Here is a 57,671-nt window from a genome sequence, read left to right as displayed (position 1 = left end):
AGGCGCGGTTAGCATCATCTTCGCCGTAAACCAGCTCTTTACGGTAGGCCGCTTCGACACGCTGATTTTTAAACTCCAGACCCGGCAGCTTGATGCCGACCACCGCCAGCAGCCCCGTGCCCATCAACGACCAGACAATCGCGGCGATAACCAGACCATACGGCAGGTGACCAATAATCGGCAGCTCCGGCACGTGTGCGGAAAGCGTCACCAGCACCGGCAGGAAGGCGATCAGCGTCATAATGGCGTTGATAAAACTGACACCCATGTCTTCAAGCGTAGAGGCAAAACGCATGGTGTCTTCCTGCACACGCTGCGCGGCACCTTCGATATGACGCAGGTGCTGCCAGTGCGCCATATAGTGTTCGTTCATGGCGGTACGCCAGCGGAAGACATAGTGGCTAACGAAGAAATTGTTCATCACGCCAATGATGACCGCAATCAGGGCGATGCCGAGGAAGATACCCACCTCATGGTAGAACTGGTTAATCGTCACCTTATGCGGGGAACTCAGCGCCGTCTGGATCAGATCGTAGAAGGGGGCATACCAGGCGTTCACCGCCACGCCGACTTCGACCAGGAACCAGGTCACAAAGATGATCAGCGAGGTGCCCAGAATCGACCAGTATTGCCAGCGGTGTGGAGAGTAGATAAACCAGAAAACCGCAAACAGCCCTACGCAGACCGTGTAGTAGGCGTAAAACAGCAGGTAGCTGAGCGACCAGAAGCGCGCGGCGCTAATTGGCACCTCACCCGTTGCCCCCGTGATACGCGTCAGCCATGCGCCGCCGCCCGCCTGCCAGAAAATGACAGCAATCAGTGCCCAAATAAATGCCGACAGGAAAAAAGGCCCCGGCTTTGGGAAAAAAGACTTAAACATTGTGCTTCCTTTTTGTTGTTCTGGCTGTTGCTGTGCTCAACACATCGCCACACGAAAATCTGACCTGAGCCCGCCAGCGGCGCAGGCAAAAAGGTCAGACCCGTGGGTTTATTATTAGTTCGCTTTCCAGTTTTCGAGAATTGTTTCGGTGCGTTTCACCGAAGGTGGATTGGCAGGGGCGATGAAGTTACGCCAGACATCGTTGTAGTGCGCAATCAGAACCTGGGCTTCCGCCGCCGGGCGATTGGCCGTGGTGTGGGCATCTTCAGCAACCGTGATGTGGTAGCCCCGGCTGACGCCGTTTTTGAGGGTGGCATCGACACAGTAATCGGTGGCACAGCCGCAAATGACAAACTCGCGAATGCCCTGTTCACGCAGCAGCGTCTCAAGCGCGGTGTTATAGAAGGCATCACAGGCGGTTTTGGTGACGTACAACGCACCTGCTGGCTGATTTAGCTCAGGAAGCAACGCAAACCCTTCACTTCCCTCTTCCAGGCCCCCGGCTTCGGTATGCTGTATAAAAACCACCCTGTCGGCTGCCTGCGTAAGCTGGTTGATCAGAGAGACACATTTCTCGCGCTGATGACGCGGCGTCTCGAATACCCCGTTCTGCATATCAACCACCATAACCACACGCTTATCAGACATACCGTTCTCCGCAAGATTGAGTAGCACTGGTGCCTATCATAAGCCCGATGTCACAAAATGGGATCCAGGCCGCAAGTAAATTGTTCATATTTACCCATGGTTACGTTTTTCTCGCTATCGTTATGCAATTCGGGCCTTTGCAGCTTACCGATTAGTAGTATAAATACCCCTAACTTTCCTTATTTACTTGATGGATGCTTTTCGTTGAAACGTTGTCTGCTCTCTTTCGCCGCGCTATGTGCGGTGAGCTTTTCCACCGCCCAGGCAGCGCAGCCGCTGACGGCCCCGGTTTTAGCCTCTGATATCGCCGATCGCTACGCGAACCTGATCTATTACGGTAGCGGCGCGACGGGAATGGCGCTGGTGGTGATTGACGGTAACCAGCGCGTGTTTCGCAGCTTTGGTGAAACGCGCCCGGGGAATAACATTCACCCGCAGCTGGATTCGGTGATCCGTATTGCCTCCATTACCAAGCTGATGACCAGCGAAATGCTGGTGAAGCTTCTCGACCAGGGCGTGGTTAAACTCGACGACCCGCTCAGCAAATATGCACCACCCGGCGCTCGCGTCCCGACTTATCAGGGTGCCCCCATCAGACTGGTCAACCTGGCGACCCACACCAGTGCCCTGCCGCGAGAACAACCTGGCGGCGCGGCACATCGTCCCGTCTTTGTCTGGCCGACGCGCGAACAGCGCTGGAATTACCTGAGCACAGCGACGCTGAAAACCACGCCGGGTTCGCAGGCCGCCTATTCAAACCTCGCGTTTGATCTGCTGGCCGATGCGTTATCGACCGCTTCGGGTAAACCCTATCCTCAGCTGTTTGAAGAGCAGATTACCCGTCCGTTGGGGATGAAGGACACCACCTTTACCCCCTCCCCGGACCAGTGCCGTCGCCTGATGGTCGCTGAAAAAGGTGCCAGCCCGTGTAATAACACCCTGGCGGCGATCGGCAGCGGTGGCGTGTATTCCACGCCCGGCGACATGATGCGCTGGATGCAGCAGTTCCTCTCTTCGGATTTCTACTCTCGCACCCACCAGGCCGACCGCATGCAAACGCTGATTTATCAGCGTACCCAACTGACCCGCGTTATCGGCATGGACGTACCGGGTAAAGCCGACGCCCTCGGTTTGGGCTGGGTGTACATGGCGCCGAAAGACGGCCGCCCGGGCATTATTCAGAAAACCGGCGGCGGTGGCGGATTCATCACCTATATGGCGATGATCCCGCAGTCCAACGTAGGGGCGTTTGTGGTCGTTACCCGCTCGCCGAACACGCGCTTCGTCAACATGAGCGATGGCATCAATAATCTGGTTGCTGAGCTGAGCGCGAATAAAGCGCAGGTGCTGACGGCGTCTAACTGACCTAATAGTCCGCGGGCAGACGGTTGATGCTAACCAGTTTGCCCCGGCTCATCGTAATATAATTACCCTGCCGCAGCGCTGCCAGAACTTCCGCGACCACAGAGCGTGAGATCCCTGTGCTACGCTGAATATGATTCATAACGCCAATTTTTGAGCGCAGCGTTTCATCCCACTCGGCCATATTAATGAGCATGGCCCGGATCTGGCTGTAAGAGTTATTCCCCACCAGTTGCATGTCACGTTTACCCAGATGATGGTTGATCCACGACAGCCAACAAAATGCGTCTTGCCAGAGTGAGGCTTGCTGAAGCCGTTGGTACAGTGAAGAGGCAGGTAAATAAAAACCTGAGCAATGTGAATGCGCCATCATCACATATTCCTGATGGCTATTATTTACCCACGCGCTTAAACCATAAATATAGGGTGCCTTTGCAATCCCCACGAGAAGTTCATCTGACTTTCTGTGGATGGCAACGACGCCGGTTTGTATTACAAATGTGTATGGAACATCATCGTCATCATTATTGACGGTTGAAATTAATTTCTGTGGCGCGGTCTTAAAAGGGGTGCTGGCGACTTCCAGGCACTGTACGATCCGGCTTAATTCAGAAAGTGGCTTCGCATTAACATTCATGCAGACCTCAAGTCATCTGTCTCTGTCGGTTCTCGATTATTTTTAATTGTTATATAAAAAAGCGGGGGAAATATTCCCCCGCTTTTTATATTTTACCAGGTATATTTCACACCCAAATTTGCACCCCAGTTCTGGTCAACGTCGCCGCCACCGAGATAAGTTGCATCAGTATATGCACTGAAGTTCTTCGTGAAGCTGAACTGCGTGCCCAGACCCACACGAACCGCGGAACCTTCAACACCGTTGTCGATGCTGTCGTCGTTCACATCAGCATTGTTGTCGGCATCGTCATACACGTAAGCCAGCTTGAAGTAAGGCGTCAACGCCTGCTCTCCGCCGTAATTGAAGGTATAACCCGCATCTACGCCAAGCTCATAACGCAGGCTGTCGTATGACTGCCCATCAATTCGCATGTCATTGCTCAGCTGGTAGTCATCCCCAGACTGGAACAGGCCGGATACCGCCGCGTAAGGCGTGATGTAGCCAGACAGGTTTGGTTTCCAGTCGTAGCCCAGTTTCATCCCAAAGCCGACCGCATCGGTCGTGGTGTCACCGTCAACATACTGACCGTTGCTCATGGTAGCGGAGAGATCGTTGTTGAAGCGGGTGTAGCTCAGGGAGCTGTCGAGGAACAGATCGTTCATGAACTTCGCTGACGCGTAGACCATCGCAGTCTGACTGTCCTGATCAACCTGACCGGTACGATCGCTGATATCGCCCTTCGCGAAGCCTGCAGCACCACCGACGATCCATTTCGCATTGTTACCGTCAATCTGGGTATCCAGACCGACCATAATGCCGCTCACGTCCTGATCGTAGCTAACGTTGCCATTATCAGCGTCGAAGTTACCACCGAAGTAACTCACCCACGCTCCGCCGTTATCCGCCAGGCCGTGGCGGCTGTTGGTCAGACGCGTGCCGACGGTATCCTGCTGCAGGTTCCAGATGTTGCTGTTAGCAGACGGGATGCTCAGCGCCATGTTGGCATAGTCAGTCAGCTCTTTCTGCTGCAGAACAACGGTGTCACCTTTCTGCTGCGCCTGATAGGTGTAGGCACCTAAATCAGCTTTGTTCGCGGCAGTAAAGCTGGCTGTGGTATCCGCGTTATTGTCATAGATGCGGACGATCTCTTTATTTTTGTAATCGGCAACGGAACCGGCACCGGTCGCATCATCGATGCGTACTTTGTAGTTACCTGCAACGTCACCGTTCACTGACAGATGGCCATCAAAATTAATCGCCACAACGCCGTAGTCGTAATCGGCATTGTACTTATCGTTGGTGATATAGCGCGCGTTGTTCAGATCGCTGTTCAGCACGTAATCGCGGCTAGCCACGTTCAGCACGCCGCCGTCGGTCAGCACCATGTTGTGCGTATCAACCTGACCCATACCCAGCGCCAGCTCGGCACCGTTGTCTACGGTAATGGTGTTGGCATACAGCTCAGCGGTCTCTTCAGTCAGCGCTGCACGGCTGTAGCTGTCCAGGTACAGGCTGTCGGTCGCGACCGCGCCGCTGTCGCCGATATTCAGCGTTGAAGCATTGGTCAGCGTGATGGTGTCTGCCAGCAGGCCAGAGTTTTCAACATTGACCTGCGACTGATTATTCACCGTCAGCGCGTCGATGTTGGAGACTTTACGGGTATCCCACTCGGAACCGTTATCCAGCGCCACGTTGAACAGGCCGCTCTGATAAACCTCTTCACCCGCAACGTGACCGTTGCTGTCGAAGGTGGAACCCGGCCAGATGCTGTTTGGAGACAGGGCACTCCAGTCAACGTCGCTGTAACCTTCACCGTACATTTGTGCGGTGCCGATGGCTTCAACGCTGGACTGCGCTGCACCCACCCACTTGCTGCCGTTAGTCAGAGTGACATCCAGTGTATCGGTACCGTCCCAGCCGTTGGTGGTTGGGTTATACACACCGTCATCGGTGGTATCGGTTGCCGGGTCGCCATTCTCGTAGAAGTTGTTATCGAAGGTACTGGAGAACAGGATGTCACCTGTAACGGTGGAGTGATCGAACGTCGCTGTCGTCTGCATCGCGTTGTCAGACGCACTGGCAGCCACGATCAGCGCCGCGTCATCCGCCGCCGTCGCGTTGGTTTCACCGTAGTCGCTCGGCTTGGCCGTTTGACCATAGAAACCGCTGGTGCCCAGATCGCTGTATGCGCCGGAGGTCAGCACGGAGTCTTTCACCACCAGGGTATCGGTAAAGATGTTGCTGCTATTGGCAACGCCTTCCACACCGTCATACGGGGTATTATCCAGCTCCTGGTAACCCTGCGTCAGCGTGATACCGGCAACGTGGGAGTTATTCTGAATAACGATATCAGACTCTACATCCAGCGTAATCGCGTTACCCAGAGCATAGGTATCCTGATAATGGGTTTCGGTGGTGTCACCATTCACAACGTCATAAGCATAATGCTCGTAGGTGTCATTGATGGTGCTGTTATCTACCGTCAGGCTGAAGCGGTCATACTGCGTATGTGCTGTACCATCTGTTTCCGTGCCATCTTCACATGTCGTGGTCATACACTCAGACGTGATCATGCCGTTGATGGTGCTGTTGGAAATACTCAACGCATTCGCCCGACCATTAACGCCATCATCCAGATAGTATGTTGAAATAACACCGTTTACTGTGGATTTGTTAATCACCGGATAAATATCACCATCATGGGTGGCATCCGAGTAATCCCAGTCTGCATAACCATAATACCAGGGGGTAGAGGCGGTATTATCATATCCAAACGTATTATACGTCGTGCCGGAAATATCCTTCGCATTAGCCTGAGAAGCGATAGCCAGGGTGCAGGCTAATGCAAGTTGAGATACAACCAGTTTCTTTTTCCATGTTTGCATTGGGTCATCCCTCCTCAGGGACGTAAGCAAGTTTGTCCGTCAAATCATTTTGCAATGTTTAATTGCGGAGGGAATTATGCAATTTCATTTCTAAAAGGTTCAATGAATGATTCAATTAAGTCCGTATCCAGACAACTCATGTCTAAAAAAACGGAACGATAACAATCATTGTGAATAAATATTATAAAATCAGCAAATTACAACCTTATTTTATTGATCAGGATAATATAATAAAAAATAATAGATCATTTATAATGATACCTTCTATTCAATTCAAAACTGCCGCCAATATTTCACGTTCCCTAAAAAACCATCATTCATTCTATAATAGAGACATTTGATGCGGCTTGTTTTGGCGCATTTCGCAAAATCAAAATGCCCAATTTCGTAAAACACCCCTCTTCACTTTCATGTACACTAGTCTTCTTTGTTCCACAAACATCAGGCATACCATGACCGATTTAATTGCACGTCCCCGCCGCCTGCGCAAGTCACCTGCACTGCGCGCTATGTTTGAAGAGACAACCCTGACCTTAAACGATCTGGTGTTGCCGATTTTTGTCGAAGAAGAGATCGATGACTACAAAGCCATCGAGGCGATGCCGGGCGTGATGCGCATTCCGGAAAAACATCTGGCGCGTGAGATTGAACGCATCGCCAACGCGGGGATCCGCTCGGTGATGACCTTCGGCATCTCTCACCACACCGACGCCACCGGCAGCGATGCGTGGAAAGAAGATGGCCTCGTCGCCCGCATGTCCCGCATCTGCAAAGAGACCGTGCCGGAAATGGTGGTAATGTCCGACACCTGCTTCTGCGAATACACGTCTCACGGCCACTGCGGCGTGTTGTGCGATCACGGCGTGGACAACGATGCCACCCTGCTGAATCTTGGCAAACAGGCGGTCGTCGCTGCCGCTGCAGGTGCGGACTTTATCGCGCCATCTGCGGCGATGGACGGACAGGTTCAGGCGATCCGTCAGGCGCTGGACGCGGCTGGCTTCACCGATACCGCCATCATGTCCTACTCCACCAAATTCGCCTCCTCCTTCTACGGCCCGTTCCGTGAAGCGGCGGGCACGGCGCTGAAGGGCGATCGTAAGACTTACCAGATGAACCCGCTGAACCGCCGCGAGGCGATTCGTGAATCCCTGCTGGATGAAGCCCAGGGCGCAGACTGCCTGATGGTAAAACCAGCGGGCGCGTACCTCGACATCCTGCGCGACATCCGCGAGCGCACCGAGCTGCCGCTGGGCGCTTACCAGGTCAGCGGCGAGTACGCGATGATCAAATTCGCCGCGCAGGCAGGTGCGATTGACGAAGAGAAAGTGGTTCTCGAAAGCCTGGGCGCGATCAAACGCGCGGGTGCGGACCTGATCTTCAGCTACTTCGCGCTGGATCTGGCTGAGAAGAAAATCCTCCGCTAATCTTCACCAAACTGCAATACAACCGACATCTGCTCCTTCTACTGTCTTCGCAAGACGGCAGGAGGAGTAACCATGTTTAGCCTCGATAGCGTTCTCGACGATCTTTGGCCTCAGGCGAGGCCTGCACCCTGGCAAAAAAGTCTGTTAAAAAGACTGTTTTACGAAGACGAATTTCAGCAATTTGCCGCAGCCCACCGCCACCTGAAAGGGCTGGATATGGTGGAGCAAGTTCTGGAACACCTTGATATTCTCTGCACCGTTTCCGCCCGCGATCTCGAACAAATCCACGAACATGGCCCGCTGGTCATTATTGCCAACCACCCGACGGGTACGCTGGACGGGCTGGCGCTGATGTACGCCGTCTCCCGCGTGCGACGCGATGTTAAAGTCGTGACCAACCGGATGCTGACTCACCTTGAGCCCCTCAGTTCGCTGTTTATTCCGGTGGACAATATGGGCGGCAGGACGGCGAAAACATCCCTGGTTCAGATGGAACAGCATTTGCAAAACGCAGGCGTGCTGATCTTCTTTCCGGCGGGCGAAGTTTCCCGGCCGACGCGAAAAGGCGTCCGCGATAAAAAGTGGCACTCAGGCTTTATCAAACTCGCCAGCAAGCTGCGCGCCCCGCTGCTGCCGGTGCATATTCAGGCGCATAACAGCCTGCTCTTTTATGCCAGCACGCTTGTGTCGCCGACGCTGTCCTTGCTGCTGCTGATGCAGCAGATGTTCCGCCGCCGCCATAGCCAGCTGCCGATTAAAATCGGCCAGCAGATTGCGTGGCATCACTGGCATAGCGCCACCCTTTCGTCGCGTGAGATGGCCGAGCAGTGCCGTCAGCACGTGATGCGTCTTGGCAAGGGAGTGCCTGGCGTCTTTAAAACCCAGTGCGCCATTGCCCGTCCTGAAGACCGGGCTACGCTGAGGCGTGAACTGGCGCAGGCAGAGTGCCTGGGGAAAACCAGCGACGGCAAAACCATCTACCTGTGGCAGCGCAACGGGCAAGAAGAGGCTCCTCTGCTGCGCGAACTGGGCCGCCTGCGCGAGATTGCCTTTCGCGCCGTGGAGGAAGGGAGCGGCAAACGCCGGGACACGGACAGCTATGATGACGATTATCTGCACCTGATCCTCTGGGATGAAGAGGATCTGGAGATCGTCGGCGCGTATCGCTTTATGCCGACCGCAAAACAGGTTGAACGTCGCGGTCTGGAAGGGTTGTACAGCTATAGCCTGTTCCACTATGACGACAAAATGCAGGACGTGCTGGAACACGGTATTGAACTGGGGCGCAGCTTCATTCAGCCGCGCTACTGGGGACGCCGCGGCCTGGATTATTTATGGTCCGGGATTGGGGCTTATCTGGCGCGTTATCCGCACTACCGCTACCTGTTTGGCCCGGTCTCCATCTCCGGCGGTTTACCGCCTGCGGCGCGGGATCTGCTGGTGGCATTTTACCGCCTGTGGTTCCCGGCGACGCATCCGCTCGCCGCCTCGCGCCAGCCGTATCCCGCCTCGCTGCCGGACGTGCTTGCGCAGTTTGGCGGCGTGGATTACGTGGACGATCTGACGAAGCTGAAATCCCTGCTCGGCAATCTGGGCTGCGGCATTCCGCCGCTCTACAAGCAGTATTCCGAGCTGTGCGAACCCGGCGGCGTGCAGTTTATTGATTTTGGCAGCGATCCGGCATTTAACGACTGCGTCGACGGGCTGGTGCTGGTGGATTTGTGTTACCTGAAGGCAAACCGCTATCAGCGGTACATTGAGGCGCACCTTTAACTCCGTTGCCCGGTGGCGCTACGCTTACCGGGCCTACATTGGAACGTAGGCCGGGTAAGGCAACGCCGCCACCCGGCAATCAAGGCGCACGGTAAAACGGCTTATCCCCCAAAATCGTCGCCCGCTGCATAATCCTGCGCTGCGGAAGATAGTCCGCATTGGCATAGTGCTGCGTTACGCGGTTATCCCAGATCGCCAGGTCGTTCTCCTGCCAGCGCCAGCGCACCTGAAACTCCGGCTTGGTGATATGTGCGAACAGGAATCCCAGCAGCGCCTCACTCTCTTTCTCGGATACGTCCACGATACGCGTTGTGAACCCTTCGTTCACGAACAGCGCCTGCTTGCCCGTGACCGGATGGGTACGCACCACCGGGTGCAGCAGCGGAGGATGCTTCGCAACCGCCTCCTGCCAGCGCTGATGTTCCTCTTCCGTTTTACGGTACTTGTACTCCTGGAACGATTTTTTGAAGTCGTGCTCCGCCCGCAGCCCGCTCAGCAGCGTCCGGAACGGCGCGGAGAGCGCCTCATACGCCGCAATGCCGCTGGCCCACAGCGTATCGCCGCCGGTTTCTGGCAGCAGCTTCGCCGCCAGAATCGCCCCGGCGGGTGGCGTCTCGATAAAGGTCACGTCGGTGTGCCAGTTGTCGTTATCCGGCGGGTTATCGTTGTGGGTGTCCAGAACGATAATCTCCTCCACGCCTTCCGCATGCGGATAGACAGGGTGGATATGCAGATCGCCAAAGCGCAGGGCCAGCGCGCGCTGCTGCTGCGGGGTGATCGCCTGTTCGCGCAGGAATACAACCTGATGACGCAGCACCGCGTGGTACAGCTGCTCAAACTGGTTATCGCTCAGCGGACGGGTCACATCCAGGCCCGACACCTGCGCGCCAATGTACGGCCCCAGCGGGGTAATGGTCAGACGTTCACTCATTGTATTTCTCCATGCCAGGGCGTCAGGCGGCGCTGTAACGCGCGCAGCCCCAGTTCTAATCCAAAGGCGATCGCGGCGATCACCGCGATCCCTGCCAGTACCACGTCAGTCGCCAGGAACTCTCCCGCCGACTGCACCATAAACCCAAGGCCGCGCGTGGCTGCAATCAGCTCAGCCGCCACCAGCGTGGACCAGCCCACGCCGAGGCCGATGCGCAGCCCGGTTAAAATCTCCGGCAGTGCGCCCGGTAAAATCACGAACAGCAGCACCTGCGTGCGGCTGGCGCCCAGCGACTGCGCCGCGCGGATCCGCACCTGCTGGGCGCTCTTCACGCCCGCCAGCGCCGACATGGCGACCGGGGCGAAAATTGCCAGATAAATCAGCAGGATTTTTGACGTTTCACCGATGCCGAACCAGATAACCATCAGCGGCAGATAGGCCAGCGGCGGCACCGGACGGTAAAGCTCAATGAGCGGGTCGAGTATGCCGCGCACCGTCGGACTTAGCCCCATCGCAATGCCCACAGGAATACCGATGATGACGGCCGCCAGCAGCGCCACCAGAATACGCGCCAGACTTGCCCCAAGATGCTGCCAGAGCGTGGCATCCATAAAGCCCTGCGGCCCGGCGATGGTAATGAGTTTGGCCAGCACCTGTCCCGGCGGCGGCAGAAACAGCGGGCTGACCCACTGCTGGGCAGCAACCGCCCACCACACAGCCAGCAACACCAGCAGCGTACCGACGCTCAAGGTGATTTGGCGCGAGAAAGGCCAGCGCAGCGCCAGACGCGTGCGGCGCGTTTTTTCACTGAAGACGATGCTCATGAGAAAGCCTCCCGTTGTTCAAACACGCGGCTTAAAACGTATTCACGCTGTTCGATAAACAGCGGATCGGATTTGATGCTGCGCACGGGTTCTCCCGCGACATAGCGGCGGGCGAAATCCAGCGGCAAACGCTCCAGCACGCGGCCCGGCCCCGGCGAGAGCAGCACCAGTTCAGTCGCCATAAACACCGCCTCTTCGATATCGTGGGTAATCAACAGCACCTGCTTGCCCGTCTCATGCCACAGGCGCAGCAGCAGGGTTTGCATCTGCTCGCGGGTGAAGGCATCCAGCGCCCCGAACGGCTCGTCCAGCAGCAACAGCTGCGGATTTGCGGCCAGCGCGCGGGCAATGCCTACGCGCTGCCGCTGGCCGCCGGAAAGCTGCCAGATAAAGCGTTTTTCCGCCCCTTCCAGCCCCACTTTTTTCAGCATCGCCCGTGCCGTTTCCAGCCGCTGTTCACGATTAACACCCGCCAGCTGCAGCCCAAACGCCACGTTTTCCTGCACGTTGCGCCAGGGAAGCAATCCTTCGTTCTGGAAGACCACGCCGCGCTCGGCGCCCGGCCCTTCCACCTTTTTGCCTTCCAGTTGAATGGTGCCATGCTGATAAGGGACAAACCCGGCGATCAGATTCAGCAGCGTGGTTTTTCCGCACCCTGACGGGCCCAACACCACCAGCAGCTCACCGCTGTCCAGCGTCAGGTTGATCTCCTCCAGCGCGGGTTTACCACCGTAATCGGCGTACAGGTTCGTAATATTCAGCATGGCGGACTCCTTATTTCACAAAACGATCGGTCACGTACTGGCTGTAATCCGCTGCCACCGCAGGCACTTTGCCCTGCTCTTTCAGGAAGGTGGCGGTATCCACAATCGCTTTGTTCACCGGCCCGGTCAGCTGCTGCACCTGCTGGGCAGGCGTCAGATAGGTATTGCCTTTCACCAGTCCCGGCACGTCCGCCTCCGGCACGCCGCTCAGGCGGGAGAGTTTTTCCAGGTTGGCGGGCTGCTTCAGCCATTCATCCGGGTTACTGATGTACGGCTGCTGGGCGTCAATCGCGCTTTTCGCAAAGGCTTTCACCACCTCAGGATGTTTCTCGGCGAAGTCTTTGCGCACGACCCACACGTCGAGGGTTGGCGCGCCCCACTGGCCCACTTTTTCAGAGTCGGTCAGCACGGTGCCGTCTTTTTCCAGCTCGTTCACCGCCGGTGCCCAGACGTAGGCACCGTCAATGTCGCCGCGCTGCCAGGCGGCGATAATCGCCGGCGGCTGCAGATTGATAATTTGTACCTGACCCGGCTTGATGCCCCAGTGTTTCAGCGCCGCCAGCAGGCTGTAGTGCGTAGTTGAAATGAACGGCACGGCGATGCGTTTGCCGATCAGATCTTCCGGTTTGGTGATGTTTTTCTTCACCACCAGCGCTTCAGAGTTACCGAGCTGTGAGGCGAGCAGGAACACCTCAATCGGCACCTGCTGGCTGGCCGCCACCGCCAGCGGGCTGGATCCAATATTGCCGATCTGCACGTCGCCGGAGGCTAACGCACGCACGACGGATGCCCCGCTGTCGAACTTGCGCCAGTCGACTTTCGCGCCGCTCTCTTTGGCAAAGGTGTTGTCCGCCTGCGCGACTTTCGCCGGTTCCGCAGAGGTTTGATACGCAACGGTGACGTCTACCGCCTGCGCCTGAAAAGCCCACAGCGCCAGTGCGCCGAGTAATGTGATTCGCGATGAAATTGCCATATTGCCTGCTCCCCTTGTTGTTATGAGGGCAGTATTTCCGGCGCGGGAATTTTGATAAAGGAATAAAAAGGCATCGCTCATTCCGAATCGTTTTTAGAAAAAAACCGGCAAAGGATAGTTAAAAAGTGGGCTGTGGCTTTATTGCAATTTTGTTACATCGGTTACATAACCGCAGCCGCAGGATTGCCAGCCCGCCGGCAACGGGCATCATAGGTCAACGAATGAGCAAAAGGTGTCGAGATGATTAAAGTGGTGCTGGTGGACGATCACGTGGTGGTGCGTTCCGGTTTCGCCCAGCTGTTAAATCTGGAAGAGGATGTGATCGTTGAGGGCCAGTTTAGCAGCGCGGCGGAGGCGTGGCCCGCCCTGTCGCGCAACGATATCGACGTGGCGGTGATGGACGTCGCGATGCCGGACGAAAACGGTCTTAGCCTGCTCAAGCGCCTGCGCCAGCAGCGGCCGACGTTTCGCGCCATCATCCTGAGCATCTACGACACACCGGCCTTTGTGCAAAGTGCCCTCGACGCGGGTGCAAGCGGCTATCTGACCAAGCGCTGCGGCCCGGAGGAGCTGGTGCAGGCCGTGCGCGCCGTCGGCATGGGCGGGCATTACCTGTGCGCCGATGCGATAAAAGCGCTGCGCGGCGGCGAGCCGATGCCAAAAGCGCTTGAGGCGCTCACTCCGCGCGAGCGCGAAGTGTTTGAGCTGCTGGTGAAAGGCGAAAGCGTGAAGGAAATTGCCTATACGCTTTCGCTGAGCCACAAGACGGTACACGTCCACCGTGCCAACGTGCTGGGCAAGCTCCAGTGCAACAGCACTATCGATCTGGTGCATTTCGCGCTGGATAACCAGTTGCTGACGGGCCACTGATGCGGCGCGCAGTCCGGCATCTGATCCTTTCTCTGTTCATTATGCTGGCCTGGGGCACCGGCTGGCTGATGCTGTGGACGCTGAGCTTCTACCTTACCCACAACGGCCAGCAGGCGGTGCTGTTTCTGCCGCAGGGGGTGTGGCTGGCGCTGATGATTTTACTTTCCCGCCGCTACTGGCCCGCATTAGTTCTTCCCCCCCTTGCCGCCATTCTGTGGCTGCACGGTGAGCAGCTCCTCACGCGGTATCTGATGCTGGCCGTACCGCTTATCGGCATCGTCAGCGCCTGGCTGGCACAGCGGTACTGGCACCGCTTCCCGCTCTACTGGCAGCGGCTGTCGACGCTGATTGCGGCGGTGACGGTGAATGCCCTGCTGCAAACCTTGCTCCTGTCGCCCTTTCTGGACAGCCCGGCCACGCTGCTTTTGCTTGGCTCCTTTACTGGTGGCGTGCTGCTTACGCCGTTCGTCTATCTGGTCTTCGAATTTTTACGCCAGCAGCATCGATACCATCTGCTGGGGCTGGACACCAGCAATCCGCCGCTGCGCACCTCGCTGATTATCTGGTGCAGCCTGTTTTTCATTATCGGCATCGGCACGCAGATGGTGCTCTCCCCGGCGCTGGAGCGGCTGCTGCTGATTGTCGTGTTCCTGCCCAACGTGGTGATGGCGTGGAAATTCGGCTGGCAGGGCGGTGTCCTTTCGGGGCTGCTCGGCAGCATGATGATCACCATTGCCCGCCAGGTGGGCGTCGGGTTTAGCGACCTTCTCGAACTGGAAATTTTTCTCTCTACCCAGTCGCTGCTGGGGATTGGCCTGGGGATCGCCATCAGCCGCCAGCAGCATCTGGCAATGAACCTCGAACGCTATCGCCATCGGCTTGAGAATGAACTTCAGGCCAGACGGGCGCTGGCGGAAAAACTGATCCATTCCGAAGAGGACACCCGCAAGCAGCTGGCGCGCGAGCTTCACGACGAAATCGGCCAGAACATCACCGCTATCCAGATCCAGTCTCAGCTGGTGAAGCGGGCGAGCGATACGCCGCTCGCCATTGAGGCCGCCGGACAGATAAACGATCTCGCGCGGCGTATTCACCACTCCACGCGCCAGCTGCTGCGCCAGCTCCGCCCACCCGTGCTGGACGAGCTGTCGCTCCAGGAGGCTCTGCACCACCTGGTCAACGAGTTCGCCTTTGCTGAACGCGGGATCCGCTGCCGTTTTGACTACCGGCTTCCCACGCCGCCGGAGAGCGAAACGCTGGTCTTTACCCTGTATCGCCTGCTCCAGGAGCTGCTCAACAACGTCTGCAAACACGCCAACGCCAGCGAAGTCACGATTCTGCTCTGCCAGCGTCACGCGCGGCTCTACCTCGAGGTGCACGATAACGGCAGCGGCATCAGCCCGCAGCAGCAGCCCGGCTTCGGCATTCAGGGCATGCGCGAACGCGTCTCGGCGCTCGGCGGCGAACTGACGCTGGAATCCCGTCTCGGGACGCGCGTAATTGTTAACCTGCCCACAAATTTGCAACAAACGCCGCTCTGACCAGGAAAAAGTCTTAGTCACTCCAGACTTTGTCTCATCCCATTTATGCCGCACTTCCCTAGAGTCATCTCAAACGGAGAACGCCATGCACGCACTGTCTGCTGAAGAGGTTTCACAACGTTACCGGGCGCTGCGCCCCAGGCTGCTCCTTTGTATGGTGATTGGCTACGCCGCGTTTTACCTGACGCGCAAAAGTCTGAACACTGTTTTACCCGCGCTGCAGCTGGATTTGGGGCTCAGCAAGGGCGATATCGGGCTTATCGGCTCGCTGTTTTATCTCAGCTACGGGCTGTCCAAATTTGCCGCCGGGCTCTGGCACGACAGCCACGGACAGCGCGCCTTTATGGGCATCGGGCTGCTGGCAACGGGCGTGCTGAACGTGCTGTTCAGCTTTAGCGATGCGTTCCCGCTGCTGCTGTTTATCTGGACGCTGAACGGCTTCTTTCAGGGCTGGGGCTGGCCGCCCTGCGCCAGGCTGCTGACCCACTGGTATTCGCGTAACGAGCGCGGCTTCTGGTGGGGCTGCTGGAATACCTCCATCAATATCGGTGGCGCGATTATTCCGTTGATTTGCGCCGTTGCCGCCCACCGATGGGGCTGGCAGGCGGCGATGCTGACACCGGGGATTATCAGCATCGTACTCGGCCTGTGGCTGACCACACAGCTGCGGGGCACACCGCAGGAAGAGGGTCTGCCCACGGTCGGGGAGTGGCGGAGCGATCCGCTGGAGCTGCGCCAGCAGCAGCAAAGCCCGCCAATGGGGCTATGGCAGATGTTGCGAACCACCATGCTGCAAAACCCGATGATCTGGCTGCTCGGGGCGTCATATGTGCTGGTGTATCTCATCCGCATCGCCCTGAACGACTGGGGCAACATCTGGCTGGCAGAAAGCCACGGCGTGAACCTGCTCAGCGCCAACGCCACGGTGATGCTGTTCGAAGTGGGCGGCTTACTGGGCGCATTGTTTGCCGGATGGGGATCAGACCTGCTGTTCAGCGGCCAGCGTGCACCGATGATTTTGCTGTTCACGCTGGGACTGATGGTGTCTGTCGCCGCGCTGTGGCTGGCACCAGTGCATCATTACGCCCTGCTGGCGATGTGCTTTTTTACGGTCGGATTTTTCGTCTTCGGTCCGCAGATGCTCATTGGCCTTGCCGCCGTTGAGTGTGGACATAAACAGGCGGCAGGCTCGATTACCGGCTTTCTCGGCGTATTTGCCTATCTGGGCGCCTCGCTGGCCGGATGGCCGCTGTCGCAGGTGATTGAACGCTACGGCTGGTCGGGGATGTTCAGCTTGCTCTCGATTGCCGCCGTCCTGATGGGTTTATTACTGATGCCTCTGCTGATGGCGGGCATCACCGCTTCTCGCAGTCACATAACGTCATAAAAAGGGCTGAATAATGAAAACAACGCTTCTCTCTACCCTCATTGCTTCCGGGATCGCGCTGGCTACCTTAACCGGTGCCGCACAGGCCAAAGGCCGTCTGGTGGTGTACTGCAGCGCCACCAACGAAATGTGCGAAGTCGAAACCAAAGCATTCGGTGAAAAGTACGATGTTAAAACCTCGTTTATCCGCAACGGCTCCGGCAGCACGCTGGCGAAGGTGGATGCCGAGAAGAAAAACCCGCAGGCCGATGTCTGGTACGGCGGCACGCTCGATCCGCAGTCCCAGGCCGGTGAGATGGGGTTACTCCAGCCCTATAAATCGAAAAACCTGGAACAGATCATGGAGAAATTCCGCGATCCGGCCAAGGTGAAGGGCAACCTCTCCTCAGCGGTTTACGTCGGGATCTTAGGTTTTGGCGTCAACACCCAGCGCCTGAAAGAGAAAAACCTGCCGGTCCCCAAATGCTGGAAGGATCTGACCAAACCGGAATACAAGGGCGAGATCCAGATCGCCGATCCGCAAAGCTCCGGCACCGCCTATACCGCGCTGGCAACCTTCGTCCAGCTGTGGGGGGAAGACCAGGCCTTCGACTACCTGAAACAGCTGAACGGCAACGTGTCTCAGTACACCAAATCCGGCATTGCCCCGGCACGTAACGCCGCGCGCGGTGAAACCGCCATCGGCATCGGTTTCCTGCACGACTACTCGCTGGAAAAAGAGCAGGGTGCGCCGCTGGAGCTGATCTCTCCGTGCGAAGGCACCGGGTATGAAATTGGCGGAGTGAGCATTCTGAAGGGCGCGCGCAACGAAGAGAACGCGAAGCTGTTCGTGGACTGGGTGCTCTCCAAAGAAGCGCAGGAGCTGGCGTGGAAGAAGGGCAAGTCCTACCAAATCCTGACCAACACCACGGCGGAAACTTCGCCGAACTCGCTCAAGCTCGATGACCTGAAGCTCATCAGCTATGACATGGACAAGTACGGCTCCACGGACGTGCGTAAAGCGCTGATCAATAAATGGGTCAGCGACGTGAAGATGGGTAAATAAGCTCACTACCGCGGTAATTGCCGGGTGGCGCTACGCTTACCCGGCCTACAATTTCCTTAACACCCGGAATTGCTATGTCACAGACACTCGCTCTTCATCCCGTGAAAAAACGGGATGCGGTCTTCCTTTGGGTTTTCGTTGGCTGGCTGGCTTTTGTCCTGCTGCCGAGCTGGAGCCTGGATTATGGCCTGCTGGAATCCACCGGGGACGAGATCCTCGATGCCTACAGCTGGTCGCACTTCAACATCAGCTGGCTGTGGTATCTGCTCCCCACCCTGCTGCTGGTGCGCCCGTTTAACGAGGCGAAGCGCGAGCAGCGCAGCCGCCACTACCTCGACGCGGGCTGGGCGCTGCTGTGTATGGCGTTCGTGGTCATCAGCGCCACCGTGGAAGGACGCGGTTTAGGCTATGCCACCATCGTGCTGTTTGTCGCCCTGGGCGCCATCATGACGCTGGCCCTTACCCGCCTGGAGTGGCTGGGCGGCGATCGCTTTGTCATCGGCTCGCTGATTACCATCGTGGCGCTGATCGGCATTTTTATCGTCTGGCCGAGCATCGCCATTTTCATTCCGATGTTCACCAACGACGCAGGTGAATTCGCCCCGCTGGCCTTTATGAACGTGCTGTCGCAGGCGCACATTATCCAGGTCATCATCAACTCGATTCTGCTGTCGATAGCCGTCGGGGTCGGCTGCACCTTCTTTGGCCTGGTGCTGGCGATCTACACCACGCGCATCGCCAAACGCAGCGCCATCATTGGCCGTATCTTCTCGATTCTCCCCATCGTGACCCCGCCGTTTGTGGTGGGGTTGGGCGTTACGCTGATGATGGGGCGTTCTGGCTATATGACGGAGCTGATGGTGGACTGGTTTGGGTTAACCAATACCAACTGGCTGTACGGCTTCACCGGCATCTGGCTGGCGCAGGTGCTGGCCTTCACGCCGATGGCCTTTATGATCCTCGACGGCGCGATCAAAACCATCCACCCGTCGCTGGAAGAGGCTTCGTACACCCTGCGCGCCAGCCGCTGGCAGACCTTTAACGGCGTCTTCGTGCCGCTGCTGAAACCGGCGCTGGCGAATGCGTTCTTAATCGTGATTGTGCAGTCGCTGGCCGACTTCAGTAACCCGCTGGTGCTGGGCGGGAACTTCGACGTGCTGGCCACGCAGATCTACTTCTACATTACCGGCTCACAGCTGGATTATCAGGCAGCGAGTACCCTTGGGGCCTTCCTGCTGCTGTTCTCGCTGCTGGTGTTCTGCATCCAGTACATGTGGATCGGCAAGCGCTCCTACGTCACCGTGTCCGGTAAATCGTACCGCGGCGACGTGCAGCCGCTGCCGGTGACGCTGGTGTGGAGCGTGATCGCCCTGCTGGCGGTGTGGATCGCCTTTAACGCCCTGCTCTACGGCAGCATTTTCTATGGCAGCTTTACCGTCAACTGGGGCGTGGATTACACCCTGACGCTGGATAACTTTATCAAGCTGTTCGGCCAGGGGATGAGCGACGGCGCGTGGCCTTCGCTGCTCGATACCCTGCTCTACGCCGGGATTGCCGCGCCGATCACCGCCGCCTTCGGACTGCTGATTGCCTGGGTTGTGGTGCGCCAGCAGTTCCGGGGTAAAAAGACCATCGAGTTCACCACCATGCTGTGCTTTGCCGTACCGGGTACCGTGGCGGGCGTGTCGTACATTCTGGCCTTTAACAGCGCGCCGGTGTACCTCACGGGCACCGCCGCCATCGTGATTATCTCCATGGTAATGCGTAACGTGCCGGTGGGGATTCGCGCCGGGATCGCGGGATTAGGGCAGATCGACAAGTCACTGGACGAGGCCTCGCTGAGCCTGCGTGCCGGAAGCCTGCGCACCATCACCCACATCCTGCTGCCGCTGCTGCGTCCGGCCATTTTATCAGCGCTGATTTACAGCTTTGTGCGCGCCATCACTACCGTCAGCGCCATTGTGTTCCTCGTCACGCCGGACACCCGCGTGGCAACGGCCTACATTCTGAACCGCGTGGAAGACGGCGAATACGGTGTGGCGATTGCCTACGGCTCGATCCTGATTGTGGTCATGCTGGCGATCATTTTCCTCTTTGACTGGCTGATCGGCGAGGCGCGTATCGCCCGTTCAAAAGCCAAAAACCAGGCGTAACACTATGACTGAGAAACATTTTGTTGAACTGCGCAACGTGACCAAACGCTTTGGCGCAAATACGGTAATTGAAAACATCAACCTGGCGATCCCGCAGGGACAAATGGTAACGCTGCTCGGCCCGTCCGGCTGCGGTAAAACCACCGTGCTGCGCCTGGTCGCCGGGCTGGAAAAACCGACCGAAGGGCAGATTTACATCGATGGCGAGGATGTGACCCACCGCTCCATTCAGCAGCGCGATATCTGTATGGTGTTCCAGTCCTACGCGCTCTTCCCGCATATGTCGCTGGGCGAGAACGTGGGCTACGGTCTGAAGATGCTGGGCGTTTCGCGCGCAGAGATAAAAACGCGGGTCAAAGAAGCCCTGGCGATGGTTGACCTGGAGGGGTTTGAAGATCGCTACGTGGATCAGATTTCCGGCGGCCAGCAGCAGCGCGTGGCACTGGCCCGCGCTCTGATCCTCAAACCCAAAGTGTTGCTGTTCGATGAACCGCTGAGCAACCTCGATGCGAACCTCAGGCGCAGCATGCGGGACAAAATCCGCGAGCTGCAAAAGCAGTTCAACATCACCTCGCTGTATGTGACGCACGATCAAAGCGAGGCGTTTGCGGTCTCCGACACCGTGCTGGTGATGAACAAGGGCAACATTATGCAGATTGGCTCGCCTCAGGATTTGTATCGGCAGCCGGCGTCTCGCTTTATGGCGAGTTTTATGGGTGATGCCAACCTCTTCCCGGCCCGCTTCAGCGAGGATGTCGTGGAAATCCACGGCTACCGTCTGCCGCGTCCGCTGCACTTTGCTACGCAGGGCGAAGGCACCGTCGGCGTGCGTCCGGAGGCGATTACGCTCAGCCAGCACGGCGAGGCGAGCCAGCGCTGCACTATCCGCCACGTCGCCTATATGGGTCCGCAGTATGAGGTGATTGTCGACTGGCACGGACAGGAGATTTTACTGCAGGTGAACGCCACGCGCCTGCAGCCAGACGTGGGCGATGCGTACTATCTTGAGATCCACCCGTACGGGATGTTTGTACTGGCGGAGGCGGCATGATGTGTGCCGGGTGAGGCGCAGCCGCCACCCGGCAAAAGACTCAGCGCTGCGCATTCAGCTCAGCAATGTCTTTCGGCGTGGTGCGACAGCATCCGCCGATTAACTTCGCTCCCGCTTCCAGCCACTGCGGCAAATACCCAGCCAGCGTCTCGCACGCTTCACCGTGGTGGTGCCAGGTTTTGGTTACAGCGTCATAGTGCTCGCCCGAGTTCGGGTAGACCACCAGCGGCAGCGCCGTCAGGCTTTGCAGATGCTTCAGCGCCGCGGTGGTGTTTTCCAGGGCGATGCAGTTAATGCCCAGCGCAACAATGTGCGGAGAGTGTGCCAGCGCGTCGACCACCTCACGCAGCGGCGTACCGTCGCTCAGGTGCTCGCTGTCGCGTAAGGTGAAGGAGAACCACGCCCGGGCGCGGGGATATTCAGACAGCAACGCCGCCAGCGCCTTAATCTCCTCAAAGGACGGTAGGGTTTCGCAGGCCAGCAGGTCAGCGCCCGCATCCAGCAGCGCTTCCACGCGAGGACGATGGAAGGTGGTGAATTCTTGCGCACTGCGCACGTAGTCGCCGCGATACTCTGAGCCATCCGCCAGATAGGCTCCGTATGGCCCGACAGATCCCGCCACCAGCAGCGTGCCCGCATGCGGATTTTCAGCAAGATACGCTTCGCGCGCCTTACGCGCCAGCTCCACGCTTTTACCGATCAGCGCGCGAGACTGCGCCTCGTCCAGACCGCGCGCGGAAAAGCCCGCAGGCGTGGCCTGATAGCTGGCGGTGATCGCCACCTGCGCACCCGCGCGGTAGTAATCAAGATGCACTTCACGGATGAGTTCCGGGTTTTCAACCAGCACTTTGGCAGACCAGAGGCTGTCTGCCAGGTTACAGCCGCGCGCTTCCAGCTCCGTTGCCATCGCGCCATCCAGCACCACGAAGGGCTGCTTTTCAAGGAGGGCGGTAAGCGGATTATTCTGCGACATGTTCAGGCTCCTGCGATGTCAGATTTCGGGTCAGGTAGTACGCACCATAACACAGGGCGACAAACGGCAGCCCGCAGTAAAGCGCAATGCGCTGGCTCGGATCAAACCACAGGCCGACACAGGCCACCACGCAGAGGACAAAGCCCAGCACCGGCACCAGTGGATACCACGGCGCACGGTACTGCAGCGCAGAGAGCGACTGGCCGGACTGCAAATGGCGGCGACGGAAAACGAAGTGCGACGCGCAGATGCTGATCCACACCGCCACCACCGCAAATCCGGAAATTGCAGACAGCGCCACAAACACCGTGTCCGGCGCAATCACGCTTGAGAACAGCGCCAGCACGCCGCCGAGCATGGAAACCGACAGGGCCGTCAGCGGCACGCCGTTTTTGTTGACGCGGGCAAAGCAGCGCGGCAGCGTTTTCTCATTCGAGAGCGACCACAGCATGCGTCCAGACGCGTACAGACCGGAGTTCGCCGCCGAGAGGATCGCCGTCAGGATCACAAAGTTAAAGATATCAGCCGCATAAGGAATACCGACCTTTTCGAACACCAGCACGAACGGGCTTTTTTCTACCCCGGCCTGCTGCATCGGGATCAGCGCCGCCAGTACAAACACGGTGCCGATAAAGAAGATAATCAGGCGTGCAATGGTGGTGCGGATCGCTACCGGAATGACCTTGTGCGGGTTTTCGGTTTCACCCGCCGCGATGCCGATAAGCTCGGTACCGGAGAAGGCAAAGTTCACCGCCACCATGGTCATCAGGATCGGCAGGCCGCCGTGCGGGAACCAGCCTTCGGCGGTGATGTTGCTTAAGCCCGGCGCGGGTGCACCGTCCTGCATCGGGATAAAACCAAAGATCGCCGCCCCGCCGAGAATAATAAAGGCAATGATGGTGACGACTTTCACCAGCGAGAACCAGAACTCACCTTCAGCAAAGAAGCGCGTCGAGATGACGTTGAGGCCAAAAATCACCGCGCAGAAGACCACGCACCAGGCCCAGACGGGTATCTGCGGGAACCAGTACTGCATACAGAACCCGGCGGCGGTAAAGCTCGACCCAAGCGCCACCGTCCAGGTGAGCCAGTAGAGCCACGCCACGGTGTAGCCCGTCGCCGGGCCCAGATAGCGGGCGGCGTAGACGTGGAACGCGCCGGTTTCCGGCATCGCTACGGAAAGCTCGCCCAGACACTGCATCACCAGCCAGACCACCAGCGCGCCAATCAGGTACGCCAGCAGCGTGCCCGCCGCCCCGGTCGTCGAAATGATATAGCCCGTATTGAAAAATAACCCTGTGCCAATCACGCCACCCAGCGAAAGCATAATGAGGTGGCGTGTTTTCATGGTGCGTTTAAGCTGCCCATTTTCTTGTTGTGTTTGCATATTACCTTCTAAACGTATGGACATCTAAACATCCAAAGAAGGTGTGTTATACCGCGATTGTTAATAAAAAGCTAGATGACCAGACGCAGACGGGCACGCCGCGCGCTGAGTCGGGGATGGGTTGTGAGGATTACATAGAGAATCGGACGCCAGGCCATAAGCACCTCCGCAAGCAGATGCTTACAGCATGGTGCGGAAAGAGGCGATCTTCGGTCAGTCGAAAGTGGTATCCGTGAATAACGGATTCATACCGCAACACCGCCCATATGCCGCATAAGACGCCGCCCCCCCGGCGCAAGGGTTGGTAAATCCTACAATCAGTTCTATAGTCGACACAGTTTCTTAGTAACCAGGACTGACTATGCGCTTTAACGGACTGACCAAAGGTTTCTTTATTTTCATCCTCGCCCTTGTGACCTGGGCCTTCTTCGACGTGCTGTCGCCCTACTTCTCCGCGATTTTGTGGGCCGCCATCCTGACCATCATCTTTAACCCGGTGAAAAACAAACTGCGCGCTGCGCTTGGCGATCGCAACGGGCTGGCCTCGTTCCTGACGCTGTGCATTATCTGCCTGATCGTCTTTATCCCGCTGATGGTGATCCTCTCCTCGCTCGCCATTGAGCTGAACGTGGTGTACACCAAACTGCAAGCGAACAACACACAATTCCCGGAAGTGATCGCGAGCATCTTTAACCGCCTGCCGGACTGGGCCAGCGGTTTTCTGGCGGACCACAACCTGACTAACGCCGCGCAAATCCAGAAAAAACTCTCTGACGTGGCGTTGCAGGGTGGTCAGTATCTGGCAGGCAGCGCGTTCCTGATCGGTAAGGGGACGTTCGGTTTTGCCATCAGCTTCGGCATCATGCTCTATCTGCTGTTCTTCCTGCTCAAGGACGGCCCCTATCTGGTGCGCCAGATCCTTGATTCCCTGCCGCTGTCTGATTTCGCTAAACAGCACCTGTTCGCCAAATTCGTCGGCGTCTCTCGGGCGACGGTAAAAGGCACGGCGGTGGTCGCCGTGGTGCAGGGCACGCTCGGCGGGATTGCGTTTGCCATTGCAGGCATTGATGGCAGCATACTTTGGGGCGCGCTGATGGCCTTCCTCTCGCTGGTGCCTGCCGTCGGCTCGGCGATTGTCTGGGTGCCTGCGGCCATCTTCCTGTTCGCCACCCTCCAGCTGTGGCAAGGGCTGTTTATTGTCGGCTTCTTCGTGATTATCGTCGGGCTGGTGGACAATATTCTGCGCCCGCTGCTGGTAGGCAAAGACACCAAAATGCCGGACTACCTGATTCTGATCTCTACCCTCGGCGGCATGGAGCTGTACGGCATTAACGGCTTTGTCATCGGGCCGCTGATTGCCGCGCTGTTTATCGCCTGCTGGAACCTGTTCTCAGGGCGCGATCACGAAGGTAACGCCGAAGAGCTGGACGCAGACTTCATCGAAGAAGGAAAAAACCGGCCAGATCTATGATGTTTCTCTTCATTTCAGGCGGCTCTGTGCCGCCTTTCTTTTCACGCTAAATCAAACATTTTCTATAATTTGAAAAACGCCTCCCCACTCTTGTCGTAGAAGGATCCCACAGGTGCGAATCGCCACGATTACAAACTGGGCCTATGGTGCCACGGTGTGCCTGACCCTTGCCTCTGGCATCGTTATGCTCCTGGCATCCAACGCCGATAGCGTTGAACGTCAGGCCGTTAAGCAACGGCAGGTGTTTGATCGGCTTACGGAAGAGATCGAGACAAATACCTGGATGCTCTCTGATTTAGCGCGCCTGTTCGTCATCAAAAAAGAGCCCTCTATTCGGGAAGAATATCGGCAGAAAGAGAGCGAATTAAAAAGCATAGAGCATCATCTGGTGCAGTTAAAAGATAACGGCGCCTCCGGCGAAGAACTCATGCTGCTTCAGGATGGTTTAAAAATCATTGAGGAACTGCAGGACGAGCAGCAAACCGCACTCGACAGCATAGCCCGTGGCGAGCAACAGCAGGCCGTAGCCCTGCTTTATGGCCCTGTCTACGAACAAGAGATGGAGCGCGCGCAGAGCCAGATTGATCATTTCCGCCAGATCCTGGATAAGCGCATCATTGCCGACGTACAGGCGGCCACCAAAACATCGAAAGCACTGCGCACGGTGTCGGAAGTGATGGTCGGCCTCACGGCCCTGCTCTTCCTGTTCGTGATGGGCTTTATTCTCAAGCGTCGTGTGCTTCACCCGGTGGTTCGGCTGAGCGACGTCGTACACCGGCTGGCTTCGCAGGACTATGCCGTTGAAACGCCAAACTTTACCCAGATTGATGAAATAGGCGATATGGCCCAGGCCATCCGCATTTTCCGCGAGAACGGGCTGGTGCGACAGCAGCTGGAAAAAGAGCGCGATGCCGACTGGGCGATCCGCGAGCTGCTGGCTCGTATGACCCAGCGGTTGCAGGGCTGTGAAAACCTCGCCGACGTTATTAATGTGGCAGAGCTATTTGCGCCCAATATTGCGCCGGGCGTTTCCGGGCGGTTATATATTTTTGATCGCGAACCCTGGCAGATGCGCTGCGCAGCAGAATGGTTGTCCCCGGAGGGTGACACACCCGCATTCCATCCGGATGAATGCTGGGCTGTCCGGCGCGGGCAGAGCCATCCCCCGGTGAACGGTGAGCCTGACATTGGTTGTTATCACCTGCCAGAATCGCAAGCACACAGGTCCCTGTGCGTTCCGCTCATTGCGCAGGGCGAAGCCATCGGCCTGCTCTCTTTCCAGAACATCACCCCTGAAACCGCCCCCTCCCGCGCTTATCTTGAACTTATGACTGAAGCGCTGGGGCTGGCACTGGCCAACCAGCGGCTACGCGATGCTCTACTGGAAAAAGCGCTCTTCGACCCGCTCACGGGTTTACGTAACCGTCATCACCTGGAAGATACGTTGCGGACGCAAATGGCGCAGGCCATGCGAAGCGAGCAACCGGTAAGCTGTCTGATGATCGACATCGATCACTTCAAGAGCATTAATGACCGCTTTGGTCATGAAGCGGGTGACCAGGTCATTAAAAGCGTGGCGTCGGTTGTTCAGCGCGCCACGCATAATACGGGTATGGCCTTCCGCTACGGTGGCGAAGAGTTCCTGGTTCTGCTTTCCGGTGCCGATGAAGAAGAAGCGCATGCCTGTGCGCAGAAAATTTACAACGGCGTGCATGAGCTGTCGCTTCGCTATGGGCTGACCGAGATTGGTCCGGTGGATGTGTCGATTGGCATTGCCAGCTACCCGCAACATGCCCAGAGTGACAGCCTGCTGCGCGCCGCGGATGTGGCCCTGTACCGGGCGAAAGAGCTGGGCCGCTCGCGGATTGTGAGCTTTGGGATGCTGGAGGCGAGCTAAGGGGGATGAGTCGGCCCCGGGTTCAGGGCCGTGTGATTGCCCAAAGCACCACCATGCCCAGCGAATTACTCCGCTTTTCCACGTACAGGGTGCTGTCGATAAAATAATTCCCCTGCGGGTAACAGATGCGGATCTCTCTCTTGAGTTCCGGCTCATAGACTTTCGCCCCCGAACAGCTTTTTCGGCTGCCGGATTCATACCGGTAAGGTTGACTCCAGGTAGAGTATTCTCCGCCCAGTAGCCAGGCCGCGGTAACGATGACGAAAATGACCACCGGCAGGCTGAAGATGATGAGGCCGAGGTAAATTTTGACAACGTCAACAACGGTTTTGCCTTTGAACGCTCTCTTCACGATGAACATCGCCATCACCACCAGCGGCAGCAGCAATGCGCCAACCGCAAGAACCTGTTCTCCCAGGACGGTGAGAAAGGTCACGCGATAAATCTTGATTGACCAGACAACAAAACCGAATATCAACGCCAACCCGCCAACGATGAGTGGGATCAGAAAGGCATAGCTATCTTTTTTCATGGTGAACAGTTCCTTGTCATGCGTCAGCGGTCAGAAGAGCGATCAACGCGCGAGTGGCTGCCGACTGACGACGGTGCGGCGCGAAGATCACGGAGAAAGGCCGCGAGCGCCCGCGTAAATGGGGCAGCACTTCGACGAGCTGGCCGCGCGCTATCCTGTCGCGGACGATAAATTCATAGCTCTGGCAGATCCCCATCCCCTGTTCCGCCAGTGAAACCACGCCCAGCACGTCATCCGATATTTCGAAGGTTGAACGGGGCAGCCAGTCAACGTCGCGTCCATCATCACGGAACACCCAGGGTGCAATCCGCCCCGTTCGCGGCATGATAAAAGGCAGACAGCGGTACTGTTGCAGCTCATCCAGCGTCTGCGGGACGCCCGTTCGATGAAGGTAAGCAGGGGATGCCACCAGAAGCAATGCCGCATCTTCCAGCTTGCGCGCCACTAAGCCACTATCAGGCATCTGACCCAGACGAACAGCGAGATCGAATCCCTCCGCGATCAGATCGACGTTGCGATTGGTGATATTCAGTTCTACCTGAACGTGCGGATACTGTTGAGAAAAGCGAGCCAGCAGGGGCGGCAGACAATAGTGCCCGTAGGTGGTCGGAACGCTGATCCTCACGCGGCCCGTCAGATCGCCCCCCTGACCACGACCATCCCGTTCGGCGTCATCAAGCAGGGAAAACGCCGCTCGCGCCTGTTCCAGATAAATTCGTCCGGCTTCCGTGAGCCCCACGCGACGAGTGGTGCGCTGTAGTAGCTGTCGTCCAAGACGTACTTCAAGGCGGGACACCGCGCGGCTTAAGACTGAGGGGGTGGTTGAAAGGGCAACCGCAGCCGCGGTAAATGAGCCATGTTCAACGACAGTAATGAAGACTTCAACATCGCCGAGATAATCGAATTTTCTGCTCATTTTGCTCTTTCACGAACAAATGTTTTTCAATTTCGCTAATTTATCTCCGATTGGGCGATGAGTAAAGTGACCGCACTTATCACCAAAAGGCAAAAATTATGGATCTTCAACTCGCTGGTAAGACCGCACTTGTCACTGGAGCGACCGCAGGAATTGGGCTGGCTATCGCCAGCACGCTGATCGCACGAATGATCGAGGCTGACGAAATAGCCGCTATGGTCGCGCTGCTGGCAAGCCCACTCTGCGCAGCCTCTAACGGAGCTGCGGTACGCGTCGAGGGCGGCACGTTCCGCTCCATTCTTTGATACCGAATTAAGAAGCCGCTTCTTACTCTCTTCACCGGAGCATTTATGTCCCACAGTACCCGTACTTTCTCCGCCATTGCGATGGCGGTATTGTTTTCTTTCGCAAGCTGCGCCAGCGCGGCGAATCAAGTGCCTCTTGAACGCTGGCGCAGCTATTCAGGCGTAAGCTGGAATACACCAGAGAACGGGCAGCCAGCGCTTTTTTCCGGGTCGGTTAATGCCCCCATCGCCGGTATTCATTTTGATGCAAAGGGCCGAGCCTTTGTCAGCACGCCGCGACTGGTTTCGGCCAGTGCCCCCGCCACGTTAAGTATTCTGGATACCCGCACTCAGTCGGGCCCGGCGCGCCTGACGGCATTTCCGTCACGCCAGGGTAATGAGGTAGATTCTGCTCCCGATCGGAACCTGCGCAACGTGCTCGGCTTTTATGTTGATCGTAAGAACGGCTGGTTATGGGCGCTGGATATGGGGTTCGTCGCGGGAGAAGCGGAATCCCCCGCAGGCTCGCAGAAACTGGTCGTGCTGGATCTCGACTCGGGCCGCACGGTTAAACGGATCCCACTGGACGGCGTGGCTGACCGTAAGGCGAGCTTCCTCAATGATGTCGTTGTCGATGAAGATCGTCGTATCGCATACATTTCCGACAGCGGATCGCGAAGTGCGCCTGAAAACCGTGTCGGTCTGATCGTTGTGGATTTCACCGCCGGCGCAGCCCGACGCGTACTGGATCGCCACCCTGCCCTACAGATTGAACCCGGCGTAAAAGTCGTTTCCCACGGTGCGGAAGTGTGGCCGGGTAAACCGCTGCTGATTGGCATCAATGGCATTGCGCTTTCTCCCGATGCTGAGACATTGTACTGGACGGTGACGACGGGAACACATGCGTACGCGGTACCGACTGCCGTTCTGAAGCAGTCTGGCTTAACCGATGCGCAGATTACCGGGCAAATCCAGAATCTGGGCACGGTGGGAGGCAACACGGACGGTCTGGTGACCGATGCAAAGGGCAACCTCTATATTACGGATGTCACCCACAACGGCATTGTCAGGTATGATCCGAAGACCCGTACAATGTCGCTTATTGCTGAAAATGAATCCGTACGCTGGCCAGACACGCCGGCTATTCGTCCGGACGGTGACTTGATCTTTACCTCAAGTAGCCTTAATGACCACTTTGCTGGAGTGGTCAAACCCGGTCATGAACGCTACGAGCTATGGCGTTTGCCACTCGATGCTTCACCGGGCACGAAAAAGTAACGGTGCACTACGCTGGACAATCGCTAAATATGACGACGCCGCCCATTGGGTGGCGTTTTTTTACCTGTCCATGACAGATACAATCTTTGCGGTGAGAAAATAACACCCAATTAAAGCGATCGTTTTTTAAACGCAAGAGAGTTTATTCAAGTCAGTTTAGCGTGCCTCAAAAAAAAGAGGCGTTGTATGTGATTCAAACGCCCCCTCCTAAAATCACACAACCCATTGATTTGGATACACTTTATCTTCACATAAGTACAGAAGTAATAGCGACTCAATAAAATACATAAACTACTGTGATAACTAAATTATAATTCATATACTTCTGTTCAAAAGTGGAGGCCATAATGCGATTAACCCTAATGCTGGTATGCTGTCTGGTACAGAGTTTAGCCTGGGCTGGCGAACTGCCAAAACCCGTTGGAAAACCCATTTTGACGATTTACGGTAATATAGAAAATACCAATGAAGAGGGAAAAGCAGTGTTTGATCTCGCAAGCCTTGAAAAACTGGGTATGGTGAGTTTTGAGACGACATCTCCCTGGTACACTGACCGTACAAAATTTGAGGGTGTCCCAATGGGCAAACTCATGGATTATGTTGGCGCGAAGGGTTCTGTCGTTAATGTTATTGCGCTCAATGATTACGCTACCGAGATCCCTCTCAGCGACTTTAAAAAATACAACGCCATACTTGCCTTAAAGATCAATGGCGAATATATGCGCATTCGCGATAAAGGCCCATCATTCATTGTTTACCCTTATGACAGTCTTCCTGAATTGAATAATCAGATTTATTACTCGCGCTCGGCATGGCAGGTTAGCAAAATGAAGATTGAATAGCAGTTCAGGAGAACATAATGAACAGGATACTGGTTGGTATCATTTTTTCTCTTTTTATCACGACAGGATATATTGCATTTCTTGTTTACGATCGTCAGCAAGAGTTGCAAAAACTGACTCACTACACTGAGTCCTGGTCCGTGGCTCAACTGGTATCAGAGTATTACCGATTTGAATCATGGCTTGGTCTGTACGCAACCGATACCGATGAGGTTACGATAGACCAGGCCCGCATGCGCCTCGAAATTATGCTCAGCCAGGGTGAGTTAATGAAGGAGGGAGATTTAGGTCGCTATATCGAAAGCGATAAAACGCATCAGGCGCTCGCTGCACGCCTGGAAGAAATACTTTCTTATCTGGATAGTCATCTGGAAAAAATGAGCCATGCAGAGTTAAAAAAATATTTGGCTGATATGCATCTGCTCGATGCGCCACTAAGCCAACTCTCTTCAAGTGCGTTAACAAAAGATATTAATACGATTAATGAATCCAATAGAAAAATACAAATACTCTATTATATCTATTCCGCACTTTCGTTACTTCTGGTGATATTAAGCTTTATTCTGGGGTTCTTAATGATCTACCAGAATAAAAACATTCTCAAAGCACACATGCAGGTTAAAAGCCTTGCTGACGAACTTCAGATATCAAAAGAAAAGCTGCAAATTCAGAACGCGAAGCTGGAGTATGATGTTTATCATGACTCCCTGACCGGCATGAAAAACCGCCTTTTCTTCTGGGACGATCTCAGCAAAATTAATCTTCAGGCAGACAAAAACCACATCCCTGTAACGGTGATGTTATTTGATTTAGACAGGTTCAAAGAGGTCAACGATACCTATGGCCATGACGCCGGTGATTTACTGTTGAATCAGGTATCCCGACGACTCACCTCAATGAGCAGCGCCACTGATACGTTTTACCGTTTGGGCGGAGACGAGTTTGCCCTTCTGTCGAGTGGCCTCACCGAAACGGCAGCCGTTTCGCGCGCAAAAGAAATCAGTAATCATATTAGCCAGCCCTATACCATTAATAACCAACTGATAAAAATTGCCACCTGTGTGGGTATCGTTTTATCTGATAATGAACGGCGCTCTGATTATCTTTATAAATTTGCCGATCTGGCACTCTACGAGGCCAAAAAAGAGGGTTCACAGCAGATAAAAGTCTTCCGACAGTGGATGCTGCAAAAATTACAGGAAAGCAGAACCCTTGAGCATGATATGGCGCTGGCGCTCGATAACAATGAATTCGTTGTTTATTACCAGCCTATTGTCGATTCTTTCAGTAATGAAATTTACGGCTATGAAGCGCTTATTCGTTGGAAACACCCTGTGAGGGGAATTCTGTCGCCGGATAGCTTCATCTCTGTCGCCGAAAAAACCGGCAAGATCAATGAAATTGGCAAAATTGTGCTTGAGATTGCCTGCCGTGAAGCGGTTTCCTGGGCCGTTCCGGCAAGAATTTCTGTGAATGTCTCACCGATTCAACTGGGCAGCAAATCGTTTACGACGATGGTGCAGTCCATTCTAAAAGAGACAGGACTACCGGCTAACCGCCTTGAGCTAGAGGTTACCGAGTCTTCACTCTTCAGTGACAGCAACATGCCGATCAGTATTCTTAAAAAGCTGAGATCGTTGGGCGTAAAAATTTCTATCGATGATTTCGGGACGGGATATTCTTCACTCTCAAGACTGAGTGAACTGAATTTTGACAAAATCAAAATAGACAAATCCTTTGTGAATTCTATATCCACGCAGAATGAAGCACTGAATATCGTTAAATTGATTACCGGCATGGCCAAGAGCCTCAATATGCGGGTCATTGCTGAAGGCGTTGAAACCGAAGAGCAGCTTGAACGTCTTCAGGTGCTTGGCTGCGATCTGGTGCAGGGATACCTGTTCGGAAAACCTCAGCCTGAGGTAAACAAGGTAATCAGGTGTAGTTGAATGGGTGTCAGGACTGTTTTGTTCTAACACCATTTTGATAATCAAAGGTTTAAAAATGAAAAAGACAATGCCGGAATATACGCCTGTTGATTTATCTCGTTGGCCAAGGAAAGAACATTTTGAGGTATTCCAGTCATTTGCAGAGTGTACAATTAACCAAACGGTTCTGATCGACATCACCGTGCTGCGAAAACATATCAAAGAGGTCGGCTGGAAGTTTTACCCGACGATTATTTTCCTCCTTTCTAAAATTATGAACCGGCATCCGGAATTCCGTATGGCCATGAAGGACAATGAGCTGGTTATATGGAATGAAATCCATCCAAGCTATACCATTTTCCATCCCGAAACGGAGACTTTTTCGTCACTGTGGAGCCACTACGACGGCAATATGCATCACTTCCAGAGCATCTATGCAGAAGACGTTGCACGCTATGGCAATAACCTTTCTTACTGGCCGAAAGAAGAGTCGCGGGAAAATGTCTTTTTCGTATCGTCTATTCCCTGGGTAACGTTTACTAACTTTACGATGAACATTGCGCACATGAAGAATTTCTTTTCCCCTATGTTCACGTTTGGAAAATACTACGAGCAGGATGGGAAAGTATTGTTGCCTATGGCGGTACAGGTCCATCATTCCGTGTGCGATGGTTTCCATGTGGCAAGGATGTTTAATGAGTTGCAGGAGATGTGTGATGGTTTGTCGCAGCTGGCAGAGGGATGTAATGGCTGATGTGCAAAAAGCTTCTTTAACGAAGATAACAGGAGCAAAACATGAACGCAACCAATTGTTTAATAATAGAAAAAAAAAAGAAGACAATAATATGCCCCCTAAAATGCCCCCATCACCATTGATTGTGAATGTTGGGGGCACTTACAAGTTAACTTGCTAATTTGGCGCACAGCCTATCATATATGGCCAAAAACTCATCGCCATCTTGGGTAAAGAAGCTTTCCCTTAATTCATCAAATGTTAGCGAACAAAAATGTTTATGAGTAACCCTTTTTCCTCCTAATCTTATTGTCAAGGCGTGATTTTTGCATATTGCTTTTACATCACACCACTCATCTAAAATTAGGGATGAACCAGGAACCAACCTCTCTAAAGATTTTCCTGTGAAATAGTTTTCTATTTCTCTCCTTCGTAACACATTAAAATCCACATTTTCTATAAAGCCCATCTGCTCAAGTTCTTTTTTATTTGGAGATTCATGCTCTTTACTTTCTTTATCTGAATCTAACACAATAAAAAATGGCTTGTTGAATTCTTTAATAAGATCAAGCGTCACCCAGTGCTTGATACTGCTACACCCACCAATAGGAATAGTTAAAATACCAAGCTCTTCGAAATGATTCGGGATAATCGTTTCTTCATGGTACTTTTTACTAATGTATTTAAATGCTGTACAATCATCTATACCTTCGAGTAAAAGTAATAATTTAGATTTCTCTATAGCTGGGAAGAAAGTGCTATCGGGTTTTATACCTAGATCATTAGCTATCTCCAAAACGTTATCTACTTCAGCATGATAACGATAGTCACCATTTTCTTTTATCACGTGATGTAAATGTCTTTTACATGATTTAGCTACTATGACTGGCGAATGTGTTGTAATGATAACCTGATATCCACTTTTGGTAATATCAAAGAGTTTATCAAAAAGATTTTCTTGTGCTGATGGATGAAGGAAAGTTTCTGGTTCCTCAAAGCCGAATATTATATTTTGATGTTCAACTTCTTCAGCAAGGCTTTCAAAATAAGCCATCATAGTGATACGTCTAAAACCATCACCTCGATTGCTAAGAGGAATTGCCCCTTTATCAGAGATTGACTCAAATGATGTGCTTATTATTTTTGACCAATCGAAGTCAACTCTAGCTCTTACCTGCTCAGTTGCTGGTACTACTGCATTTATTTTAGCTGTTATTTTGTCTAATACATTTTGTAAACGGTTGCGGTAGGAATAGCCGTTACCGGCTACCCCCCGCGCGGATCCGGACGTGCGCTGCTAACGCATCCGGCTCTTACCTTGGGTTCTGGCGTGAAAGCGGTGCATTGGGTGCGGGTGGACAATTCTGGGGGCGGGTATCCAGCGTTTGCACAACTCTCTGAAGCGTTTCCATGTCATTCGGTGCCTCTGACTTCTCCGTTTCAGTGACTTCAGCCACAACTTTTTCACTTCCTCCACGAACCGGGTCAGCGCTCTGCTGTTGAAGGGGACACCGTAATAATTGATGTGCCCCTCAACCACTCGCCTTAACCATCGGCCTGTTGCGGCCGGTTTCTCGTGAAGTCGCTTTCGAAGTGTCTGTTTGATTGCCTTCAGTTGTGCCAGACGACGGCTACGTTTGGTCTTGCGCATCACCACCGTGTTGCCTGCCCGGTTTTGTCCAACGTAGTGGGTAAATCCCAGAAAATCAAACGTTCCGGGCTTTCCCTGCTCTTCCCTGTAGTGGCTCAGGGCGAAACGCCCAAAGCGTACCAGTCGGGTTTTCTCCGGATGGACTTTCAGACCAAATTTCCCCAGCCGCTGTTTCAGAGCTGACAAGCACTCCCGGGCATCCCGGTGCTTCTGGAATCCCAGCACAGCGTCGTCAGCATACCTGACCATCACCACGTCCCCCTGCGCATACTTTCGGGTTTTGTTCATCCACTGATCGAAGCTGTAGTGCAGGTAAATGTTAGCAAGTATCGGTGAGCACACCGCGCCCTGCGGGACGCCGACGCGCGAACGCTGCCGGTGTCCGTGTTTATCCCTTACTCCAACCGTGATCCACTGTTTGATCAGCCTCAGTATGCGCTCGTCCCCGATCCGGTGCCGGAGAAACCGGAGCAACCAGTCATGTTCCACGGTATCGAAGAACTTACTGATGTCCAGATCCAGCACCCAGTTTACCTTTCGCGTCATAATCGCCGAATGCAGGGCATCCAGTGCGTCATGCTGACCTCTTCCCGGTCTGAATCCATAGGAAAACCCCAGAAAATCAGCCTCGTAGATTTGGTTCAGCACCGTCACCATCGCCTGCTGTACGATTTTGTCCTCCAGACACACAATGCTCAGCGGTCTTTCTGACCCATCTTCTTTGGGGATGAACACCTGCCTTGCTGGCAGGGGTCTGTACTGCCCCCGCTGAAGTCTGCCGTGGAGTGCTCTGAGATTGTCATGCGCGTTCTGCGCATAGCTGTCCCATGTCACTCCGTCGCAGCCCGGTGCAGACTGACGTTTGAGTTGATGGAAGCTCTGCATCAGCAGCGCTTCGCTTATGTGGTGGAAGAGACTGGTAAACTGTTGATGTTTATCCCTTTGTGCAGCTTCCCGCACAGCCAGCAGACGTGACGTCGTATTTCCCCGGCTCTGAGTCCGGATACGGTCGTGCTGTTGGCTGTTCCCCTTGGTCACGGGCCTTCCCTCCGTCAATTCCGCCACACTGTTACATGTTTTGTTCACTGATTTCTCCGGTACTATGCCCGTGTCCGACTTCCTGAACTCCGTTGCACCTTGTCTTTACGCTTTAGTACAGCGGCCCGCGACTGCGGGGCTGGTTCAGGATCTCCCAGGTTCCGTCTGACGAACTTCTCCACATGCGCCGGGTCTCCGACCCCGGGAGGTATGAACACGTCTCGCCATGATGACATGTCCATTATTGGTTTCTGCTTCGCTTAACAACATCACCACCTCCAATTAGCTTGTATTTCGTGGCTCAATACCGGGCCTGTGGATGCCTTCGCTAACACTTCACGTCAGAAGTTACCCGCTGCCGCGCATAGCTAAAGGACCGGGCGAGTGGCTGGCTCTTACCCGGGAGGGACTTTCACCCTCTGTTCTGTCACCAGCTTATCCTGGCGTACTAAGCGTCCAGCGAGGACCGTATTGACAGGGATGTGTTACTCAGTTGGCAGTACTACGCGCCAGGGGAGCAGTTCGCTGACCCGATTGACCGGCCAGTCAGCAATAACGTCAAGGAGATGGCGAAGGTAGCTTTCTGGCTCCACACCGTTCAGTTTGCACGTCCCGATCAGGCTGTACAGCAGTGCACCGCGCTCTCCGCCATGATCCGAGCCGAAGAACAGGAAGTTCTTCCGACCCAGACTCACCGTCCGCAGGGCATTTTCAGCGATGTTGTTATCTGCTTCAGCCCAGCCATCCTCTGTATAGTACATCAGTGCCGGCCACTGGTTCAGTGCATACGTGAACGCTTTCGCCAGTTCTGAGTGTCGCGACAGCGTTTTCATTTTTTCACGCAGCCAGCTTTCCAGGGCTTTCAGCTGTGGTTTAGCTTTTTGCTGACGTTCAGCAAGGCGCTGTTCTGCTTGCATTCCCCTTATTTCCGCCTCAACAGTATACAGCTCGCCGATACGTTTCAGGGCTTCCTCCGTCAGTGCTGACGGGGTGCGGACGTGTACGTCGTGGATCTTGCGCCGGGCGTGAGCCCAGCACGCGGCTTCCGTTATTTTTCCATTGCGGTACAGCTCGTTGAACCCGGCGTACGCGTCCGCCTGCAGCACGCCGCTGAAGCCGGCAAGATGGGTCTGCGGGTGGAGGCCTTTTCTGTCCGGGCTGTAAGCGAACCACACCGCCGGCGCGACTGCTGAGCCGGCGTTGCGGTCATCACGAACGTACGTCCACAACCGCCCGGTCTTTGTCTTCTTGTTACCCGGCAGCAGCACCTGAACGGGGGTATCATCGGCATGGAGTTTGCCGCCAGTCAGGACATAGTTCTGAAGCGCCTCTTCCAGCGGGGACAGCAGCCGGCAGCATGCATCCACCCAGCCCGACAGCAGTGAACGGCTCAGTTCCACACCCTGGCGGCTGTATATTTCGGACTGACGGTACAGCGGCGTGTGCTCTGCGTACTTTGAGGTCAGGACGCGGGCCAGCAGCCCCGGTCCGGCGATACCCCGCTCGATGGGCCGCGAAGGTGCGGGAGCCTGCACGATAGCATCACATTTTGTGCAGGCGTGTTTTTCCCGCACCGTGCGGATAACCCGGAAGGCGCTGCGCATCAGTTCCAGTTGTTCGGCGGTATTTTCACCCAGGTAGCTCAGCGCACCGCCGCAGTCCGGGCAGCACGGCTCTGTCGGCAGCAGCCGCTTTTCATCACGGGGGAGTGCTTCAGGGAACGGTTTGCGGGTACGGGTCTGACGCAACGGGCGTTGCACTGCCGGATCATCCACCCGTCCGGTCAGCGTATCACTTTCTTTCTGGAGCCGGTTCAGGTCAGCTTCCATCTGTGCGATACGGCGGGATACCTTTTCAGAACGGCTGCCGAAGTTCATCCGGCGGAGCTTATCCAGCTGCGCCTGCAGATGATCTATTTCACGTTCCCGGTTGCTCAGCTTTTCCTGCAGGGCGTGGATCAGTGCTTCCTGTTCGGCAAGGCGCTGTTTCAGCAGAAGGATGTCGTCAGAAGAGGTGTCGTTCATAAGCCCGTATTTTACCAGGCTTATTCTGCAACAACCAGGATAAAGAGGCCTACAGCATGGTCAGGGAGGTCAACAACCGCTTAGGTTGCCGCCAGTCGATGCCTTCCATCAGCATCGCCAGCTGCGCCGGGGTCAGGAACACTTTGCCATCGCGGGCTGACGGCCAGGCGAAGCGCCCGCGCTCCAGCCGTTTGGTCAGCAGGCACAGCCCGTCGCCGGTGGACCACAGCAGTTTGACCTGACTGCCGCCACGTCCCCGGAAGATGAAGACATGGCCGGACATTGGGTCGTCTTTCAGCGCCGTCTGCACCTTTGCGGCCAGGCCGTTGAAGCCGTTGCGCATATCGGTAATACCGGCAACCAGCCAGATTTTAGTGCCTGCAGGAAGATTTATCATACGGGCCCCCGCATCAGTTCGCGCAGGACAGTGGTGATGAGTTCATTTGAGGGATGAGTCAGCGTTATCTCTCCGCCACGACATCTTATGTGACAGGCAGTCTGAGGTGAACAGGATGGTGGTTCGGACGTTGGGGAAGATGGCTCTGCCCGAAGCTGCACGGGTATGAGAGCAGGAAGGGACGATGAGTTTTTCCGTGGATGGCAGACACGTCCTTCACGCTGCCAGAGCCTTATCCATTTAAAGAGCAGGTTGTCATTGACGTCATGTTGCCGGGCCAGCGCAGCAACACTTCCTTCTTTTTCAAGTGCCAGCCTGACCAGTTCCATTTTAAACTCAGGGGAATATCGTTTTCGGGGAAGTCTTTCTTTGGCGCGCATTAGGTGTCCACCTGCAAAATAAGTGGGGGCTTAAGTTACAGGATCGTGGTTTCAGAGCCAGACGGTATTGAGACGACGCTTACGTAACAGATATCTCCTGTTCCATAATGTTGGATCCCACGTCTGATGCCACACTCCGCGAGCTTGCTACCATTATGGTACACAGCGCAGGTGAAAGAATCCGTTTCAGAACGATTGAAATCGGTCTCTAAACCCGAATGACGCTTTTTGAGTTCGTCAAGTGAGTTTTCAAAAAATCTTGCAACATAATCAAACCCATCGCGGCGAGCTCGATCTTTCTCCAGATCAGTAAAACGCTTTGGTAATGAAAGATTGCTGGAACGGGGCGTTAGAATGGTATCGGTTGTCGGAGAGAGAAGGTGTTCTGTAGATGAAGTCCGAGCTAATGTATTCTGCTGACGCTTTCTGGCTTCAATATCTGCAATAGCACGGGATACGGCATGTACAACCTGAACATAACCTTCATCATGGCATGCAAACCTTGTGACAGGTTTACCATCGATTGTTGCTGCCATAATGCCGCCGAACGGTAGATCATGCCATGCGCAATCTCTTAATATGACAGGAATAACCACCGCCTCACCCCGACTATGTCGCTCAAGTGCGTTTGCCATTTCAATCTCATAGCAGTAATCGGAATTAATGAAATCACTACTGATGAGTAGCAGAATGATATCTGCCTGCGAAAAATAGTGATCAATCTGGTGTTCAAACGTCTGACCGGGGACGATACGACGATCGTGCCATGTTGTGATCTTCCCGGCTCTTTTCAGAGAAGACAGGTGTTTCTCAAGTTCATTACGCAGTGCTTCATCTACATGAGAATAAGAAAAAACTAACTTTGCCATAGGGTTAAATGCTCCAGCACATAAAACAATAAATACTGCCATTTTTCCCTAAGAGTAAAAGAATATGCACCTATTTCCACAAGTAATTGATGCGAAAATATGCCCCACCAGCTTGGTATTGTTCTTACGTAACGGTATCATTCACGGTTGACGGCCATTTCCGTGATTCTGTGCAAGCCGCACACAGAACCAGTCATACATGATTTATTGAGGTTTTGATGGACAACGCTGAACAGCAATTTTTGAACGATCTTGACACAAAATTCTGGAAAGCGGCCGACAGGCTGCGCGCTAACATGGATGCAGCCAATTATAAGCACGTTGTGCTGGGGCTGATTTTTCTCAAGTACGTTTCTGATGCATTTGACGCCCGTCAGCAGGAACTGATCGCCCTGTTTCGCGATGTCGGCAATCCAGACAACATCTATGCAATGTCGCGTGATGATTATATCTCCGACGAAGAATACGCAAAGGCTATTCAGGAAGAGCTGGAGGTAGAAGATTACTATACAGAGAAAAATGTCTTCTGGGTGCCAAAGGCAGCACGCTGGGAAACCCTGAAAACCAAAGCGACACTGCCGACAGGTACTGTTTTGTGGCGAGATGAATCAGGTCACGACGTGAGACTGCGTTCTGTTTCATGGCTGATTGATAACGCGCTGGATGAAATTGAAAAAACCAACGCGAAGCTGAAAGGGATCCTTAACCGCCTCAGCCAGTATCAGCTGAGTAATGACGTATTAATTGGTCTGATTAACACGTTCTCCGATGCCAACTTCAATAACCCGGAATATAACGGCGTAAAACTTCATCTAAACAGCAAAGATATTCTCGGTCACGTTTACGAATACTTTCTTGGCCAGTTTGCACTGGCAGAAGGCAAGCAAGGCGGGCAGTACTACACACCCAAAAGTATTGTGACCCTGATTGTTGAAATGCTTCAGCCTTACAATGGGCGAGTGTACGATCCTGCAATGGGTTCTGGCGGATTTTTTGTTTCCAGTGACCGCTTTATTGAGGAGCATGCCGGCGAAAAAAACTACAATGCAGCCGAGCAAAAACGCAATATTTCGGTCTACGGTCAGGAGTCCAACCCGACCACCTGGAGACTCGCAGCAATGAACATGGCGATCCGGGGAATTGATTTTAACTTCGGCAGTAAAAACGCCGATACCCTACTGGACGATCAGCACCCGGATCTGCGCGCCGACTTCGTGATGGCTAACCCGCCCTTCAACATGAAGGAGTGGTGGAGTGCTAAGCTTGAAAACGACGTCCGCTGGAAATACGGTACACCGCCGCAGGGCAACGCCAACTTTGCGTGGATGCAGCACATGATCCACCACCTGGCACCAAAAGGTTCGATGGCGCTGCTGTTGGCTAACGGCTCTATGAGTTCCAACAGTAATACTGAAGCAGAAATTCGCCGAAAATTGATCGAGGCCGATCTGGTGGAGTGCATGGTCGCGCTGCCGGGCCAGTTGTTTACCAACACCCAAATCCCGGCCTGTATCTGGTTTCTGACCAAAGATAAATCTGGCGGGAACGGCAAAGCGCACCGCAAAGGCGAAGTCCTGTTCATTGATGCCCGTAAGATTGGCTTTATGAAAGACCGCGTACTGCGTGATTTCAGCCGCGAGGATATCGCTAAAATTGCCGATGCTTTCCATGCCTGGCAGGCGGATAAAGACTACAAAGACGATGCCGGGTTCTGCTTCTCGGCAACGCTGGAAGATATTCAGAAAAACGACTTTGTGCTGACCCCAGGGCGCTACGTTGGTGCTGCCGAGCAGGAAGAAGACGATGAACCCTTTGCCGAGAAGATGGTACGCCTGACGGCGCAGCTGAAAGATCAGCTGGAAGAGAGTGCGAAGCTGGAAGCGCAGATCAAGGTGAGTTTGGGGGGACTGGGTTATGAGTTCTAATTTAACTTATTCTCTTGGTGATGTGGCTGATGTATACGATGGCCCTCATGCCACGCCTAAAAAACTAGAACAAGGTGATGCTATTTTTTTAAGTATATCATCCCTGGAGCAAGGAAGGTTAAACCTTGAGCAGTCCTCTTATATTTCTGAAGAGGATTATATTAAATGGACTCGCAGGGTCACGCCTCAGCCTGGTGATGTTGTTTTTTCGTATGAAACAAAAATTGGTGAGGCATCAATTATTCCTGAGGGATTACGCTGTTGTTTAGGTCGTCGTATGGGATTGTTACGTGCGAAAAGAAATAAAGTTACTCCTGATTTTCTTTTATATGCCTATCTCTCTCCTGCATTCCAGGAGGTAATCCGAGAAAAAACCATTCACGGAAGTACAACGGATAGGCTTTCAATCAAAGAAATACCTTCGTTCAAAATTCAAATTCCTGATATTCGCAAACAGAACGAAATTATAAAAATTCTAAAAGCCATAGATGGTAGATTAGAACTTAATCAACAGGTTAATAAAACACTTGAACAAATAGCTCAAGCCCTGTTCAAAAGCTGGTTTGTCGATTTTGAACCGGTAAAAGCCAAAATAGCAGTGCTGGAAGCGGGCGGTTCGCAGAAGGAAGCCACGCTCGCCGCCATGACGGCTATTTCTGGGAAAGATGCTGATGCAATGGTGTTTTTTGAGCGTGAATATCCTGAGCAATATGCCGAGTTAAAAGCAACGGCAGAGCTATTTCCGTCTGCGATGCAGGAGGGGGCGTTGGGAGCAACTCCTACGGGGTGGAAATTGGGCTGTATTGGCGATATTAGTCATCGTATAAGAACAAAAGTTGGCTCTACTTCAGCTGTTGTGCTTTCTGCTATTGCATCCGGGGATTTAGTCCCTTCCGACGAACATTTTACAAAGCAGGTATATAGCAAGTCCATTGAAAAGTATATACTGGTGGAGCAATGGTCTTTTGCATATAATCCATCCCGAATTAATATTGGTTCAATTGGATTAAATGTTAGGAATGTAAACGGAGCAGTTAGCCCAGTTTATGTTGTTTTTAAAACTGAGCAAGAGTACAAATGGTATGTTGAAATTCTGACAAAAACTACATATTTCAAAAACAATGTAAATATTTTGGCCAGCGGTAGTGTAAGACAGTCACTTTCTTATGATGATTTATCATCTATTCCTTTGTGTATTCCAGACGTTAGTATTGTTAATGTTTTCAATGAAAAGTACGAGGGGTACCTAACCTTTATCAAACAATATCGAAATCAAAATAATACGCTGATATCTATCCGTGACACCCTCCTCCCCAAACTCCTCTCCGGTGAAATCACCCTGCCGGAAGCCGAGCAGGCGGTAAGCGAGGCGGAAAATGTTTAAAGTCGACACGCCGACCAACAGCCTGCATTCCTTGCAGGAAGTGTCGTTCAGCAGCCTCGGTTTCCGTGAACGCGACCACCTGCAGGAGTGGCTGGCAAAGAATCCCCAAGCGTTAACCCGCGACAACGACGATGAGCTGCTGATTATCCAAAAAGAGTTCGCCGGTTTTGACGACACCAAAGAGCGCCTCGATCTCCTGGCACTGGATAAAAAAGGCAACATGGTGATCATCGAGAACAAACTCGATGACTCCGTGCGCGACGTAGTCTGGCAGGCGCTAAAATACGCCGGGTACTGCGCCAACCTGCGTCAGGAGAGCGTGGTCGAGATCTTCCAGCTCTATCTGGATCAGTACGAACCCAACGAGAACCGCCAGGCAGCAGACGTCATCGCCGAGTTTATGGGCTGGGAAAGCCTGAAAGAAGGGGTGCTCAACCGTAAAGGTACCCAGCGCGTCATTATGGTCGCGGCCAATTTCCGCAAAGAGGTCACTAATACCGCACTGTGGCTGATGCAGTTTGGTATTCGGGTGCAGTGCTTCAAAGTCACGCCATACCGTTTCGGTGAAGACGTCTTTGTTGATATTCGCCAGGTAATCCCGACGCCGGAAGCGGAGTCATACATGATCGGCATGGCGCAGAAAGAGGCGGAAGAGCAGTCCAGCTGTAGCGAACTGCAACAACGTCATTATATGCGCCGCGAATTCTGGACGATGGCGCTGGAAAAATTCCGCACCAGCCCCTGTACACTGTTTAACAACCGTGCCCCCTCAACCGATCACTGGCTGGCCGCCGGGTCGGGCGTCAGCGGCGTGCCGTTTGAGCTGATCTTTTCCCAGAAAGACGCTCGCGTGCAGCTCAATATTTCGCGCGGGGATGCGCTGGAAAACACCTGGTTATTTGAACGCCTGCAGGAACGCAAAACGCACATTGAATCGCTGTTTGGCGAGCCGCTCGACTGGCGATTGCTGCCAGAGCGAAAAAGCTGCCAGATCGTCTGCTCAAAGACGTTTGACGGCGGCAATAAAGAGATCTGGCCTGCCATTATCAACTGGATGATGGATAGCATGAACCGTCTGGAAAAAGCGATCCGCCCGAGCCTGCTGGAACTGGCGATTGAGCTGAAACAGACCGGTATGATCACCGAGGGAGAGGAAGAGTAATGCTGAGCGAAGACGATTTAGAGCAGCAATGCCTGAAATGGTTTGCTGAACAGGACTGGGAAGTGCTGCACGGGCCAGATATCGCGCTGGATGGCGACAACCCGCTGCGTGCTTCATTTCATGATGTGTTTCTGCGCCCGGTGATGCTGGAGCAGCTGCAAACCATCAACCCCCATCTCCCTGTTTCCGTGCTGGAAGAGGTGATACTGCGTATCGCCCATGCCCAAAGTCCGGATCTGGTCGTCAGTAACAAAGCATTCCATCACCTGTTGCTCGACGGTGTGCCCGTTGAGTACAAACGTGATGACAAGACGGTTCACGATAAAGCGCTGCTGATGGATTTTAACCATCCCGGCAATAACCGCTTTATGGTCGTGAATCAGGTGGCTATTCAGGGGATAAAACAGGTTCGTCGTCCGGATATCATTGGCTATATCAACGGCTTGCCGGTGGCGGTGATTGAGCTGAAAAGCCCGATTGATGCCAATGCCGATATCTGGGCTGCGTTTAACCAATTGCAGACCTATAAAAACGAACTCAGCGACCTGTTTATCTGCAATGAAGCACTGGTGGTGAGCGATGGGCAGAATGCCCGTATCGGCTCGCTTACTGCGGATGAGGAGCGCTTTCTGCCGTGGAAAACCGTCGCTAACGAAGACGATAAGCCACAGTTTGACTGGCAGTTGCAAACCGTCGTGAAGGGCTTCTTTAACCGTGCGCTTCTGCTCGATTACATTCGCTACTTTGTTCTGTTTGAGTCTGACGGCAAACGACTGATCAAGAAGATTGCCGCCTATCACCAGTTCCACGCGGTGCGTGAAGCGGTTGCGGCCACGATTGTGGCGTCTACCGGCAAACATCTGCCGCTGCGCAGTAATATTACCCCCGGCAGTAAAAAAGCAGGTGTGGTGTGGCATACTCAGGGCTCCGGCAAAAGTATCTCTATGTGCTGCTACGCCGGAAAGCTGCTGCAACAGGCGGAGATGAATAACCCGACCATCGTGGTGGTGACCGACCGCAACGATCTGGACGGTCAGCTCTATGCAACCTTCTGCCAGGCTCAGGATCTGCTGAAGCAAACGCCTTTACAGGCTAACGATCGCGATGAGCTGCGCGAGCTGCTCAATGCCCGTGAAGCCGGCGGAATTATCTTTACCACCGTGCAAAAGTTTGCGCCGCTGGACAACGAGCAGAGCCATCCGGCGCTTAATCAGCGCAGTAATATCGTGGTGATTTCCGACGAAGCGCACCGCAGCCAGTATGGTCTGAGCGCCACGCTGGACCGTGAAACTGGCGTCTATAAATACGGTTACGCCAAACACATGCGCGACGCGCTGCCGAATGCGTCGTTTATGGGCTTTACCGGTACGCCGATTGCCTCTGAAGATAAAGATACCCGTGCCGTGTTCGGTGATTACGTCTCTATCTACGACATTCAGGATGCAGTTGATGACGGCGCGACGGTGCCGATTTATTACGAATCCCGTCTGGCAAAACTCGACCTGAATCATGAAGAGCTGGAAACGCTCTCCGACCAGGTGGATGAGCTGGTGGAAGATGAAGAGACGGGCCAGCAGGAGAAAACCAAGGGCGACTGGAGCCGTCTGGAAAAGCTGGTAGGCTCAGAGCCTCGCATTGAGCAGGTTGCTGCGGATCTGGTTCAGCACTTTGAAACGCGCAACGCAGCCATGAACGGCAAAGCGATGATTGTCGCCATGAGCCGTGATATCTGCGTGAAGCTTTACAATGCTATCGTGGCGCTCCGCCCGGACTGGCACAGCACTGATGTCGAGAAAGGTGCCATAAAAGTCATTATGACCGGCTCGGCATCTGACAAAGACCATCTTCAGCCGCACATCTACAACAAGCAGACCAAAAAGCGTCTTGAAGCCCGTTTTAAGGATTTGAACGATCCGCTGAAGCTGGTGATTGTTCGTGATATGTGGCTGACCGGGTTTGATGCGCCGTGCTGCCACACCATGTATATCGACAAACCGATGCGCGGTCATAACCTGATGCAGGCCATCGCGCGCGTTAACCGCGTATTCCGCGATAAGCCCGGCGGGCTGGTGGTGGATTACATTGGTATCGCCAACGAACTGAAGCAGGCGCTAAAAACCTACACTGATTCGAAAGGAAAAGGGCAGACCACGGTGGATGCCCGCGAAGCCTTTGCCATTCTGTTGGAAAAAATCGACGTCATTCACGGGATGTTTGCACCCTCAGCAGGAAAACCCGGCTTTAGCTACGAAGGTTTTTCTCGCGATCCATTAGCGTTCTTGCGCAATGCCGTTAACTACATTCTGGGTCTGGATGACGGTAAAAAGCGCTACCTCGATGTCTCACTGGCGATGAGCAAAGCATGGTCGCTCTGTAACACCATTGATGAAGCTGAACCCTTACAGGAGGAGTTCGCGTTCCTTTCGGCGGTCAGAGTGGGGCTTATCAAACTTGATCCGAAGGCAAAATTTAGCCAGTCAGAGAAAAACTCCCTATTGAGCAAGATCCTCGATAATGCGGTTGTCGCTACAGGGGTTGAGGATGTTTTTGCCCTGGCCGGGTTGGATAAACCAAACATCGGTTTGCTGTCCGATGAGTTCCTGGAAGAAGTGCGGGAAATGCCGCAGCGTAATCTGGCAGTGGAACTGCTGGAAAAACTGCTGAATGACGGCATTCATGCCCGGTCTGGCAACAACGTGGTGCAGCAGAAAAAATACTCTGACCGTCTGAAAGCCGTGCTGCAAAAGTACAATAACCGTGCTATTGAAACTGCGCAGGTGATCGAAGAATTAATCCAGATGGCCAAAGAGTTCCAGACCGCAATGGCACGTGATGATGCGCTGGGACTGAACCCGGATGAAATAGCCTTCTATGACGCACTGGTAGAAAATCAAAGCGCAGTGCGTGAACTGGGCAATGAGTTGCTGAAAAAACTGGCGGTTGAAGTGACGGAAAAACTGCGCAAATCCACCACTGTAGACTGGCAGGTTCGCGAAAGCGTACGCGCTCGTCTGCGTGTTCTGGTACGCCAGATACTGCGTAAATACAAATACCCGCCAGATAAAACAGCCGGCGCAGTTGAACTTATCCTCAGACAGGCGGAGGTGGTATCGAATTACTGGACAGCTGATTGATAATTCGACTTGTTTGCCACCAAATGTTTGTAAAGAATGTTTACATGATTGTCGGTCAGTGACGCGGTACCATAAGAAAAAGGATAACCAAATGATCATATTTCATTGTTCCGCCGCTGCGGCTGTACACCTTGACGGTAACAGACGAGGGAAGGATAGCCTGTTTCCTACCTTAGCAGATGAGGGCAAACCGTTTTCCACCAGCCCGGCGGACAATATCTTTCGCTGGGTGGTTCATGCTGTAAAAATTGGTCACGCCACCTGCCTTATTGCCATGGAAGTTAAAACGCGCTGGGTACATGTAATTCACCGGGTCCGCAAGGGCGATCTGCAGGGATTTCTTGCACGACTGAGTACTCGCTTCATTAATGGCATCGAATGGTCGGAAGCAGATCTCAGCGTCCTGACACCAACTGAAATGGGCGCAGCGATTGATACTTATCTGGCGCAGCATCATGAGCTACGTTTCAGCAGGCAGACTGACCGCAGCGTGATGAGCCATATTGCTCAGGTGAGCAGCGAGTACCGCGATGTCTGGCAAAACGTGGGCGCATTTCCGGAAAATGAAGAAACGGCGTTGTCATTTGATTTACGGCTTAACGCGACGCTCAGAAGCACCAGAGGTAGCGAATACTGGCTTCCGGTTGAGGCGATGCTTACGCAATGGCTGAACGCATATGCCGCGCCTGGACAAGATGGCATCAGCGAAGCCATAAGCCGCAGGCGGTCAGCAATTATGCAGCGCAGGGTTCAGGACGCCACTGAGAATGAACATCATGCTGATAACTCAGTGAACAAGGTAATTGATTTCGAATCATTTAAAAAGAAAATGCTGCACTGATGCTTTATTAAGGGCATGCATCTCAGGGTAAGCAGGACATCTCCTTGATATGACCTGCAGCGGGAAGATAATTGAGGCAAACAAAGGCTTTCAGCGCCTTCAGGGCAGGATAAAGGTAACCATGGCGGATGTTGATTACCGTATTGAAAAATACGTTTTTGAAGAAACAGACGAAACGCCCAGGCTGGCGCGTCAGTGGCGGGATGTACTGGAAGAGTGCCGTGAGCTTCAAGCAGGGTCAGGTGAACGACTGCGGATCGCCCTGCTGAATGTGGATTACGTGACCAGCTTTGAACTGCCCTTTCGTCTGCTTCTGGTCAGAACCCCTCAACTGATTGCAGGACTGCGTGACGATTTTCAGCTTAGCCAGAAAAGCGCTACATTCAACGGAAAGCGTTTTGGTTGTGTTTACAGCCTGAAAGAGGATATGAGCAGCATACCCGACACGTTCAGCTACCGTATGACGACCCGGATCAACCGCATTGATAAGCAGGGCATCTCTGCTGAGCCCTGGCGTCAGATAGCCAGAACAGTAAAAGCGCCTCGTGAACGACTGAAGCAGGCGCTCGAATCGGGTCTGCAGATCACCGCGCTGGACGGGTTGTTCTGGTTTGGGAGCCAGCGAATGGCAGCGGAGATCTGTGTGCTGAGAAAAAAGGGAATGCGCATTATCTCTGAAACAGTGCTGGTGCAGGATAATCTGATCGGAACCACAACGCTTGTGCCGGTCTGCAGGTCAGCATCACGGAGCAAGTCTCCCGTGATACCGCCCGCAGAAAAACTCCGACGGTTGCATTGCAAAGGGGAGCTCTAACCGTCACCGGAGGTCGTGGCTTGCTGAATGCGGTGCCGCTGTGGTCGGTTTAGTGCGCAGCACCGCTAATCCGGCGGAAGCGAAGACAATGGCCACCAACGGATTGATCAGATTAAAGAAAGAATATAGTGCATAATCAATTGCCGGTACCCCAAGCACCCCTCCCATAAATGCCCCGGCCGTAGTCCAGGGGATCAAAGGCCCTGTTAACGTAGCGCCCTCTTCCAGAGTACGACTGAGCATTGCTGGCTGCAAACCACGACGGGCAAACTCCTGGCGGAATAAATTCCCGTTAACGATGATCGACAGATATACCTCACCCATCAGACCATTGGTCATGAAACAGGCGCCAATGACGAGGGCTACCAGGGAACCCAGCCGTTTGACCTGCTGCAATAGCCCCTGCATTACCACACGCAAATAACCGAGCTCGTCAATTAACGCGCCCAGACACAGTGCCATAAATGATAACGCAAAGGTCCCCATCATATTCACAATACCCCCGCGATTAAGCAGAGTATCAAGCGTCGCCACGCCGCTGTGGCTGACGTATCCACTGTTCATGGCATTCAGAGCGCTGCCGATTGAGTCCCCCTGGACCATTACACTGCACAGAACCCCAAGTAATGCGCCACTCATCAGTGCAATCAGCGCTGGCACCCGGAGCACACTCATCAGCAGTACCGCCAAAATCGGTAACAGCAACCATGGGCTAATAACAAAGTTCTGTTGAAGTAACTGCAGCAGTTCACTGACCTGATTGCCGCCTGTGCTTTGCGTCTGATGGTAATGCCTCCCTGCGACATAAAATGCGCCCAGACTCAGCAAATACGATGGCACCGTAGTAAGTAACAGAGAGCGGACGTGGGCGAACAAATCCGCACCGGTTGTGGCAGCGGCAAGATTAGTGGTATCGGACAGAGGGGACAATTTATCGCCAAAAATGGCACCTGAAACCACCATGCCCGCAGTGAGTGGAGCAGGGATCCCGAGGACTTGTCCCATAGCCATAAAGGCTATCCCCATCGTACCGGCGGTGCCCCATGAGGTACCGGTTGCCAGCGACACGACGCTGCAAACCAGTAAGCCTGCCGGCAAAAAGAACGCTGGACTTAAAATCTGTAGCCCATAGAAAATGAGGGTCTGGATAATCCCGCCCTGGATCCAGCTCCCGATAAGCGCACCAATGAGGATAAAAATACACAGCGCAGGGAAAGCCCTTACAATGCCGCTGCACATACTGTCCATTATCAGCGTAAAGTGCCAGCCATCCGCCCTGGCAATGAGTACTGTAAGTGTTAACGCAAGAAGCAGCAGGATCTTGATGTCTACCTGATAAGGCATGCCGACCGACAGCGTTGTGATAATCAAAACGAGTATGGAGTAAGCCGCGGTTTTACCCGGCTGGTTTGTTGATGCTGAGTTCGTTTGTTCTGAAGACATAACTATCCATGATTAATAGGGAATTTTGCTGACAATTGCAAAATGGCGTCAAAACGATCCCGGTCAGGCATCCATCCGATCACTCCGGGGATGCGCAGGGATTATCGTTGCATTACCACTCAGAGAGATCGCCCAATTATCGTTCTCACTCACGGTAATACGCACATCAGCAACTTGCTCAAAACGGTAATACTGCTCTGTTCTTCGCTGCCGGGACTTACACAATTAAATTTTTGTCTATCGGCCACTGCAATCCGTACAGGCTCTCAGGTCAACCAAAGGCTGATGCCTGGTCTGGCGGATAAAAATACAGTACCTTCGACAGCTCAGTTAACGGGGCGGGGCTGCATTTTGGTTATAGCTTGTTCGATTTCATCATCTTCCGGATTTTCATTCGTTGCTATCAGGAAACATTTACCATCATAACGATGATAATGGCGTACCTTGTAACTTATCTTTTTTTGTACAAGAACTTCAGATGGAATATGAGGAGAACAATACTTCGCCATGGGTACGTATATTGAGTTAATTTCAGGACAATCGGTTAAAGGACCATTGTAACACCGTCCATCATGCTCACCACCTATAACAAGATAATCGAAATATATACGTTCATTCATATTGTCACCCCAAACGTGTTCCTTAGCCGTATCAAAAATATAATAAATTGAATTTTAATGTGCTCCTCATTGAGAAATAACCACAATTTATTCAGGATTTTTCTGTCGACCAGCGTCCGACTCATAAGTTACTCAATTCTTTCCCCCGGTAAATGATAAGATCAGAAGGCTTTATCCAGCGTTTGCGGTATTCACCGGGTGAAAGGCCTAACTCTCTTCTGAAGCAACGATAAAAAGTTGAGATATCTTCAAAACCCAGTCCGAAGGCGATATCTGATATGCCAGCATCATTTTCACGCAGTAAGCGGGCCGCCGCGCCCAGCTTTCTTCGACGAATATAACGGGCAATCGGCTCACCGGTGACAGATGTGAACATATGCTGCAGATAAAATGTTGAGTAGCCAGACCTCCTGACAATATCCTTTACCGACAGCGGCTGATGGATGTTCTTATCTATCCAGTCAAGCAGTTCGTGAATGGCCATGCTGATATCGTACATCGTGCCGGAATGCAGGCCATTAATTTCTGATGACATATATTCCCTTCATTTTCTCAGTGTGTTCTGTGCAGTATCGATAACGGGTATTCCGCTCTGTTCGGTCGTGCTTACGAGTGGACCGTCGCTCCTCGGTTTACCGCTGAGTCTAAACATACACTATGCATCAGGTGAATTAAGACGTCGCTGGTTAACCCATAAATTAATCAGCAGGGTAACAATAAGGGTTGTTGCAACCACACTTAAAGAAATGACAACAGGAATATGATAATAATCCATGATTAGCATTTTTATGCCGATAAATATCAGAATGAATGCAAGGCCATATTTAATCAAAGAGAAGCGGGAAGCAACATTCGCAAGAAGGAAATACATTGCGCGTAACCCCAGAATGGCGAACAAGTTTGAAGTCAGTACGATGAAGGGATCGGTAGTCACAGCGAAAATAGCAGGAATACTGTCTACCGCGAAAATAACGTCACTTATTTCCACCATTATGAGTACCAGCAGTAGTGGGGTGGCATACAGCACACCATTGCGACGCACGAAGAATTTCTCGCCTTCCAGATTTGAAGTCATACGCAAATTTTTACGCATCCACTTTACAACAATACTATTTCCTGGCGAATTCGAATCCTCTCTGGCTAATGCCATTCTGGCTCCGGTAAGCACCAGGAATGCGCCAAACACATAAAGTAACCAGGAGAACTGAGAAATTAGGTAGCTTCCTGAAAAAATCATAGCAACCCGAAGCAAAATGGCCCCTAATACACCGAGGATAAGTACGCGTCGCTGCAGCTGGAACGGTACAGAAAAATAACTAAATATCATCAGCCATACAAAAACATTATCAATGGCTAGTGCTTTTTCAATCAGATAACCTGTAAGAAACGCCAGAGCCTGAGCGTCCGCGAGATCTTTCCCCACTTCCTGACTGAGATGGTACCAAAACCCCAGGTTAAACATCATAGCCAGACTGACCCAAAGCATCGACCAGCACGCTGCATCCTTCAGCGTCATAATTTTTTCAGTTTTTTTCCCCTGCAGCAGCAGATCGATCATCAGCATAGCGATAATGATGAATGAAAAAACAGCCCACAACAAAGGGGTTCCAGCAGTTTTTATCTCCATAACGTCACCTCAAAAAAATAATAATTATTCGGATATAAGTTCAGACATATCACCAGCCCTATTCTGTTTGAAAAATAAGAAAAGTGGTTATGTGAATGACTATTTTGACCGATGCCAGAATGACTGCATTACTCTTTTAAATTTATACCCCTGTATCATCTTCACCATAAAGAGTGGTTTTCGGTTTGTTAAAGTTCGTATCCAGTTCAGGCTACTCGCAAGCTACCCTGTACAGAAAGTAAAGTATTTCGTATTGAATGCCTGCTCCGGGTATTTAGAAGTCCGGGACTCAACTGTCATTACGGGGCTGCGGGGATTTCTCTCGTCGTCTGTGGACCCCCTTCTGCAGGCTAAGGACTTTTCGTTCAAGAATGTCAACGCTGGACAATATGCACACCACAACAGTCGTCATGATAATAGCCTGCAGAGCAAGACCCAGACCTATCATTGCGCCCGTTGCCGCCATCATCCAGACCGTAGCGGCGGATGTTGCACCCGTCACGATACCATCGCGCGTCATCATGACGCCGGCCCCTAAAAATCCCACACCGGTAATCAGCTGTCCCAGCACACGAGCCCGGTCGGCGGCATCCGCAGTAACAGCACCCAGCATGGCGAGGAAGCAGTAGCTCCCGAGGACAATTAACGTGGAGGTCCGGATGCCAATCGGCTTGCCGCGCAGCTGGCGTTCAAGGCCCACGGCAAAGCCACACAGCAGGCAGGTCGCTATTTGTCCTGAGGTGAAGGGAAGCAGCAGAGTCTCTGCTGCGGGTAAAGTCAGACGCATGGGTTACTCACTCAGATAAGAAAATATTCATGGACAAACTATTTTGACCCGGGCCGTAGCGTAGCCAGTACCCGGGAAAGGAGTGCGACCGTCCAGCCTGCCAGCAAGACCCCGACCAGACCTTCTGCCGCACCAGTTATGCGAAGATGTGCAGGCAGCAATACGTCGCCGTAGCCCACCGTCGCGTAACTTGCCAGCGAAAAATACACGGCGGTTGCGACATCGCTGAAGCCTGAGCGCCAGTAATAAAAGAGAGCAAAGCACGCCGCCTCGATAAAATGGATCATCAGCATCGAAACACAGATGCGAACCAGTATCATCACCAGCCTGACCGTGTCGGTGACTTTCCCGGGCACAAGCCTCAGAATATGCAGACTCCAGAGCGTATGAATAACCACCATGAGTGACATCAGCGCCGCAAGCCATATCAGCTGCAAAAACATGAAAACTCCATAACACAATACCGGGGCACACAATCGCCATATATGAGAACGATCGCCGTGCGCAAATGCAGACCGGTTAATACAGGATTGAAACTGGTGTAACCGACAGCGCATCAGTGCACCTGCAAAATGGCATTCTGGTCGGGCACGATCTTCCCCTCGTCGGTATTCGCGATTTGGTACCGCTCTTCAGGATGCATTTGCACCGCCGGTAACTCGTTGCTGTGGCTCCGTGTCAGTTGCCATGGTTTGCCACAGACAAGACTACATTTCGCCACCCTTCAGACACAGCGAGGTGAGTCCGCGGAAAAAATCCCCCACGCTGATATCTGCCTGCACCGGCAAAGGCGCGCCCCGTAACCGGCACAACACCCATGCGGGTGAGAGCGGCAGGCTATCCTGCAGAGTCAAAAGGTATTCATGTGGCAGGAGGGAAAAGAGCTCCCGAAGGGCATTTTCATCAGATGGAAATTTGACGCCAAAACGCCATTCCGCTTCGTGAAGCAGCTCCTCCATGTCATCACTGCAGAATCCCAGACCTGAAACAAGCCGGGTTTCTGTCGTAATAAAACCCGGGGCACTGTCGCCGCGACTGCGGATCAGATGGATAACCTCCGCGAGTGAAGGGGGCATAAATTTACCTGTACGGGTTGATGTGATGGCGCATAAGCCTGGAGCGTTTTCTGTACGACCTTAACGTGCCCTTTTACTAAGCAGCCAGAAATCGTGCCGCCAGTCCACGCGATCTGCAGAAAGGGCAGTATGTTCGCTGCCCTGTGTCATTTATCAGTGCAGGGCCTCGCCGGCCAGTCCACTTGCGCCCGCCCCCGTGACGGCACCTTTCACCACGCTTTTACCCGTTGCGGCCGCCACGACTGCACCGGTAGCTGCGCCTGCCGCACCGCCCTGTCGGGCTGCCTTGCCTGTGTCACCGCTTTTGGTCATTGCTCCGGTGCCTGCACCGACAACCGCGCCCCCGACGGCTGATTTCACATCCTTCCCGGCAGCAGCGCCGACGGTTGCGCCAACAACGGCACCGGTCGCTGTTTTATCCATTGCCACGGCGGATACGGCAGGTAACAGCGCGCTCAGTAACACAAACGCACACGTTATTTTTTTGTTCATTGCTTCATTTCCTTTAGTTCATTGAGTCTGATGAAACTCTTAATCACACGACAACCGTCTGGTTGCACGGGATGAGCATGGTTCAGTTTCTATCTAGCCTGTCGCCATTTCGGATGCTGACATCCATCTGCGGGCGTGGTGCAGGAATACCGTTGTCGTCGAGCCCACGCTTGATGGCTTCCGTCAGGTCAAACCAGACATCCCAGTAAAGGGCGGTATCCGTCCAGCAGCGCACCACAAAGTTCAGGGCCGGCGGGGCCATCTCATTCAGTCGTACCGTGATGCCATTTTCCTGGATAATCCGGGTATCGGCCGTAACGACATCACTCACCACGCGCTTTACCTGCTCAATATCGGCAGACCAGGCCACCGACACGGTGATATCCACCCTGCGATGCGGCTCGCGCGAGAAGTTGATGATGTCCCCGGCGATGATTTTGCCGTTCGGCACGATAATGATTTTGTTGTCAGGCGTGCGCAGAGTAGTGGAAAAGATATTCACCCGGTCTACCGTGCCTGCCACGCCCCCGACATCCACAAACTCACCGGTACGCAGGGGACGCAGCATCACCAGCAGCACGCCGGCGGCGAAGTTTGACAGCGAACCCTGCAGGGCAAGCCCCACCGCCAGACCAGCAGCCCCCATCACGGCAATAACCGATGCGGTCTGAACGCCAAGACGACCGAGTACGGCAATGATGGTGAAGGCCACGATGGCATAGCGGACCATGACCGCAAGGAAGCCCGATACCGTCACGTCAATCCCGCGACGGGAGAGCACCCGCTCCAGCGCCGCACTGACAAGGCGGGCAAATATCAGTCCGGAAATTAACAGTACGGCGGCCGAAATAATATTGACCGCATATTCGGTTAATACCCCCTGATTTTTTGCAAGCCACTCACTGGCCCGACTCAATTCATCTGTTATGCTCATTTCTTTCATTTACGACTCCATCTTAAAATCCCACCCAAACGGGTGCTGGTTGAAAATAAGTTCAGACAATGATGCTTCCGTCATCCTGTATATGCAGGCTATGTATGTCACCCGTAAAAAGAGGTAAGCAAGATAAAACCGGCAAGTAATAAGGCACTCAGTAACCACGGCAGTAAATATCGAACCCATCGTCCGGAAAAGGGGCTTATGACTTTACAGTGCCCACACCGTGTGGCATCGGTTGAAATAAGCGCACCACAATACCTGCATGGCCTTACGATTCCTTGACTCATCAGACACTCCATAATTAAAATATAAAGTTGCTCACAGCATTTCTTTGCTATTTATTTTTTGATTTTATTTCTCACTTGCGAATTTCGAATGTTACGAACCGCGCCGGGAATTTATGATGCGGGGTGGACATAAGCGAAATATCGCTTTGCTTAAAGTGGGATTTAAATTAACGATGCCTGTCAGCAGGCCGTTATTGCTCATTCCACTCCGGGCGGGCATCGACGTTACGGGAAAATGCTCACCACAAAGTTGAGACACTGCCCGTGGCGGACAGCACGGTTCGCCTGGCGTTATCCGGCACTAAAGACAACTGGCTAACGCATCACGCCTTAAGCTCGCGGCAAAGAGCCCGTTTTTTTTTGAGTAATCGCTCGCGGGCCTTCTCCACTGCTCGTTTTGTCCTGTCCGGAAACAGTGTTGCCTGCTGCTCAGCAATGCTGAGATGAATGTTTTCCTCCAGCAGCCTCCACTCTGCGTCGCTCCACGGACGAAACCCCTCGCGGCTGCTGCTTGATTTACGAAGCCCCATTCTTCCCGCAATTATTTTGATAGCCTCAGGGGTTCTGCCTGGCAGCAGATTAAGCACCCCGGAACCGATAGCAGGATAGTGTTCCTTCAGAATTCGACGCTCCTCCTCCCGCCAGTACCTGCCGCTGGTCACTCCCAGCGTATCGGCCCGGGTAAAGACAGCCGAAGACGTTCTGTCTTTAAGAAGCGTCGCAATGAATGCAGCGCCTGCGCCTGAAGCATAGTGCTGACGAATGATATCGTCTTCTTCTGCGGTCCATCGTGGCGATGCCTTTTCCTGACAGTCCAGTTTATGAGCCATCAGGCGAACGGAGCCGGGCGTTCGCCCCAGAATGCGGGCAAGCTCAGGCAGGGGCATGGTACGGTAGTTGACCTCCAGAAAAGTGAGGTCTGCAGCTGACCATTCGCACCAGTGATTTCTGTGAAGCTCGTTCTCATTCATTGAAACTCCGAAAATACGCGTAAGGACGGTTACTGGCGTTCTGTTACGGCGGAATACCGCGTGATTAACTGCTTAAGATGCAGTTCTGTCTGCATCTTTTGCGCGGCCGGGATTGTCTGTGAAAGGCCCGGAATGCTCATTTGCCGCAGCTGTTCTTCAACCGGTACCGTTTTACCGAATGCCTGCGTAGCAGCAAAAACCTGTGATTTGAGCTCGCTGACCGTCATGTATTTCCCTTTCTGCTCATCCAGCCCGTTCAGCCTGTCGCTCAGTTTTTGCAGGATTGTCATTCCCTGATGCCAGCCGTTCAGCTGTTCCGCTGGCAGCAAGGCGCTACTGAGCTGCTGTTCCCACTGTTGTACCAGAGGCTTAGCCTGCTCCGGCCACAGCGTCCGTGCCTGTTCAGCGAGTTTTCTGCCATAGGCGATATTCCAG

Annotated in this window: 50 protein-coding genes and 3 pseudogenes (1 of these 53 running past the window's edge); 23 read left to right on the top strand and 30 right to left on the bottom strand. The window is 53.6% G+C overall.

Going from position 1 to position 57,671, the window contains the following annotated elements; genetic code table 11:
* Together sbmA and EXW94_RS18300 are read right to left on the bottom strand one after the other, a co-directional pair.
* Positions 1–880 (bottom strand): annotated as a pseudogene (gene sbmA / locus EXW94_RS18305) (peptide antibiotic transporter SbmA) (it extends 342 nt beyond the left edge of the window).
* Positions 881–994: 114 nt separating this feature from the next.
* The gene (locus EXW94_RS18300) at positions 995–1,528 is read right to left on the bottom strand and encodes an isochorismatase family protein (RefSeq protein ID WP_010427984.1); all 534 of its coding nucleotides are present in this window, start codon (positions 1,526–1,528) and stop codon (positions 995–997) included.
* Positions 1,529–1,732: 204 nt separating this feature from the next.
* Here EXW94_RS18300 and ampH point away from each other — a divergent pair, with 204 nt between their 5' ends.
* Positions 1,733–2,893, top strand: coding sequence for a D-alanyl-D-alanine-carboxypeptidase/endopeptidase AmpH (ampH, locus tag EXW94_RS18295; RefSeq protein WP_108415682.1), 1,161 nt, complete (start codon positions 1,733–1,735; stop codon positions 2,891–2,893).
* A 1-nt stretch (position 2,894) separates the two neighbouring features.
* Here the strand turns inward: ampH and EXW94_RS18290 are convergent, their stop codons facing one another.
* Complete coding sequence (locus EXW94_RS18290) at positions 2,895–3,527, bottom strand: helix-turn-helix domain-containing protein (RefSeq protein WP_108415681.1); 633 nt, start codon at positions 3,525–3,527, stop codon at positions 2,895–2,897.
* Positions 3,528–3,619: 92 nt separating this feature from the next.
* Positions 3,620–6,394, bottom strand: coding sequence for an autotransporter outer membrane beta-barrel domain-containing protein (locus EXW94_RS18285; RefSeq protein WP_174340701.1), 2,775 nt, complete (start codon positions 6,392–6,394; stop codon positions 3,620–3,622).
* 452 nt (positions 6,395–6,846) lie between these two features.
* Here EXW94_RS18285 and hemB point away from each other — a divergent pair, with 452 nt between their 5' ends.
* Both hemB and EXW94_RS18275 read left to right on the top strand, forming a co-directional pair.
* Entirely contained in the window at positions 6,847–7,821 is a 975-nt protein-coding gene (hemB, locus tag EXW94_RS18280) for a porphobilinogen synthase (RefSeq protein ID WP_174340700.1), read from the top strand.
* Between the two features lie 72 nt (positions 7,822–7,893).
* Positions 7,894–9,594 (top strand): lysophospholipid acyltransferase family protein, encoded by a 1,701-nt coding sequence (locus tag EXW94_RS18275; RefSeq protein ID WP_174340699.1) that lies wholly within the window; start codon positions 7,894–7,896, stop codon positions 9,592–9,594.
* Between the two features lie 79 nt (positions 9,595–9,673).
* Here EXW94_RS18275 and tauD read toward each other — a convergent pair whose 3' ends face one another.
* Genes tauD through tauA form a run of 4 tightly spaced genes read right to left on the bottom strand, consistent with a single transcriptional unit; the run spans position 9,674 to position 13,086 of the window.
* Positions 9,674–10,525, bottom strand: a complete 852-nt coding sequence (tauD, locus tag EXW94_RS18270; RefSeq protein WP_174340698.1) for a taurine dioxygenase — start codon at positions 10,523–10,525, stop codon at positions 9,674–9,676.
* The gene (gene tauC, locus EXW94_RS18265; RefSeq protein WP_010427972.1) at positions 10,522–11,349 is read right to left on the bottom strand and encodes a taurine ABC transporter permease TauC; all 828 of its coding nucleotides are present in this window, start codon (positions 11,347–11,349) and stop codon (positions 10,522–10,524) included. The genes tauD and tauC overlap by 4 nt, the downstream gene beginning before the upstream one ends.
* Entirely contained in the window at positions 11,346–12,113 is a 768-nt protein-coding gene (gene tauB / locus EXW94_RS18260) for a taurine ABC transporter ATP-binding subunit (RefSeq protein ID WP_148400278.1), read from the bottom strand. Before tauB ends, tauC begins: the two co-directional genes overlap by 4 nt.
* A 10-nt stretch (positions 12,114–12,123) precedes the next feature.
* Positions 12,124–13,086 carry a taurine ABC transporter substrate-binding protein gene (gene tauA / locus EXW94_RS18255; protein WP_023293188.1) on the bottom strand — a complete coding sequence of 321 codons (963 nt, stop codon included), beginning with the start codon at positions 13,084–13,086 and terminating at the stop codon, positions 12,124–12,126.
* 240 nt (positions 13,087–13,326) lie between these two features.
* On the opposite strand from tauA, the gene EXW94_RS18250 reads away from it, so the two are divergent.
* The 6 genes from EXW94_RS18250 to fbpC all read left to right on the top strand — a co-directional run bounded on the left by EXW94_RS18250 (position 13,327) and on the right by fbpC (position 21,133).
* On the top strand, positions 13,327–13,956 hold the full coding sequence (locus EXW94_RS18250; protein WP_126817364.1) for a response regulator transcription factor: 630 nt from the start codon (positions 13,327–13,329) through the stop codon (positions 13,954–13,956).
* Entirely contained in the window at positions 13,956–15,497 is a 1,542-nt protein-coding gene (locus EXW94_RS18245) for an MASE1 domain-containing protein (protein ID WP_174340697.1), read from the top strand. Before EXW94_RS18250 ends, EXW94_RS18245 begins: the two co-directional genes overlap by 1 nt.
* Positions 15,498–15,582: 85 nt before the next feature.
* Positions 15,583–16,884 (top strand): MFS transporter family glucose-6-phosphate receptor UhpC, encoded by a 1,302-nt coding sequence (gene uhpC / locus EXW94_RS18240; RefSeq protein ID WP_033487711.1) that lies wholly within the window; start codon positions 15,583–15,585, stop codon positions 16,882–16,884.
* A 13-nt stretch (positions 16,885–16,897) separates the two neighbouring features.
* Positions 16,898–17,929, top strand: coding sequence for an ABC transporter substrate-binding protein (locus EXW94_RS18235; protein WP_033487712.1), 1,032 nt, complete (start codon positions 16,898–16,900; stop codon positions 17,927–17,929).
* A gap of 74 nt (positions 17,930–18,003) precedes the next feature.
* Complete coding sequence (locus tag EXW94_RS18230) at positions 18,004–20,082, top strand: iron ABC transporter permease (RefSeq protein ID WP_174340696.1); 2,079 nt, start codon at positions 18,004–18,006, stop codon at positions 20,080–20,082.
* Positions 20,083–20,086: 4 nt separating this feature from the next.
* On the top strand, positions 20,087–21,133 hold the full coding sequence (gene fbpC / locus EXW94_RS18225; protein ID WP_100167153.1) for a ferric ABC transporter ATP-binding protein: 1,047 nt from the start codon (positions 20,087–20,089) through the stop codon (positions 21,131–21,133).
* A gap of 40 nt (positions 21,134–21,173) precedes the next feature.
* Here fbpC and mmuM read toward each other — a convergent pair whose 3' ends face one another.
* Positions 21,174–22,106, bottom strand: a complete 933-nt coding sequence (mmuM, locus tag EXW94_RS18220) for a homocysteine S-methyltransferase (protein ID WP_174340695.1) — start codon at positions 22,104–22,106, stop codon at positions 21,174–21,176.
* Complete coding sequence (mmuP, locus tag EXW94_RS18215; protein WP_174340694.1) at positions 22,093–23,493, bottom strand: S-methylmethionine permease; 1,401 nt, start codon at positions 23,491–23,493, stop codon at positions 22,093–22,095. Before mmuP ends, mmuM begins: the two co-directional genes overlap by 14 nt.
* A gap of 361 nt (positions 23,494–23,854) precedes the next feature.
* On the opposite strand from mmuP, the gene EXW94_RS18210 reads away from it, so the two are divergent.
* Together EXW94_RS18210 and EXW94_RS18205 are read left to right on the top strand one after the other, a co-directional pair.
* Complete coding sequence (locus EXW94_RS18210) at positions 23,855–24,964, top strand: AI-2E family transporter (protein WP_174340693.1); 1,110 nt, start codon at positions 23,855–23,857, stop codon at positions 24,962–24,964.
* 112 nt (positions 24,965–25,076) lie between these two features.
* The gene (locus EXW94_RS18205) at positions 25,077–26,861 is read left to right on the top strand and encodes a diguanylate cyclase (RefSeq protein WP_174340692.1); all 1,785 of its coding nucleotides are present in this window, start codon (positions 25,077–25,079) and stop codon (positions 26,859–26,861) included.
* Between the two features lie 22 nt (positions 26,862–26,883).
* Here EXW94_RS18205 and EXW94_RS18200 read toward each other — a convergent pair whose 3' ends face one another.
* On the bottom strand, positions 26,884–27,393 hold the full coding sequence (locus tag EXW94_RS18200) for a hypothetical protein (protein ID WP_174340691.1): 510 nt from the start codon (positions 27,391–27,393) through the stop codon (positions 26,884–26,886).
* 16 nt (positions 27,394–27,409) lie between these two features.
* Entirely contained in the window at positions 27,410–28,309 is a 900-nt protein-coding gene (locus EXW94_RS18195) for a LysR family transcriptional regulator (protein WP_174340690.1), read from the bottom strand.
* Between the two features lie 170 nt (positions 28,310–28,479).
* Between EXW94_RS18195 and EXW94_RS18190 the strand changes: the two are divergent.
* The 6 genes and pseudogenes from EXW94_RS18190 to EXW94_RS18165 form a co-directional block, all read left to right on the top strand.
* Positions 28,480–28,614 (top strand): annotated as a pseudogene (locus tag EXW94_RS18190) (short-chain dehydrogenase); the annotation flags it as partial.
* Between the two features lie 45 nt (positions 28,615–28,659).
* On the top strand, positions 28,660–29,871 hold the full coding sequence (locus tag EXW94_RS18185; protein WP_174340688.1) for an L-dopachrome tautomerase-related protein: 1,212 nt from the start codon (positions 28,660–28,662) through the stop codon (positions 29,869–29,871).
* Positions 29,872–30,218: 347 nt separating this feature from the next.
* On the top strand, positions 30,219–30,713 hold the full coding sequence (locus tag EXW94_RS18180) for a molybdopterin-dependent oxidoreductase (RefSeq protein ID WP_174340687.1): 495 nt from the start codon (positions 30,219–30,221) through the stop codon (positions 30,711–30,713).
* A gap of 17 nt (positions 30,714–30,730) precedes the next feature.
* Entirely contained in the window at positions 30,731–32,662 is a 1,932-nt protein-coding gene (locus tag EXW94_RS18175) for a bifunctional diguanylate cyclase/phosphodiesterase (RefSeq protein WP_174340686.1), read from the top strand.
* A gap of 55 nt (positions 32,663–32,717) precedes the next feature.
* Positions 32,718–33,395 carry a type A chloramphenicol O-acetyltransferase gene (gene catA / locus EXW94_RS18170; RefSeq protein ID WP_174340685.1) on the top strand — a complete coding sequence of 226 codons (678 nt, stop codon included), beginning with the start codon at positions 32,718–32,720 and terminating at the stop codon, positions 33,393–33,395.
* A complete protein-coding gene (locus tag EXW94_RS18165) occupies positions 33,388–33,555 on the top strand; it encodes a hypothetical protein (RefSeq protein ID WP_174340684.1) in 168 nt (55 codons plus the stop codon). The genes catA and EXW94_RS18165 overlap by 8 nt, the downstream gene beginning before the upstream one ends.
* On the opposite strand, the gene EXW94_RS28585 is transcribed toward EXW94_RS18165, so the two are convergent.
* From EXW94_RS28585 to EXW94_RS18135, 7 genes and pseudogenes are all read right to left on the bottom strand, one after another.
* Complete coding sequence (locus tag EXW94_RS28585) at positions 33,544–34,221, bottom strand: TOPRIM nucleotidyl transferase/hydrolase domain-containing protein (RefSeq protein WP_375336650.1); 678 nt, start codon at positions 34,219–34,221, stop codon at positions 33,544–33,546. The two genes, EXW94_RS18165 and EXW94_RS28585, sit on opposite strands and share 12 nt — an antisense overlap.
* Before the next feature lie 39 nt (positions 34,222–34,260).
* A pseudogene (locus tag EXW94_RS28580) lies at positions 34,261–34,638 on the bottom strand (ATP-dependent endonuclease); the annotation flags it as partial.
* Positions 34,639–34,671: 33 nt separating this feature from the next.
* Complete coding sequence (gene ltrA, locus EXW94_RS18155; RefSeq protein WP_174340817.1) at positions 34,672–36,129, bottom strand: group II intron reverse transcriptase/maturase; 1,458 nt, start codon at positions 36,127–36,129, stop codon at positions 34,672–34,674.
* Between the two features lie 419 nt (positions 36,130–36,548).
* Complete coding sequence (locus EXW94_RS18150) at positions 36,549–38,087, bottom strand: IS66 family transposase (RefSeq protein ID WP_174340683.1); 1,539 nt, start codon at positions 38,085–38,087, stop codon at positions 36,549–36,551.
* Between the two features lie 49 nt (positions 38,088–38,136).
* A complete protein-coding gene (gene tnpB, locus EXW94_RS18145; protein WP_174340682.1) occupies positions 38,137–38,484 on the bottom strand; it encodes an IS66 family insertion sequence element accessory protein TnpB in 348 nt (115 codons plus the stop codon).
* Positions 38,481–38,813, bottom strand: a complete 333-nt coding sequence (locus EXW94_RS18140; RefSeq protein ID WP_254797860.1) for a transposase — start codon at positions 38,811–38,813, stop codon at positions 38,481–38,483. Before EXW94_RS18140 ends, tnpB begins: the two co-directional genes overlap by 4 nt.
* A gap of 86 nt (positions 38,814–38,899) precedes the next feature.
* Complete coding sequence (locus EXW94_RS18135) at positions 38,900–39,733, bottom strand: toll/interleukin-1 receptor domain-containing protein (protein ID WP_174340680.1); 834 nt, start codon at positions 39,731–39,733, stop codon at positions 38,900–38,902.
* A 218-nt stretch (positions 39,734–39,951) separates the two neighbouring features.
* Here EXW94_RS18135 and EXW94_RS18130 point away from each other — a divergent pair, with 218 nt between their 5' ends.
* The 6 genes from EXW94_RS18130 (at position 39,952) to EXW94_RS18105 (ending at position 48,993) form a co-directional block, all read left to right on the top strand.
* Positions 39,952–41,658, top strand: coding sequence for a class I SAM-dependent DNA methyltransferase (locus tag EXW94_RS18130; RefSeq protein WP_174340679.1), 1,707 nt, complete (start codon positions 39,952–39,954; stop codon positions 41,656–41,658).
* Complete coding sequence (locus tag EXW94_RS18125) at positions 41,648–43,042, top strand: restriction endonuclease subunit S (RefSeq protein ID WP_174340678.1); 1,395 nt, start codon at positions 41,648–41,650, stop codon at positions 43,040–43,042. The genes EXW94_RS18130 and EXW94_RS18125 overlap by 11 nt, the downstream gene beginning before the upstream one ends.
* Positions 43,035–44,204, top strand: a complete 1,170-nt coding sequence (locus EXW94_RS18120) for a DUF4268 domain-containing protein (protein ID WP_174340677.1) — start codon at positions 43,035–43,037, stop codon at positions 44,202–44,204. The genes EXW94_RS18125 and EXW94_RS18120 overlap by 8 nt, the downstream gene beginning before the upstream one ends.
* The gene (locus EXW94_RS18115) at positions 44,204–47,338 is read left to right on the top strand and encodes a type I restriction endonuclease subunit R (protein ID WP_174340676.1); all 3,135 of its coding nucleotides are present in this window, start codon (positions 44,204–44,206) and stop codon (positions 47,336–47,338) included. Before EXW94_RS18120 ends, EXW94_RS18115 begins: the two co-directional genes overlap by 1 nt.
* A gap of 91 nt (positions 47,339–47,429) precedes the next feature.
* Positions 47,430–48,179 carry a DUF6933 domain-containing protein gene (locus tag EXW94_RS18110; RefSeq protein ID WP_174340675.1) on the top strand — a complete coding sequence of 250 codons (750 nt, stop codon included), beginning with the start codon at positions 47,430–47,432 and terminating at the stop codon, positions 48,177–48,179.
* A gap of 121 nt (positions 48,180–48,300) precedes the next feature.
* Positions 48,301–48,993 carry a DNA-binding protein gene (locus EXW94_RS18105; RefSeq protein WP_254797858.1) on the top strand — a complete coding sequence of 231 codons (693 nt, stop codon included), beginning with the start codon at positions 48,301–48,303 and terminating at the stop codon, positions 48,991–48,993.
* A gap of 3 nt (positions 48,994–48,996) precedes the next feature.
* On the opposite strand, the gene nhaC is transcribed toward EXW94_RS18105, so the two are convergent.
* From nhaC to EXW94_RS18050, 11 genes are all read right to left on the bottom strand, one after another.
* Positions 48,997–50,436: a Na+/H+ antiporter NhaC gene (gene nhaC, locus EXW94_RS18100; protein WP_174340674.1), complete on the bottom strand. Its 1,440-nt coding sequence runs from the start codon at positions 50,434–50,436 to the stop codon at positions 48,997–48,999.
* 326 nt (positions 50,437–50,762) lie between these two features.
* Complete coding sequence (locus EXW94_RS18095) at positions 50,763–51,056, bottom strand: hypothetical protein (protein ID WP_174340673.1); 294 nt, start codon at positions 51,054–51,056, stop codon at positions 50,763–50,765.
* Between the two features lie 121 nt (positions 51,057–51,177).
* Positions 51,178–51,591 carry a helix-turn-helix domain-containing protein gene (locus EXW94_RS18090; RefSeq protein WP_174340672.1) on the bottom strand — a complete coding sequence of 138 codons (414 nt, stop codon included), beginning with the start codon at positions 51,589–51,591 and terminating at the stop codon, positions 51,178–51,180.
* 120 nt (positions 51,592–51,711) lie between these two features.
* Positions 51,712–52,683 carry a TerC family protein gene (locus EXW94_RS18085; RefSeq protein ID WP_217436501.1) on the bottom strand — a complete coding sequence of 324 codons (972 nt, stop codon included), beginning with the start codon at positions 52,681–52,683 and terminating at the stop codon, positions 51,712–51,714.
* Positions 52,684–52,972: 289 nt separating this feature from the next.
* On the bottom strand, positions 52,973–53,470 hold the full coding sequence (locus tag EXW94_RS18080) for an MgtC/SapB family protein (RefSeq protein ID WP_174340671.1): 498 nt from the start codon (positions 53,468–53,470) through the stop codon (positions 52,973–52,975).
* A 38-nt stretch (positions 53,471–53,508) separates the two neighbouring features.
* Entirely contained in the window at positions 53,509–53,913 is a 405-nt protein-coding gene (locus tag EXW94_RS18075) for an ion channel (protein ID WP_241211076.1), read from the bottom strand.
* 264 nt (positions 53,914–54,177) lie between these two features.
* Positions 54,178–54,546 carry a hypothetical protein gene (locus tag EXW94_RS18070; protein WP_174340670.1) on the bottom strand — a complete coding sequence of 123 codons (369 nt, stop codon included), beginning with the start codon at positions 54,544–54,546 and terminating at the stop codon, positions 54,178–54,180.
* Between the two features lie 153 nt (positions 54,547–54,699).
* Entirely contained in the window at positions 54,700–55,038 is a 339-nt protein-coding gene (locus EXW94_RS18065; protein WP_174340669.1) for a glycine zipper family protein, read from the bottom strand.
* 82 nt (positions 55,039–55,120) lie between these two features.
* A complete protein-coding gene (gene mscS, locus EXW94_RS18060) occupies positions 55,121–55,981 on the bottom strand; it encodes a small-conductance mechanosensitive channel MscS (protein ID WP_174340668.1) in 861 nt (286 codons plus the stop codon).
* A gap of 607 nt (positions 55,982–56,588) precedes the next feature.
* A complete protein-coding gene (locus EXW94_RS18055; protein ID WP_174340667.1) occupies positions 56,589–57,236 on the bottom strand; it encodes a hypothetical protein in 648 nt (215 codons plus the stop codon).
* Between the two features lie 29 nt (positions 57,237–57,265).
* The coding region (locus tag EXW94_RS18050) for a VasL domain-containing protein (RefSeq protein ID WP_302480545.1) at positions 57,266–57,671 on the bottom strand (406 nt) is incomplete at its 5' end.

This window comes from Enterobacter sp. JMULE2 (genome assembly GCF_013337145.1).
In the GTDB taxonomy this organism is placed as follows: Bacteria; Pseudomonadota; Gammaproteobacteria; order Enterobacterales; family Enterobacteriaceae; genus Enterobacter; species Enterobacter mori.
The sequence above is the reverse complement of the archived record's forward strand: the minus strand, read 5'-3'. Positions and strand labels throughout refer to the sequence as shown.

Excerpts from the sequence above, each read along its gene's own strand:
- EXW94_RS18285 (WP_174340701.1), bottom strand. The coding sequence starts at position 6,394 with ATGCAAACATGGAAAAAGAAACTGGTTGTATCTCAACTTGCATTAGCC.
- tauB (WP_148400278.1), bottom strand. The coding sequence starts at position 12,113 with ATGCTGAATATTACGAACCTGTACGCCGATTACGGTGGTAAACCCGCG.
- tauC (WP_010427972.1), bottom strand. The coding sequence starts at position 11,349 with ATGAGCATCGTCTTCAGTGAAAAAACGCGCCGCACGCGTCTGGCGCTG.
- mmuP (WP_174340694.1), bottom strand. The coding sequence starts at position 23,493 with ATGCAAACACAACAAGAAAATGGGCAGCTTAAACGCACCATGAAAACA.
- catA (WP_174340685.1), top strand. The coding sequence starts at position 32,718 with ATGAAAAAGACAATGCCGGAATATACGCCTGTTGATTTATCTCGTTGG.
- EXW94_RS18165 (WP_174340684.1), top strand. The coding sequence starts at position 33,388 with ATGGCTGATGTGCAAAAAGCTTCTTTAACGAAGATAACAGGAGCAAAA.
- EXW94_RS18275 (WP_174340699.1), top strand. The coding sequence starts at position 7,894 with ATGTTTAGCCTCGATAGCGTTCTCGACGATCTTTGGCCTCAGGCGAGG.
- EXW94_RS18250 (WP_126817364.1), top strand. The coding sequence starts at position 13,327 with ATGATTAAAGTGGTGCTGGTGGACGATCACGTGGTGGTGCGTTCCGGT.
- EXW94_RS18105 (WP_254797858.1), top strand. The coding sequence starts at position 48,301 with ATGGCGGATGTTGATTACCGTATTGAAAAATACGTTTTTGAAGAAACA.
- mscS (WP_174340668.1), bottom strand. The coding sequence starts at position 55,981 with ATGAAAGAAATGAGCATAACAGATGAATTGAGTCGGGCCAGTGAGTGG.
- EXW94_RS18185 (WP_174340688.1), top strand. The coding sequence starts at position 28,660 with ATGTCCCACAGTACCCGTACTTTCTCCGCCATTGCGATGGCGGTATTG.
- nhaC (WP_174340674.1), bottom strand. The coding sequence starts at position 50,436 with ATGTCTTCAGAACAAACGAACTCAGCATCAACAAACCAGCCGGGTAAA.
- EXW94_RS18180 (WP_174340687.1), top strand. The coding sequence starts at position 30,219 with ATGCGATTAACCCTAATGCTGGTATGCTGTCTGGTACAGAGTTTAGCC.
- tauD (WP_174340698.1), bottom strand. The coding sequence starts at position 10,525 with ATGAGTGAACGTCTGACCATTACCCCGCTGGGGCCGTACATTGGCGCG.
- EXW94_RS18130 (WP_174340679.1), top strand. The coding sequence starts at position 39,952 with ATGGACAACGCTGAACAGCAATTTTTGAACGATCTTGACACAAAATTC.
- mmuM (WP_174340695.1), bottom strand. The coding sequence starts at position 22,106 with ATGTCGCAGAATAATCCGCTTACCGCCCTCCTTGAAAAGCAGCCCTTC.
- EXW94_RS18095 (WP_174340673.1), bottom strand. The coding sequence starts at position 51,056 with ATGAATGAACGTATATATTTCGATTATCTTGTTATAGGTGGTGAGCAT.
- tnpB (WP_174340682.1), bottom strand. The coding sequence starts at position 38,484 with ATGATAAATCTTCCTGCAGGCACTAAAATCTGGCTGGTTGCCGGTATT.
- EXW94_RS18245 (WP_174340697.1), top strand. The coding sequence starts at position 13,956 with ATGCGGCGCGCAGTCCGGCATCTGATCCTTTCTCTGTTCATTATGCTG.
- EXW94_RS18230 (WP_174340696.1), top strand. The coding sequence starts at position 18,004 with ATGTCACAGACACTCGCTCTTCATCCCGTGAAAAAACGGGATGCGGTC.
- EXW94_RS18300 (WP_010427984.1), bottom strand. The coding sequence starts at position 1,528 with ATGTCTGATAAGCGTGTGGTTATGGTGGTTGATATGCAGAACGGGGTA.
- tauA (WP_023293188.1), bottom strand. The coding sequence starts at position 13,086 with ATGGCAATTTCATCGCGAATCACATTACTCGGCGCACTGGCGCTGTGG.
- uhpC (WP_033487711.1), top strand. The coding sequence starts at position 15,583 with ATGCACGCACTGTCTGCTGAAGAGGTTTCACAACGTTACCGGGCGCTG.
- EXW94_RS18140 (WP_254797860.1), bottom strand. The coding sequence starts at position 38,813 with ATGGAACTGGTCAGGCTGGCACTTGAAAAAGAAGGAAGTGTTGCTGCG.
- EXW94_RS18175 (WP_174340686.1), top strand. The coding sequence starts at position 30,731 with ATGAACAGGATACTGGTTGGTATCATTTTTTCTCTTTTTATCACGACA.
- EXW94_RS18235 (WP_033487712.1), top strand. The coding sequence starts at position 16,898 with ATGAAAACAACGCTTCTCTCTACCCTCATTGCTTCCGGGATCGCGCTG.
- EXW94_RS18075 (WP_241211076.1), bottom strand. The coding sequence starts at position 53,913 with ATGTTTTTGCAGCTGATATGGCTTGCGGCGCTGATGTCACTCATGGTG.
- EXW94_RS18110 (WP_174340675.1), top strand. The coding sequence starts at position 47,430 with ATGATCATATTTCATTGTTCCGCCGCTGCGGCTGTACACCTTGACGGT.
- EXW94_RS18195 (WP_174340690.1), bottom strand. The coding sequence starts at position 28,309 with ATGAGCAGAAAATTCGATTATCTCGGCGATGTTGAAGTCTTCATTACT.
- EXW94_RS18200 (WP_174340691.1), bottom strand. The coding sequence starts at position 27,393 with ATGAAAAAAGATAGCTATGCCTTTCTGATCCCACTCATCGTTGGCGGG.
- EXW94_RS18125 (WP_174340678.1), top strand. The coding sequence starts at position 41,648 with ATGAGTTCTAATTTAACTTATTCTCTTGGTGATGTGGCTGATGTATAC.
- EXW94_RS18065 (WP_174340669.1), bottom strand. The coding sequence starts at position 55,038 with ATGAACAAAAAAATAACGTGTGCGTTTGTGTTACTGAGCGCGCTGTTA.
- EXW94_RS18135 (WP_174340680.1), bottom strand. The coding sequence starts at position 39,733 with ATGGCAAAGTTAGTTTTTTCTTATTCTCATGTAGATGAAGCACTGCGT.
- EXW94_RS18090 (WP_174340672.1), bottom strand. The coding sequence starts at position 51,591 with ATGTCATCAGAAATTAATGGCCTGCATTCCGGCACGATGTACGATATC.
- EXW94_RS18080 (WP_174340671.1), bottom strand. The coding sequence starts at position 53,470 with ATGCGTCTGACTTTACCCGCAGCAGAGACTCTGCTGCTTCCCTTCACC.
- EXW94_RS18070 (WP_174340670.1), bottom strand. The coding sequence starts at position 54,546 with ATGCCCCCTTCACTCGCGGAGGTTATCCATCTGATCCGCAGTCGCGGC.
- EXW94_RS18210 (WP_174340693.1), top strand. The coding sequence starts at position 23,855 with ATGCGCTTTAACGGACTGACCAAAGGTTTCTTTATTTTCATCCTCGCC.
- fbpC (WP_100167153.1), top strand. The coding sequence starts at position 20,087 with ATGACTGAGAAACATTTTGTTGAACTGCGCAACGTGACCAAACGCTTT.
- EXW94_RS18120 (WP_174340677.1), top strand. The coding sequence starts at position 43,035 with ATGTTTAAAGTCGACACGCCGACCAACAGCCTGCATTCCTTGCAGGAA.
- EXW94_RS18115 (WP_174340676.1), top strand. The coding sequence starts at position 44,204 with ATGCTGAGCGAAGACGATTTAGAGCAGCAATGCCTGAAATGGTTTGCT.
- hemB (WP_174340700.1), top strand. The coding sequence starts at position 6,847 with ATGACCGATTTAATTGCACGTCCCCGCCGCCTGCGCAAGTCACCTGCA.
- EXW94_RS18150 (WP_174340683.1), bottom strand. The coding sequence starts at position 38,087 with ATGAACGACACCTCTTCTGACGACATCCTTCTGCTGAAACAGCGCCTT.
- EXW94_RS18290 (WP_108415681.1), bottom strand. The coding sequence starts at position 3,527 with ATGAATGTTAATGCGAAGCCACTTTCTGAATTAAGCCGGATCGTACAG.
- EXW94_RS18055 (WP_174340667.1), bottom strand. The coding sequence starts at position 57,236 with ATGAATGAGAACGAGCTTCACAGAAATCACTGGTGCGAATGGTCAGCT.
- EXW94_RS18085 (WP_217436501.1), bottom strand. The coding sequence starts at position 52,683 with ATGGAGATAAAAACTGCTGGAACCCCTTTGTTGTGGGCTGTTTTTTCA.